Below are 57,671 nucleotides of genomic sequence, written 5' to 3'. Positions count from 1 at the left end.
CCCTCCTGCGCCGCCGCCGGACGCTGCGGCGTGAGACGGTGATGTTCGCCGACGGCCGGGTGTTCGAGCGCAGTCACATTCCGCTCGCGGGCCCGGAGGGGTACCACGGCCACGTGTGGCTGTACGTCGACGTGACCGACCGGCGCATCGTCGAGGCTGAGATCGAGGGTCTCATCTCGGGCCTCTAGGCCCTGACCGGCACCCGGCCCCGCCGCACGGCCCGAGCCCGACGGGTGGCGGCCTGCCTGCGCCGGGCGGGCGAGGCCGGCGAGGCGGCGAGGTCTGGAACCGTCAGGCCTCGCCGGTTGGCCGGCCAGGTTCACGCCTCCCCGCGGAGCATCCGCGCCCGGGCCATGGGGATCAGGCCCGTGGATCAGGCGAGGCCGCTGTGGTGGCGGGCCTGCAGGTCACGGGCCTGGCCCACCCAGTCGTCGGAGATGATCCGGCCGCCGAAGCCGTCGAGCTTCTTCGCGAGCCGGTCGACATCCGTGTCGCCCATGGCGGCCAGCTGGCGGAACCTGGTGATCCCCAGCACGCGTAGCCGCGCCTCGACCACGGGCCCGACGCCGACGATCTCCTTCAGGTTGTCGGAGGAGGGCAGGGGTTCGGCCGGGCCGCCCCACGACATCGGCAGGCCCTGAGCGGCGTGCCCGAGGCTGCCAGCACCCGCACCGACCGCAACAGCGGGTGCGGTGCTCACGTGGTGCTGTTCGGCCATGGCCACCGACGCCGCCGCGCCGACCAACGCGGCACCGACCAATTCAAGATCATCATTGCGGTGAACGGCGTACAGCAACGGGCCGGCGTCGAAGGCGCCACCGCTGGCGCGCGCCTCCTGGAAGGGCACCGTGACCCCACCGCGCTCCGATCGCCCTACGGCATCCGTCTCCTCGCCGGGCTCCCGCGCCTCGCCAGACTCAACCGCCTCACCAGACTCAGGTGCCTCGCTGGCGCCGGAAGCAGCGAGGTCACCCGCACCCGACATACGCTCGTCTGCCGGCAGGACAGGCTCGTCTGCTGGAGGGTGCTCGTCTGTCGGTCGAACGATCTCATCAGCCGGTGGGAACAGAACGGCCTCCTCCTCAACGAGGTCGTCGATGTCGTCGCTCAGGGGCAGCTCCGCCTGCTGGCCACCGACCTCGGGATCGTCCGCGGGTGCCTCCGCGCGGGCTTCCTCGGCCTCGGCGATGCGGGCCAGCAGCCTGATCCGCTCGGCTGCCCATTCCGCCTGATGGCGGTCCAGCCGGGTGCTCATGGTCGCAACCTGCCGCTGGGCGCCCTCAGCCTCGGTGCGGACCATGGCGAGCCGCGAGGAGAACTTGGCGGCACGGGTCTCCGCCTCCTCCAGATGCACGCGCAGCCGCGCCGTCTCGCGGGCCAGATCCACGACGGTCTCCGCGTCCTCGCCCGTGCCGGTCACGACCGGCGGCGCTGCAGAGACAGCCACGGGGACGCCAGCCGGGCCCGCCGACTGCTCGACGACGGCCGGGATGCCTGCTGCCGGGGTCCCGGCCGGCGCCGCGTGCAGGGCCGATTCGATCTCGTCGATACGCGCCTGGGCGACCACGACCTGCTGCTCCGCGCTCGCCACCCGGTGCGCCGACTCGGCGGCCTGCTGCTCCGCCGTGGCGAGTCGCCTCGCCAGCTCGGCCTTCTCCACAGCCCATCGCTGTTCCTGATCCCGCAGACGGGCCAGCAGCTCGGCGAGGTCAGCCGGCGAGACCCTCGACGCCGCCGGGCGCCACGCGTCGTCACCGGCCAGCACATCTGCCGCCCCGCGCGCGTCGACGCCCACGGACACGATCGACCCGGTCGTTCTCGTATTGGCGGACCGGACGATGTTGTCTCGGGTCACAGCTCCGCGGCCGTCCGCCTCGGACACAACGAAGGACCCACCGGAGGACACACCCCGCCCCTGGCCAGCCAGGATCTCCTCACCGGCATCACCACGGTCGAGGGTCTCCGCTGCGGCAGGCTCGGCACCGCGCGCCTGCCGCCGCAGGGGCGCGGCGAGGAACAGCCACGCCAGGCCCGCGCCGATCAACATCGCCACCAGGACGAAGACCAGAATCTGCCCGGCGAGATAGAGCACCGTTCACCAGCCTCCTACGTCACGCCACAGATAGACCGAGGCCAAGGAACACACGACGGAACACCGACGCCGACCCCGCAAAACCGTGGAACACGCCGCAGACCGACCGTGACCGGAGCTGTACGCATGCCCACACAAGAACAGCCATGGGGGGGCAACCAGTTCAGCAACAACACTATTCGGTGCGTTGACTGACGCCCGCCGCGGGGCACCAAAAGCAACACGGGGACGACATGACCGCCACGGCGCCCAAGGCCGGATCCCGCACAACGGACGCAGCAGAACTACGCTCGTCGGCTCCGGGGTCCCTCGAAAGCAACTGGTCAGCAATCAGCGACAACCAGTTGTTGCTCCGATTGGTTGGCGCCATGTCCCGGGCAGGCGGGTTCGCCCAGCCCGGCGCCCGGTGAACCGCCCGCGGATCACCGCAGGCCACGCCGACCGCGCCCTGGATCAGAGGAGGTCGGGAAGCTCCTGGGTGGCGAACCAGAGGAGCTCGAAGCCCTCCGCGCCGTCCACGACGAAGGCGGCGTCCTCACTGCCGAGATCGGACTCGAGCACGGCCTCGACCGCGGCGCGCACCGCGTCCTGCGCCTCGGTGTCAGCCGGGTCGTCCGTGTGGACCGCGCGCACCAGACCCAGCGGGACGGGCTCGAGGATCTCGACCGCGCCCCGCTCCAGGTCATCGCGAACGCGAACAATCCGCTCGTCCACGTCCGCCGCGAAGACGAACCGCCGGGGCGGGGCCTGCGGATCGGCGTCGAGCAGCCGCAGGCAGGCCCGGGCAGCGCCCTGCAGCGCCACGAACTCCATCTCCTCGGTGTCCGACTGGCTGTACCACTCCCGCAACGCCGGGGTGACCGCGAAGGCCGTGCCGGCCGGCACGGCCCGGTCCCGCAGGACGGCCCGGGCCGCGGTCAGCGTCGAGGGAAGGTAGACACGCATGCGGCACAGTGTCGCAACCCGCGCTCAGCCGACCAGCCCCAGGTCCGCGTTCTCCTCCGGAGATCCGTCACCGGCCGCTCCGCGGGACGTTCCCCGGGCGGTGCGCGGGGTTGTTCCTCCTGCCGCCCGCGGGCCGGTCGCGCCGCGCGCCGCCGGTGCGCGGCCGCGCGTGGGCACCGTGTCGCCCTGCACAACATCCTGCGCCGGAGCCGTGGCCCGCCTGGTCGGGCCGGTGCCGGCCCGCGTCGACCCAGTCGTCGTCCCCGCGGTGGACGCAGTGGCCGCCCGCGTGGGCCCGGTTGCCCCCCGTGTTCCCGTGGCGGTTCCCGTGGCGTTCCGCGAACCGGTGGTGCTCCGCGGGCCGGTGGTGCTCCGTGCGGGGCGCGCGACCGGGCTCGCGGTCGGAGCCGGCAGCGCCCGCAGCGCCTCCGTCGAGGTGCGCAGCGATGTCTCGAACACCTCGGCCCGCCTGGTCAGGTCCATCATGTTGCCGCCGATGACCTGGAGGTCCTCCGGCCCCGGGCACAGGACCGTGACCCTGATTCCGGCGGCCTGGACGAGCTCGATCTCGCGGGCCAGCCGCCGGGTCGCGGCCCGGCGCATCTGCCGCTCGACGAGGGCGACGGCGCTGCGTGGACGGTCACTCTCAAAGGAGCAGGCCGGCGCCAGGACCATCACCTCGTCCAGATTCGAGGCGGCGAGGAGGTCCAGCGACGCGGGCGATCGCGTCCCACCATCGACGAACCGCCGACCGCTGATTCTGATCGGTGCGTACCAGCCGGGAATCGCGCACGAGGCCATCACCGCGTGGGACAGCGGCGCCGGCGGGGCGCCCTCGGACCCGAACAGCACCCGGCCGCCGGTGTCGAAGTCCATGGCGACGATGTGCAGCTGCGGGTGGAGAGGCCAGCCGTTCGGCCCGAGTGGTTCCTGCTGGCGTCCGCGCCGGGCGCCTGGCGGGACTGCCGCCGAGCGCTTGGCCGCCAGCGGGTCCAACGGATGTTCCAGCCGCTCGGTAGCGGCGATCACCAGGTCGCCGATGGCGGCGATCTGCCCACGGCCCTGCGGCAGCAGCGCGGCGAGCGCGACCATCGGTGTCGTCTGGCGCGGATGCAGGGCGCTCGCGGTGAGCAGGCGCGGTGATCCCATCCGCATCCGCGGCCTCGGCGGCAGCGAAGCCCCCAGGTCCCGGTAGTCCAACACGGGATAGCCCGGTTCGAAGACCCCCCGCTCGGAGTTCACCATCACGTCCGCGCCGATCCCGAGACCGAGCAGCGCCGCGATCACGGAACCAGCGGACGTCCCCACCACCACATCGTGGTCACGGACGTCCACGCCCTGTTCCGCCTCGATCGCCCGCAGCGCTCCGATCATCCAGGCGGAGCCGAGCACACCGCCCGCACCGAGCACGAGTCCCCTACGCGAAGCCCGCTTCCTCGGCATTGCGTCACCTCCCGGCGCGGTGTGTTTCGGCCACACACACGGGTCCGGGCGTGCGCTGACACCGATGTCGCCGCTCCCTCACGGGCCGTCCGCGCCTCTGCTGTCACAACCCGGCCGACCCGGCGGTTGTGCCGGGTCGGCCGCCCCGTTCCGCCGCGGCGCTTCCGGATGGCGGCGCATCCGGCGACAGGTTCCACGGCGGCCACGCGTACGGCGTCGTCTTACTCCGGCGGCTCGTGCTCCTCGGGGAAGCTGGTCTCCAGCACTCCCCAGGTACGGAGTCGCTCGGCGAACTCCTGCGGCGTCGTGTCATGCAGCAACGCCAGCGCGCGGACGTCGCCGTCACGGATCGACAGCACGTGCCCCGCGTAGTCGTCCCGCTGCCGCTGAATCTGCGCGACCCATCTCCGCACCAGTGCGGACGAGTCCGGCGGAGCCTCGGCAAGCTTCTCGAGGTTAAGAACCGTTCGTGGTCTGCGTTCCCGCGGTGGCAGCTGATCCTCGTTTGGCAGCAGCGCCGAGACGGGAACGCCGTAGAATCCGGCGAGCTCGGACAGCTGATGGACGCTGATCATTCGGTCGCCACGTTCATAGGAACCGACCGCGGCGGTCTTCCACCGACCACGCGACTTCTGTTCAACGCCCTGCAGCGACAACCCCTGCTGGATCCGGATTGCCCGCAGGCGGGCACCCACGGCCTTCGCGTACTCCCGGCTCACCCGACACACCCCCAGCCGTCTCGAACGAGCGATCAACGTGTTCTGCCACCCCGCTGACCTGCGTGATGACGGACCACGCACACACTAACGTAACGTCCCCGAAAGCAACGATTCAGTACCCGACAGACGAATGATGCGGATGGCGGCGAGTCGACCACTTAACCGACCATGATTTGCACGAACCGCAGCAGACCACTCACCACGGGACGCGATCCTGGACCTCCTTATCACCCAAAGCCAGGGTGTCGCCACTGCTCGCGGGTAACCGCTTGACGATTCGATGCCCTCGAATCGCTCCCTGTAACCATGGTCGCCACCAGCCACCGCCCCACTGGACAGGGCAATGCGGAAGGCCGACCGTCAGCCGGTCACGCGAAATAGACCGTACTGAGCCGAATGTCACGCCAATTGATTCACATTGTCAGGTATGCGCAGCCCGGAGCGACTCGGCCTCAAGCGGTCCGACACGGCCGCTGGCAGGCGCGCCACCGGCCCGTCGGCACGTCCACCACCGGCCCGTCACAACGTCACGACGGGCCCGTAGCAACCTTCCGGCGTGCCGTTCGCGGTCTCGCGGCGGACCCGTCAGACGTCAGCGGGAGGCGCGACGCAGGGACGAGCGCCGACGACGCGCCCCGCCGGAGACCCCGACGAAACGGTCAGCCAGATCACGTATCGCCAGCCGGGCCGGTGAGGTCGGGGCGATATCACGCAGCAGCTGGCCTGAGGCAGCGGCGGCGTCCAGGCCGGTGAGGTCGTGCGGGACCAGCGCGACCGGTTCACGACCGGTGTGACGGGCCATCGCCCGCGATACCTCCCGCCGGGGATCCCCTCCGACCACCGACCCGCGCAGCCGGTTGACCACGATCAACGGGTCGGCGAGGGGCACCGCCTCACGCAGCTCCGCCAGACCCCGGACGAACCGCACCAGGCCGACCGGCTCCGCGGACGCCACCGCGAGCACGGAGTCGGCAGCACCCAGGACGGCCAGCGTCGCGCCGTTGCGTCGCGGCGCGGCCGTGTCGAACGACAGCTCCTCGTCCGTCTCCAGGCAGAAGCCGCAGTCGACGACCACGAAGGAGGCCAGCCGGCGCGACAGCGCGAGGACTGTCTCCACCGATGCGGGACGCAGCTCCGGCCAGCGCGAGGGCCGGGAGATCCCGGGCAGCACTCGCAGCCCGCCACCGAGATCGCGACACAGCAGCGCGAGCCGGGGAACGTCCAGCAGGCCCTGGTTGGCCGAGCGGGCCGCGGCGGCGAGGCCCGGTGCCTCCTCCAGCAGGCCGACATGCTGGCCGATGGAGCCGCCGTAGGAGTCCGCGTCGATGAGGAGGGTCGACTGGCCCAGTCCGGCGAGTTCGGCGGCGAGGCCGAGGGCGATTGTGGTGCGCCCGGGCGAGCCGACCGGCCCCCACACGGCGATGAGCCGCCCCTCCACGAGCTCGGCGGGCTCGTCCGCGCCGTTCGCCTCGGCCCCTGCCGGAGCGAGGGCAGCAGCACCCCGGAACCCGGTGAGCGGCTCGCTGAAGGCTGGGGGAAGTGCGGGCGGGGCGGCCATGTCCGCCAGGGCACGGGTCGCCTCGACGACGGCGGAGGCGACGACTTCGGCGGTGGCGTCCGCGGGGATCACCGCGGCCACCCCGAGCTGACGCAGCCGACGGTCGGCGTCTTCGTCACCTGGCGCGATCAGGCCGACGACGGCCACACCGGAAGCGGCCAGCCGAGTCAGGGCGTCCCGGTCCAGCCGCCGTAGGTCTGCGGAGAGCAGCGCCGCCCGCGCCGCCCCGGTCGTCGCGGCGGCCAGCAGGTCCGGCAGGTCCACACAGCGGCGGACGACGGTGACACCGAGATCACGCCGGTCGAAGGCCGAGACCAGCCCGGCCTCGATGACCGAGTCCGTGACCGCGGTCAGAATCGGCAGGCTCACCGACCGTACCCCGGCGCCGCGGACGGGCCGGACGACCCGACCTCGCCGCGGGCGTCCCGCTCCAGCTTCACGACGTCGACCCGCTCGCTCTGGGACGCGGCGACAGCCCGGATGGCGTCGTCCACCGGCACCCGCAGCGACAGTGACCGGTCGCCACCGCTCAGCCTGTCCTCGGCGACGAACTCGACGTCGTGCAGCACCTGGATCTCCACGCCGGCGCCACCGGTGACCGGCTCTCCCGCCGCGGGACCGTCGGTGCCCGCGGCGCCCTCCGCACCCGTGCCGCCGCCATCGTCGGCGGGTGGCGCGCCGTCCGGCTGGTAGACGAAGACGTCCACATGATCACCCGGAGCGAGCGCGGGCACCCGGCCGGACTTGACGATCACCGGCACCAGCCTCGTCGCCGGTGCTCCCGAGCCGGCGAAGTCGGCACCGCTGACCAGCTCGCCCGCGGTGACCGGACGGGCCAGGGTGGCACCGACCAGGTCACCCCGGCGGTCACCGGGGTAGTAACGGCCAGAGGTGGCGCCGTCGAGGTGGGCGCTGACCGTGCGCAGGTCCCTCTCGACGATCAGGTGCCCCGCCGGGAGGTCTGCCGCGGCGACCACCCACTGGCGGGTCTGGTCCGCCGCTGTGAACAGGCGGGCGCCGGCGACAACGGACACGAGCACCAGCAGGACGCCGACGAGCAGCCGGGAGTCGCGCCACCGGCGGCGGCCGAGCCGGCGCGCCGGCGGCGACGGCGGCACCGGTGGGGTCGGCTCCGGCCGCGCCGGTGCGATGGTCAGCTCGGTCACCAGGCCCTCCTCAACTCGCCGACGCCTCGGCACTCTCGAACCCTACGGTCGCAGAGCGTACGTGGTCGACAACCGCCAACCGGTCCTGTCGGCCATAACGGCCTAACCGGTCACTATGGCCGCCTGGTCTGCTTCCCGTACATAAGACGCCTGGCGGTGCCCTCACGATGCGTCGTAGCCGTCCGGGGCATAAGCCTGCTGGACAGGCGGTGGCCGAGGAAGCCCCTGACCTGGGACGACGACCCGCGCAGCGGGTGGCGGGAAGCCCGGCGCCACCGGTTCGGACCCGCCCGTCGTTGCTTCTTCGGGTCGACAGCAGCTGCCAGGAGGCAGCTCATCAAGCGGTATCGCGTGCAGTTATCCACAAGCCGAGGCATTCGAACGCGATGTCACGCGGAAACTCTGATACACAGGGAAGACGCGCCGACCATCACCGGAGAGGGGGCGTTGATGAACGACCGCTTCCTTCAGCTCAGCGATGTCGCGGAGATCCTCAACATCTCTGCCAGCCAGACATACGCGCTCGTCCGCTCTGGTGAGCTCCCGGCGATCAAGATCGGCGGGCGCGGGCAGTGGCGGGTCGAGCGGACCGAGCTCGAGGCCTACATCCAGCGCGCCTACGAGCAGACCCGGGCCTTCGTCGCGGCGAACCCGATGAGCCGCAACGAGGCCATGCCCGACGACTGACCCGAGCCTGCCTCGCCCGGTCTCAGCTTCTCCGGATGTAGGCGAGCCCGTCGAAGGGCACCGTCCAGCCGGAGCGAACGTCATTGCGGCGCGCGAACTCCCCCAGCGGGTGCTCGGCGAGCTCAAGGAAGTCCGCGCCGACACGCAGCAGCGTCCCGGTGAGCACCGCGCCACCGAGCAGCGCGACCGCACAGACGCTCCGGTCACGGACCAGCCCACGCACGACGTGCCGCAGGTCGAGGCGAGCGGCCAGACGCCCCTCGTGGCCGGGCTGCGCCGAGATGGTCGTCAACCCGCGAACCGCGAGCAACGAGGCGCGAGGTACCAGTACCTCGGTCGAGCCGGTCTCACTGACCAGCAGCCAGTCCACCCCGAGCGCCGAGAGCCTGCCGGTGATGGCGAGCGGGCCCGGGCCCTGCCCTCCACGTAGCAGGCAGCGGACTTCCGCGCCCACCGCGGGCCGCATCCGGTCGAGCATCCGGAGGTAGGCGGCCTCCCGCCGGCTGCGGTCGGCAATCTCCGCCTCAAGCTCGGCCGCCTCGGCCGCCTCCCACTGCAGCTCAAGATCCGAGAAGAGATCCTCCCACCGCATTTCGGCGCGTTCCTCCATCTTTCCAGGTCAGCCGGCACGAGGCTGGACAAGCGAAGCAGAGCGGATTGACATCCACCTTCTGACGGGTTACACAAGCAAACGTAACCAAACGGCATCGTCCGTGCATGAGCTCCCTGACCCCGAGCCAACACGGCCGCCAAGCCAGCCAACGAAGACACCTCGGCCTACTCACGACCAAAGCAGCGAAGGTCGTCCGGGGCAGGCACCCACCGAACCCAGAGCGGACGGACGGGTACGGAGCATGATCTCAGGGGCAACACGGGACACCGCCGCGCGGGTGGGCGGCGGCCTCGCCGCACTCGGCATCGCCGCCGTACTGGTCCTGTTCGGGCCGAGACTGGCCGACTTCCCCGCGGAGCTCGGCGCGATCGGGCCGTGGTTCCGTGACGCACCCGAGCTGGCCCTCGCCAACTGCCTCGGGCTGATCGCCTGGGTCTGCCTGCTGTGGCTGTGCGCCGGAGTGATCCTCGGGTCGCTCGCCGCGCTGCCGGGCGCGGCCGGCCGGCTCTTCGCGGCGCTGGCCAACCGCGTGCTTCCCAGGGCTGTCCGGCGCATCGTCGAGGTCGGTCTCGGCGTCACGCTCGTCGCCGCCAGTGTCAGCCCGCTCCTCACCGCAAGCCCGGCGGCCGCGGCCACGGGCACGGGCACGACCCAGGCGACCGCCGCCGGCGCGGCCCCGATGTCGGCCGCACCCGGCGCATCCTGGACCGATCCGCCAGTCACCGGCGCGGGCTCGCCGCGGGCGTCCGAGCAGGGTTGGCCCTTCCTCGGCCATGGCGACACCAGTGGACGCCCGGGCACGCCGACCGCCTCGCCGCCGAGCACGGTCTCGCCGCCTGCGGGCGGCGGCACGGGCCGGCCGGCACCAACCAGCGCGGAGGAACTGAGCGCCGTGCTCGGCGACGTCCTCCCGGACGACGTTCTGATCGTGCCCCTGACCCCGGTCAGCGCGGCCGACACACCCTCGGGTGCGGCACACCCACCCTCCGCCACGGCCGCCCCTGACCCCGGCGGCCGGCCCGCGCCCGTGCGCGCGTCGGAACAGGGCTGGCCGTTCCTCGGCCACCCCGACCAGACCCCGTCACCATCCCCAGGCGCCGGCACCGGCACCGGGCCTGCTGCCACGGGCCAGGCCGGCGCAGCCGGCCAGGCTGGTACGGGCAGTCAGCCCGAAACGGGTGGGCGCGCCGACGGCCCGGGCCGGGCAGGCGCCACCGGCCAGGCAGGCGCCGGCGATCCGATGGTGCCGGCGGCCCCACTGGGGACGGGCACTCCGGGGACGGTGCCCGGCGCGCCCGCCCCGGCCCCGCGGTCCAGCCCGGGAGGGCCGTCCGAGGAGGTGGTCGTGCTACGTGGAGACAGCCTCTGGTCCATCGCGGCCCGCCATCTGGGCCCGAGCGCGACATCCGACCAGATCGCCGCCGAGTGGCCACGGTGGTGGTCCGCGAACGCGGACGTGATCGGGCCTGATCCGGACGTCATCCTGCCCGGTCAGCGCCTCGTCCCGCCGCCGGCCCGCTGAGCTCGCCGGTGATGGGAACCAGGCGCCGCGTCGCCTCCGCCACCGGGTCTGCCCGCCCGCCGGACCTCACCCTCGACCGCGCCACCTCCCGAACGCACTCGGAACACAGCACCTCCGACCGCGCCGACCACCCGTGAAAGGCCCGCCGTGACCGCGACGACCGCCCTGACCCTGCCCCGTCGCCGATCCCCGCACGTGGCCGCCGCTCCCGGGCTGCTGCCCGTGCGGCCGACCGATCCGCCCTACGACGATGAGCTCGCCCCGGACGGCAGGGCCGACCCTGCCGTCCGCCCTCACCCGCCCGGGCGTTCCCTGCCCGGACGTCCGGGACGCGCCACGACACCGACCGCGCCTCGCGAGGTGACCAGCGGCACGCGCCGGCTCGCCGAGCGGGGCGCGGTGCTGGCCCGCCCCCCGGAGCAGCCGTCGATCCCGCTGCTCCGGCACCGCGGAGCGGGCACGTCGCGCCGCCTGCTGTCCGGGCCGGACCGCCTCGGATCATCCGCGGCGCGGTCAGGCCGTCAGGAGGCCGGGGGTGCGGCCGAAGCCGGCCCGCCGGCGCAGCCGCGGAAGCCCCCGGATCCGCGGCGGACGGCTGCGGTCGTTGTGCGACTGGTCGTCGAGGTGCTCGCCGGTGCCCGGCCGATGGCGCACCTCGCACCCTGGACCACGGCGGCGCTACAGCATGACCTTCAGCGGACCGCGTCGGTGCTGACGAACCGCCAGCCCAGCCAGGTGCGCAGCGTCCGGGTCAGCGAGCCGCTGCCGGGAATCGCGGAGGTCAGCGCGGTTGTCAGCCGCGGGCCCCGGATGCGGGCGATGGCGCTGCGGATGGAACTCGCTGCCGACCGCTGGCAGGTAACCACCCTGCAACTCGGCTGACGGGTTTCCCACGGTCGGGCTGACCTGTTTCGCACGCCTGCTCGGGCCCCGCCGGGTTCGGGCCCCGCCCGGCTGGCCGGGACGGGGCCCGCTCCGGGTCAGGCTCCGATGTCGCCGTCGTTGCGACGGGAAGGGTCGCCGTGGCAACGCTTGAACTTCCGGCCCGATCCGCAGGGGCAGGGAGCGTTTCGCGCCGTCCGCCCCGCGCCGGCCTCTCCGCCACGGGCACCGGCTCCGGCGCTCGCCGGGCCACGCCCGCCGCCCGCTCCGCCCGGCCGCACCGTTCCGTTGTCAACCGTGGTGGTGACAGGCCCGGCCTCCCCGTCGACAGAGGGAGCCGTGTACTGAAGCCCACCGGTGGGACGGCGCGGTTCGAGACCCTTGACGAAGACCGGCGGTGGCGCCTGGCCGGCCGGCACTCCGGCCGGTGCTGCCGGCGGTGCCGTTCTGCCGCTGCCCGGGGGCGCCGCCGGCAGCGGGGTCACCGGCTGACTGACCGCCGGGACTGCCGGCACCACCGGGGCCTCGGGCGCGGCCGGTGCCGCGACCGCGGCCGCTGCGCCGGTGTCCGTGTCCCGGCCGGCCACCTGGACCTCGACGTTGAAGAGGAGACGGACGGATTCCTCCTTGATCCCCTCCATCATCGTCTGGAACATGTCGAAGCCCTCGCGCTGGTACTCGACCACCGGGTCGCGCTGGCCCATGGCCCGCAGGCCGATGCCCTCCTGCAGGTAGTCCATCTCGTAGAGGTGCTCACGCCACTTGCGGTCGAGCACCGCGAGAACCACTCGGCGCTCGAGCTCGCGCATCACCGCCTCGCCGTCCGGCTTGTCGCCGAGGTCGAGCTCGCGGCGGTCGTAGGCCTCCTGCGCGTCCGCCTGAAGGTCCTCCAGCAGCAGGTCCGCGGTCAGCCCTTCGCGGTCGTCGGTGGCGGGTGCGTCAACGCCGATCGGGTAGAGCTGGCCGAGGCCGGTCCACAGCGTGTCGAGATCCCACTCCTCGGGATAGCCCTCGACGGTGGCACCCCGGACATAGCCCTCGATCGTGTCGTCGACGAAGTGGCGCACCTGCTCGTGAAGGTCGGCGCCTTCCAGAACCTTGCGGCGCTCCTCGTAGATCACGGTGCGCTGCTTGTTCATGACCTCGTCGTACTTGAGGACGTTCTTGCGGATCTCGAAGTTCTGGCCCTCGACCTGCGTCTGCGCCGAACGGATTGCGCGCGTCACGATCTTCGACTCGATGGGCACGTCGTCCGGGATGTTGAGGCGGTCCATGATGCCCTCGACGGCCGCGGCGTTGAACAGCCGCATGAGGTCGTCCCCGAGGGAGAGGTAGAAGCGGGACTCGCCGGCGTCTCCCTGTCGGCCGGCCCGGCCGCGGAGCTGGTTGTCGATCCGACGGGACTCGTGCCGCTCGGTGCCGAGCACGTACAGACCGCCGGCCGCGACGACCTCCTCGTGCTCGGCCGCGACCGAGGCCCGCGCCTTCTCCAGCGCCGCGGACCACGCGGCTTCGTAGTCCTCCGGAGTGTCCACCGGCGACAGGCCCCGCTGCCGCAGCTCCGCGTCGGCGGTGAACTCGGGGTTGCCGCCCAGCATGATGTCGGTGCCTCGACCGGCCATGTTCGTGGCGACGGTGACCGCGCCTCGCCGGCCCGCCTCCGCGATGATCACTGCTTCCCGCTCGTGGTGCTTGGCGTTGAGGACCTCGTGCCGCACACCGCGCTTGGTGAGCTGCTTGGACAGGTACTCCGACTTCTCGACGCTGGTCGTACCGACGAGGACCGGCTGGCCCTTCTCGTGGCGCTCGGCGATGTCCTCCACGACCGCGTCGAACTTCGCGATCTCCGTCTTGTAGACGACGTCCGGCTGGTCCGCGCGGGCCATCGCCTTGTTGGTCGGGATCGGGACGACGCCGAGCTTGTAGATCTGGCTGAACTCGGCGGCCTCGGTCATCGCCGTACCGGTCATGCCGGAGAGCTTGTCGTAGAGGCGGAAGTAGTTCTGGAGGGTGATCGTCGCCAGGGTCTGGTTCTCCTGCTTGATCTCGACCTTTTCCTTGGCCTCGATCGCCTGGTGCATGCCCTCGCTGTAGCGCCGGCCGTGCAGGACACGGCCGGTGAACTCGTCGACGATGAGAACCTCACCGTCGGTGACGATGTAGTCCTTGTCCCGCTTGTAGAGCTCCTTGGCCTTCAGCGAGTTGTTGAGATAGCCGACGAGCGGGGTGTTCACGGACTCGTAGAGGTTCTCGATACCGAGCTGGTCCTCGACCTTCTCCACGCCGGACTCGGTGATCGCGACCGTCCGCTTGCCCTCCTCGACCTCGTAGTCGACCTCCTTCTCCAGGAGGGGGGCGATGCGGGCGAACTCCGTGTACCAACGGGTCGGGTTGTCCGCCGGGCCACTGATGATCAGCGGTGTGCGGGCCTCGTCGATGAGGATCGAGTCGACCTCGTCGACCACGGCGAAGTGGTGCCCGCGCTGGACCAGCTCCTCGGCGCTCCACGACATGTTGTCGCGCAGGTAGTCGAAGCCGAACTCGTTGTTCGTGCCGTAGGTGATGTCGCACTGGTACTGCTGGCGGCGTACCGCCGGCGGCATCTGCGGGTGTATGACACCGACCGTCAGCCCGAGGAAGCGGTGGACACGGCCCATGTTCTCGGCATCGCGCTGAGCCAGGTAGTCGTTCACCGTGATGATGTGGACGCCGTTGCCCGTCAGGGCGTTGAGGTAGGCGGGCAGCGTGGAGACCAGGGTCTTGCCCTCACCGGTCTTCATCTCGGCGATGTTGCCCAGGTGCAGCGCCGCACCGCCCATGATCTGGACGTCGAAATGGCGCTGGCCGAGCGTGCGCCGAGCCGCCTCGCGGACCACCGCGAACGCCTCCGGAAGCAGCTCGTCGAGGGACTCGTCCTCGTTCGCGAGGCGCTGACGGAACTCGTCGGTCATCCCGCGCAGCTCCGCGTCGGTCAACCCGGTGAAGTCGTCCTCGATGAGGTTCACCTGCTCGGCGATCGCCTTGAGCTTGCGCAGAATCCGGCCCTCACCGGCGCGCAAGATCTTGTCTAGAACCACGGCGGAACTCCTCCGGCAGGCATGTCGGCGAACTCACCGACACCACGATGCTAGCCCTTCGATCGTCGCCCACGGCCCGAGCTCGAACCACCGGCGACACGGCGGGTCCGGGAGCGGCTGGCCGCACCCGGACGATGCGGATTCTCCCGCTCCCCGCGACTGTCCAACGAGTGTGGGACCCCTCCCGTGCCCGGCGTGCCACACGTGCGATCCCCACCCGCCACCCGCCAGCGCTGGCATCGTGGGCGGTATGCGTTCCGACATCGGATCTGCCCCGGGCCTGAAAGCCGCACCCGGCCACAGCTCCGCCCCCGGTCCGGAAACCGCGGCCGGCTCCGCCCCCCGGATCCCGGCGGGCTCCGGCCCCGCCGCCGGCCCGGAAGCGCCCGCCGGCTGGATGTCGGGCGGTCGGACGGCGGACCTCGCCGCACGCCGGCTGCCACTGGAACCGGTCGAGATCACCGCGGGCATGTTGCATCTGCGACCCTGGAAGCTGTCCGACGCCGAGGCGGTCTTCCGTGCCTGCCAGGACCCGGAGATCCCACGCTGGACGCGGGTGCCCGTGCCTTATACCCAGGGCCACGCCGAGGACTTCGTCTGCCGCCAGGCGCCGGATGCCTGGGCCACGGCCACCGGCGCGCCGCTGGCCGTGGTCGACGCCACGACCGAGGAGCTCCTCGCCTCCGTGGCTCTGCAGGAGATGACAGATGAGGGCGACGCGGAGGTCGCCTACTGGTGCGCCGCCGGGGCACGTGGACGGGGGGTGACGACAGCCGCCACCGCCGCGCTGCTGCGCTGGGGCTTCGGCGCACTCGGGCTGGAGCGGGTCGAGTGGCGGGCGGCGGTCGGCAACCACGCCTCCCGCCGGGTCGCGGAGAAGCTCGGCTTCACCCTTGACGGCACGTTGCGAGGCGCCGTCGTCCTCGGGGACGGCGCCCGGCATGACTGCTGGATCGGCTCACGGCTCGCCACGGACCCACCGGTCTGAGACCCGATCGTGCCGGTGCGCTCGCCGGTCACGCATACCCGTGGCGGCGCCGCCGTCGGTGCGCGCTGGCGCCATGCCCCGACGACGATGCCGTCGGCGCCGGCGCACGGGCCATCGCGGACGAACCGGACCCGAACCTGATCAGGTGATCTCCAGCAGCTTCTCCCGCACCGCGTACACCACCGCCTCCATGCGGGAGTGCAGCTGGAGCTTCTCGAGAATGTTCCGGATGTGGTTCTTGACGGTGTTCTCGCTGATGTAGAGCTGCTTGGCGATATCCCGGTTGTTCAGCCCCTTGGCGACCAGCCGGAGGACCTCCATCTCCCGGTCGGTCAGCCGCGGGGTCGGAAGCTGGGGACGGTCGTCCTTGGTTTTGATCATTGCGGCGAACTCGCTGAGCAGCTTGGACGCCATCGACGGACTGATGAGGCTCTGGCCGTTGTAGACCGCACGGATGTCCGCGGCGACCTCGTCGATCGAGATCTCCTTGAGCAGATAACCCATGGCACCGGCCTTGATGGCGTCGAAGAGGTCGGCTTCCTCGTCGCTTATCGTCAACATGACGATCTTCGCGCTGGGCACCTTCTCCTTGATTGCGCTGGTGGCGTCGATCCCGCCGCGTCGAGGCATCCGGACGTCCATCAGGACGATGTCCGGTGCCATCTCGGCGGCCATCGTGACAGCTTCCGACCCGTCCGCCGCCTCGCCGACGACCTCGATGTCGACCTCCTGCGCGAGGACCATCTCCAGGCCGCGGCGGAACAACGCGTGGTCGTCAACGATCAGCACCCGGATGGGATTCGCCTCCGATGGCGTCCGCAGCGCCTCCTCGGAACGCTGCTCGTCCACCGTCATCTCCGACCTCCCCTGGAACCGCTCCCGCGGGGTGCGCCACCAGACATCACGCCGCTGGTGGCACACCCCGTGGAACGTGCCGTGTGCACCGATGCCGGGAGTCCGACACCCGAGGCAAATGGTCCCACGTCGGCAGGGGGGATCGACCGTCACACGGCGGAAATGACCGCCGACGCCGGTTCCCGCGCGCCGTCCATGCCGTCCGCGCCGTTCCGGTTGGCCGCGCCGGTGAGCCGGATGACGCCGTAGTCGTAGCCGCACCTGCGGTACACGACGCTGGGTAGACCGCTGCGTGCGTCGAGGAAGAGGTAGAAATCGTGGCCGACGAGTTCCATGTTCGACAGGGCGTCGTCGAGGGTCATGGGCGCGGCGACGTGGGTCTTCTCGCGTACCACCATCGGTGAGTACTCCACTTCCTCGACGCGCTCGGTGCCCGGCCTACCGTCGCTCGACACCCACTCCTGCGCCGTCGGGGCCGCCGCGGTTTCGGGCGCGGCCCGCTCCGCGGCCGCGGCCGGCTGGCCGTCGCCCGAGTTCAGGACACCGGCGTCGGGGACGAGGACGTCAGGGACGAGGGACAGGTCTGCTGTCAGGGACCCGGCGCGGCCCGGCCCGGGATGGTTCGCACCCGCGTGGTTGGCATGGTGGCGGACCCGGCGATCGGCGGCTCGGCGAAGGCGCTCGGTGAGCTTGGCGGTAGCGCGGTCGAGCGCCGCGTAGGAGTCGCCGGCGGCGGCCTCGGCGCGGATGACAGGTCCCCGCGAGTAGACGGTCAGCTCGACCCGGTCGCACATGTCGGACAGCCGGGGATTGCTCTCCTTGGAGAGTTCCACATCGACCCGCATCACCCTGGAATCGAGTCGCTCGAGTTTGGCGAGCTTGGTCTGGACATGCCTGCGGAAACCTTCTGATACCGCTGTGTGCCTGCCCTTGACCACGATGTCCACGCGATCCACCTCCCGTTCACCTGGCCCGGCCGGCCGATCCACACCGAATCAGCGCGACCAGCAAGTCGGTTCTCCGGCGAAGTTCCGGTACGGGTCACCGTGCGCCGACCCGTACCTGGAAGAGACCGCCGAAGATTGTCAACGTTCCTGGTGTCAGTTGTTGGTGCCGGCTTGTGACGCTGGTGCCGCAGGCCGTCTCCCTTCATGCGGGCACCTGCGCTTGTGTCCGTGACCATGGCATCGGCGAGTTTTCCACCGACCCACCACGCTCGGCTCCTTCCCCTTGCCGGCCAGATCCATGCCGGAACCGACCTGCCGATTTCGGTTGATTCCGACCCGGCATAACGGGACTCCCGAACCCACCTTGCGGTCGCTGGGCGCGATCAGCGGGCCCCGCCTCGCTCACACCCGGCGGGCGGCCTCACGGCTCCGGCACAGAGGGGGGCTGAGCGCCGCACCCGCCGAGGAGCGGCAGGTGCGCCACATCGCCCTCGCCCTGGAAGACCGCGCCGCATCCTGCGGCGCCACCTTCGTCACCGGCTTGCGCCGTCGGCTCCCGGGGGGTGGAGCTCGTGGGTCCAGTCTGCTCCTTCGGCGGGATTACGGCGGGCAATCCGGGGTGTTGGCGCGTCGCGCCGGGAGCGTGCCGCGCCGCAGTGGTGTCGCGGCGACGGCCGCGATGCCGGCGGGAGCGGCCCAGCCACCAGCCCGCAGCGCGCGCATCGCCTCGCCGCACGTGGCCCCGGTCGTCACGATGTCGTCCACAACGATCGTGATCTCGCCGGGGCCCACGGGCCGTGCTCTCGGCCGCAGAGCGAAGGCACCGGACCGGTTGCGCTGGCGGGCAGTCGCCCCGAGGCCGGCCTGGTCGACGCCGGGACGCAGCACCCGCAGGGCGCCGCTGACCCGGGCTGGTGTGCCCGATCGGGTCAGAACCCGTGCGGCGACCACGGCAAGCCGGGCGACGTGGTCGGCGCCGCGGCGCCGCCGGGCGGCGGCGGTCGTCGGCACGGGCACGAGCACCACCGAGGTGGGCTGCGTGCCCCGGGAGTGCTGCCGGGCCACCGCCGTGGCCGCCCGGGCGAGTGCCCGCCCCAGCAACGGGGCCAGGTCGAGCCTCCCCCGCTCCTTGTAGGCAAGCAGCAGTACTCGGGGGGTGCCCTCGAAGGCCGCGGCAGCGACGAGTGGCGGCGAGCCCGGGCCATGCCCAGGCGGCGGCCATGCCCAGCCCGGAGCACGGGCAGGTGGCGCTACGGCTCGCGAAGGGCGCGCGACCGGGAAGCCGGATGGTGTGGGCGCAGGCGGGAGGTCGCGTAGGTCGCGACCTCGCCGCCCCGGGCTGGCCGTGGGACCCGGGGCGGCGAGAACCAGGGGGCCTGTCAGTGCCGCGGTGCACCGAGGGCAGGCCGCGTACCCCGGCAGCCCGCAGCCGGCGCACGGCCGGGGCAGCACGAGATCCACGAGAGTCGCCAGCGCTTCACGCAGGAGCAGAAGGAGCGCCGGCGCTTCGCGTATGACGGGCGATGTGGTCACTCGTCGAGCATGTACGGCGCCGGCGGGACGGGCGGGGTCGCAGGCCCGGCTGTGGACATCCGCGCGTGGACTGGACGTTCTGTGCACAGCCCGCGGCCCGCGGCGCCCGACCACGTGGAGGAAGTAGCGAGTCTGCAACGATGTGCATGCCGCGAACGTTGGTCGGCACGGACAGCACGAGCGCAGGGAGACCACGATGGCGGACGGGGCCGGTCAGACCCCTCCCGGCACGCCCGGCCCGCAGGGGCCCGGAACACCCGGTTCCCCCGGGGGACCGCCGTCGGGGGAGACGCATCCGCCACACGGGTCATGGAACTCCCCACCGCCCTGGGGCTCCGGCCCGTGGGGCGGTCCGCCGGTCGCGCCGAAGCCCGGCGTGATCCCGCTCCGCCCGCTGTCGGTCGGCGAGATCCTGGACGGGATCTTCACCACGATCCGGACGAATCCCGGCGCGACACTGGGGCTCACCGTCGGTGTGTCGGCGGTGGTCGAGACCATCAGCACCGTCACCGCGATTGTCGGCGAGGACTCGTCCAACGCCACCGTGGCCGCGCTCGATCTGCTGGTGTTCGGCCTGAACGCCATGCTCGGGATCTTCCTGTCCGGCGTCCTCGCGGTGGTGGTCAGCGAGGCGGCACTCGGCTCGCGGATCTCCGCCGGCGCGGCGGTCCGGCGTGTCACCCCGCGGCTCGGCGGGTTGCTGGTGCTGACCCTGGTGGTCACTCTGCTCAGCGTTCTCGGCCTCCTCGCGTTGATCGTCGGCGCGGTGGCGGTGGCGATCTATCTGTGCCTCGCCTCCCCTGCCTATGTCCTGGAAGGTCAGACGATCCGCGCGGCGCTGCGCCGCTCGCGGGTGCTGGTCCGCGGGTCGTGGTGGCGCACGTTCGGCGTCGTCCTGCTCTCCTCGCTGGTGGGGGGCGTGCTGGTGTTCGTCTTCACGATGGTCACCCTGATCGTCCTGGCGACATCCGAGGCCACCTTCGGTGATGCCTTCGAAGGAGACCTGACCGTTGCCGGCTACATCGTCACCGGGATCGGCAACCTGATCGCGACGACCGTCGCGACACCGGTGCTGTCCGGCGCCATCGTCCTGCTGTACATCGACCAGCGAATCCGCCGGGAAGGCCTGGACGTGACTCTCGCCGAGACCGCCCGGCAACGCGCAACGGCGTCGTGACCGCGGCCCGCCCGGGCGGTCCTGCGACGACGGTACTGACGGCTGTCAGCGATCAGCTGGGCGCGCCCATCACCCGGGACGGTGCCCGCGAGGAGGCGCGCCGCGAGCTCTCCCGGCAGGTCTACCGGGAGGCCGGCCCCGGCTGGTTCACCCGGGCGCTCAACTGGTTCAACGAGCGTCTGAGCGACCTGTGGGACTGGATCATCCCCGACCCCGGTGTCGGTGTGGCCGGCTTTCAGGGGCTCGGCGTCCTGGCCCTCGTCCTCGTGCTCGTGACGCTGCTGGTTGTGGTCCGGCTGTGGCTCGGTCCGGTCCGGCGATCCTCGTCCGGGCAGCGGGAGGACGGTGATCTGTCCAGCCCGCTCACCGCGGACCAGCTTCGTGCGCTGGGCGACGCCCAGGCCGAGCGGGGAGACTTCGCCGACGCCGTACGGACCCGGCTCCGAGCGGTCGCTCGGATGCTCGAGGAGCGGACCCTGATCGACTTGCGGCCAGGGCGAACTGCCGGGGAGCTGGTCAGCGACCTGCGGGCCGCGACGGCCGGCGGGGCCGCGACACGGGTCACGGCCGGCGGGGCGTCCGGTGACCCGGTCGGGGCGCTGTCGGCCGCGGTCGAGGTCTTCAGCGAGATCTGGTACGGCGGCAGGCCGGCGACCAGGCACGACTACGAGATGGTCGTGCGGGCCGACGAGGAGCTCGGAAGGATTCGCCGCGGTCAGGGCCAGAGCCAGGACCGGTCGGATGACGGCTACCGCGCGGTCCCGGCATGACCGCGCCGCAGGCCAGCCCGCCACGGGAAGCGGCGTCACCGGCCGGGCCAGCCCAGGCGCAGCCCGGCGCGAAGGGCCCCGGAGGGGGGAGCGGGTCGACACATGTCCGCAGCGGCCCCCGGCCCGCGGCCGTGGGCCGGGGCGTCCGCCTCACCGCGGTTCTCGCCCTCCTGGTGGCCTGTTACGCGGTGGTGGTCGCCGCGGTGACTGGCCCTGGCCAGGGCGGGTACCTGGACGCCGAGTCACCGGGTGGCGCCGGTTCGCTCGCCCTCGCGCAGATCCTGCGCGGGCGCGGGATCACCGTGTCCGTGGCAGAGGCGAGGTCCACGCTGCGGCCTGAGCCGGCGGCGCCGGAAGGCACCGGTCCGGTCGGCGACAGCACGCCGCGCACGGTCCTGGTCACCGGCCCCGACCTGCTGGCGGACACCGAGATCGTCGCGCTGGTGCAACGCGTCCGCGCCGGTTCGGACGTGCTGCTGGTCGCCCCGTCACGACCTGTCGTGGACTATCTGGCCGCCATGGGGATCCCGATCGCCACCGCCCCGCCGGACCGCTTCGACCTCTCGGGCGAGGACGCCAGGCCAGGATGCACGCTGCCGGAGGCAACCGTCGCCGGCGCAGCCGCGATCGGGGACGCGGTCCGTTTCACCCCTCCCGACGACGCCACTCCCCGCCCTGGCCAGCAGGGCTGGCTGGGCACCACCCCCCGACTGGACCTCTGCTACAGCTCCCCCGAGGCCGCCCGCCTCGCCGTCCTCACCCCGGACGGGGGGCCCGAGGTACGACCCGGTCCCGGGGAGTCCGCCGGCCGGCTTGTTCTGCTCGGTGACGGCCAGTTCCTCACCAATGCGAGGCTGGACGAATCCGGCAACGCCGCGCTGGCGCTGGGCCTGCTGTCCCGGAATCTCCAGGTGGACTGGGTGCAGCAGCTCGTCCCGAGCGAGAACCCGGTTGGCCGGCAGAGCCTGAGCGATCTGCTGCCGGACCGTTTCTGGGTCGTCTGCCTGCAGGTTCTCGTCCTGCTGATGGCACTGGCGGCGTGGCGTGGGCGCCGGCTTGGGCCGCCCGTCGCCGAGCCTCTCCCGGTCGTCGTGCGCTCGGCGGAGACGGTGGAGGGCCGAGGCCGTCTCTACGCCGCCGGGCACGCCCGTGAGCGGGCCGCCGAGGCGCTGCGCGCCGGCCTGCGCGCGCGTCTCGCGGAGCGACTTGGCATCCGTGCCGACGGCCCGCCGATCGCCGGCGGGGCACCCGGCATCGCCCGGACGGGCGTCCACGAACCGAACCCGGGTGTCCTGATCGCCGCCGTCGCCGAGCAGACCGGCCGACCCGCCGGAGATGTCGGGGCACTCCTGTACGGTCCGGGCATGGTGCCCCCGGGCTACAGCTGGGCCGCGTCCGGGCCGGTGTACCCGGCAGGGGGCCTGCCGTCCGGCGGCGGTGCCACGGGTGGCGACGCGGCGGGTGGCGACGCCGCCCTCGTTCGGCTGGCCCGTGAACTGCACGAACTCGATCGACAGGTGGGCAGAAGGTGACCTCCCCGAACCCCGGAGCGACTCCGGCCGAGCCGGACGGCTCGGCGACGTTGCGCGCCCCGCTGCAGCCCCCGCAGGCGCCTCCCCCGCCGCCGGCTGCCCCACCGCCGACGCAGATGGCGGCTGTTCAGGGGCCGGGTGGGCAGGCGCAGCCCTTCGTGCCGGGGACGCCGTCAGCGACAGCCGTGCCGGGGTCGCCGCCCGGGCCCGATGCCGAGGGCGCGCGGCGGGCCCTGATCGAGCTGCGGCACGAGGTCGCGAAGGCCGTCGTCGGGCAGGACGCGGCCGTGAGCGGGCTGGTGATCGCCCTGATCTGCCACGGTCACGTACTGCTCGAGGGTGTGCCCGGGGTGGCGAAGACGCTGCTCGTCCGGACACTGGCGACCGCGCTGTCACTGGACACCAGGCGGGTGCAGTTCACCCCGGACCTGATGCCCGGAGACGTCACCGGTTCGCTGGTCTACGACAACCGGACCAGCGAGTTCGCCTTCCGCGAGGGCCCGGTCTTCACGAACCTCCTGCTCGCGGACGAGATCAACCGGACGCCTCCGAAGACCCAGGCGGCGCTGCTCGAGGTGATGGAGGAGCGGCAGGTCACCGTGGACGGGCAGCCGCGGCGGCTGCCGACGCCGTTCGCCGTGCTGGCGACGCAGAACCCGATCGAGCACGAGGGCACCTACCCGCTGCCCGAGGCCCAGCTGGACCGCTTTCTGATCAAGGTGACACTGCCGCTGCCGCCGCGGGAGGACGAGGTCCACATCCTGGCCCGCCATGCCGGCGGCTTCGACCCGAGCGATCTGGCAGCCGCCGGCGTGCACCCCGTGGCGGGGCCGGCGGACATCATCGCCGCCCGGAACGCGGCCGCACGGGTCCAGGTCCAACGCGAGGTGCTCGCCTACATCGTCGACCTCGCCCGGGCCACCCGGGCGCTGCCATCCGTCCTGCTCGGGGTGTCCCCGCGTGGCGCGACGGCGCTGCTGGCGACCGCCCGGGCCTGGGCCTGGTTGTCGGGTCGCTCGTACGTGACGCCGGACGATGTCAAGGCGCTGGCGCGGGCGACGCTGCGGCACCGCCTCAGCCTGCGCCCGGAGGCCGAGCAGGACGGGACAACCGCGGAGTCGGTGCTCGACCAGGTGCTCATCACCGTGCCCGTCCCGCGGTAGCGGGGCAGCGGTGGCTATCACCGGCCGCGCCGTGGCGCTGGTCGCGCTGGGCATCGCGGTCCTGGTCGTCTCTCCCGCGTCGGGCGCCGCCTTCCTGGTCGTGAACCTGGTGATCGGTGTGCTGATCATCGCCGACCTCTGTCTCGCGGGCGCAGTGCGCGCCTGCACGTTCAGCCGGTCCGGGCCGACCTCCGCCCGGCTGGGGCAGCCGGTGACGCTCGGGTTCACCGTCACCAACGGCGGTCGCCGCACCGTACGGGCCTGTATCCGGGACGGATGGGTGCCCTCGGCGGGTGCCCGCCCGCGGGTCCACACGGTGACGGTGCCCGCCGGTGAGCGGCGTTTCCTGGAGACGGTGCTGCGCCCGACACGGCGCGGGGACCGGGCGCCGGTGCGGATCACGGTCCGTTCGCTGGGCCCGCTGGGCCTGGCTGGCCGCCAGGGCCGGCATCACGCGCCGTGGCGGCTCCGGATGCTGCCACCGTTCGCCTCCCGCCGCCATCTCCCGGCGGCGCTGGCCCGGCTGCGCGAGGTGACGGGCGAGGTGGCGCTGCGCGGCGGCGGTGCCGGCTCGGAGTTCGACAGCCTGCGCGAGTACGTGGTGGGCGACGACGTGCGGACCATCGACTGGCGGGTGACCGCGCGTCACCACGGCGCGGTGGTCGTCCGCACGTTCCGACCGGAGCGGGACCGCCGGGTGCTCTGCGTCCTCGACTCCGGCCGGACGTCCGCCGGGCGGGTCGGTGACGTCCCCCGTCTGGACCATGCGATGGACGCCGCGCTCCTGCTCACCGCCGTCGCGCTGCGGGCCGGCGACCGGGTCGGCCTGACCGCTTACGACAGCACCACCCGGATCTCCCTGCCGCACACGCGGGACCACGGTCTGCTGGCCCGCATGAGCGAGGCGATGGCCACCCTGGAACCGGCGCTGGTCGAGGCTGACCACGACGGCATGGCCTCCGCGGTGCTGCGCGCGTCGTCCCGCCGTGCCCTGATTGTGATCTTCACCGATCTGGTGCCGGCGGTGATCGAGGAGGGCCTGCTGCCCGCGCTCCCCACCCTGACCAGCCGGCACACGGTGCTGGTGGCCGCGCTGCGCGACCCCAGGCTGGACGAGCTCGCCGCCGGGCACGACGACGTCGGGCAGGTGTACGCGGCGGCCGCAGCCGAGCAGACGCTGCTGCGCAGGCGTGAGCTGACCGCGCTGCTGCGCCGGCGTGGGGTCGAGGTCGTGGACGTCCCCCCCGCGGGCTATGCGGCGGTGGTCACCGACACGTACCTCACGCTGAAGGCGCGCGGCAGGTTGTAGGCACGCCGGCCGACAGGGCCAGCCCGGCAGCACCGGGCGACACGGCCGGGGCGACAGGGCCGGGTGCGGTTCAGGCGGCGACGGGCGCGAGGTCCGCGGCGAGCGCGGCGTCCAGGTCGCCGGTCTCGCCGGCGGCGACCGCCCTGCTGCCGTAGACCCACACGTAGGCCACGAAGCCACCCCAGGCCAGGACCCCGATGCCGATGCGGACCGCGGTCGGCAGCGAGGACGGTGTCACGAACGCCTCGATCACGCCGGACAGGCCCAGCGCGACCGCCAGCCCCAGCACGATGGCCACCGCGGCCCGCCCCTCGGCGGCCAGAGCCTCCAGCCGCCGCCGCGGCCCCGGCGCGATGATCGCCCAGCCCAGTCTCAGGCCGACCGCACCGGCCGCGAAGACCACGGTGAGCTCCAGCAGCCCGTGCGGCAGGATCAGCGAGAAGAACTGGTCGCTCTCCCCGCAGCCGGCCATGTAGCCGCCGATGAGGCCCAGGTTCAGGGAGTTCGCCGCCAGGAGGGCGATCGTCGGCAGGCCGAGCAGCGCCCCGAGCGCCACCGCCTGGGCCGCCACCCAGGCATTGTTCGTCCAGACCTGGCTGGCGAACGACGAGGCCGGGTTCTCGGAGTAATAGGAGGCGAACTCCGAGCTGCACAGCGCGGCCACGTCGTCGGGCGGGATGAGGCTGGTCCGTGCCTGCGCGTCGTTCACGATCCAGAGCGCGGCGGCGAGGGCGAGCAGGAGCGAGACCAGCGTGGTCGCGACCACCCAGCGCCAGCGGGCGTAGAGGGCGGCCGGGAAGGTCACGGTGAAGTACCGGCCCACGACGTGCCAGCCGCGGTCCGGGGCGCCGACGACGGCGGCCCGCGCCCGGATGACCAGGCTCGCCAGGTCGTCGACGAGGGCCGGGTCGTAGGAGCGGCCCCGGATCACCGACAGGTGGGTCGCCGCCCGCTGGTAGAGCTCGACGAGTTCGTCGAGCTCGGCGGCCGCCATCCGCCGCGGCCGGGTGGCGCGGTCCACAAGGTGGCCCAACCGCTCCCACTCCGGACGGTGGACGGCGACATACGCATCGAGATCCATGGCACCCACTACTCTTCCAGAACGGGGCACCGGACAGGACAGAGGACGGACATGACGCACCAGCGGCCGACAGGCCCGGGGCACGGCCGGTGAGCCAGGCCGCCGCTGGCACGGCGCAGCTGGTCACGGGCGAGGCCGTCGCCATCGACCTGCGGGTCGCCCGGCTGGGCTCACGCATGGTCTCCGGGCTGATCGATCTGGCGATCCAGGGCTGCGCGCTGGGGGGGCTGCTGGTCGTCACCTTCCTCGGCGTGCAGCCCGAGGACGAGGCGCTCGCCACCGCCCTGTTCCTGATCGTCTACGTAAGCATCCTGCTCGGCTACCCGGTGGCCTGCGAGACGTTCCTGCGCGGGCGCACCCTCGGCAAGATGGCGCTGGGCCTGCGGGTCGTGCGCGACGACGGCGGCCCGATCCGGTTCCGGCACGCGCTGACCCGCGGGCTGATCGGCGTCGTCTGCGAACGGCCCGGCCTGCTCCTCGGCCTGCCGGCGATCATCTGCATGGTCGTGTCCAGCCGGTCGAAGCGGCTCGGCGACGTCTTCGCCGGCACGGTGGTCCTCCAGGTGAAGGTGCCGCGGGTCGCCGGGGCGCCGCCGACCATCCCGCCGCAGCTGGTCGGCTGGGCCGCACTGCTGGACCTGGCCGGTGTCGACGACAGCCTGGCGCTGCGGGCCCGCGGCTTCCTCGCGCGCACCCACCAGCTGTCGGACGAGTCCCGCGAACGGCTCGGCACGGAGCTCGTCCGGGAGATCACCGCCGTCATCGTGCCGCCACCGCCGCCCGGGGCGCCCGGCTGGGCCATCCTCTCCGCGGTGCTCGGCGAGCGGACCCGCCGCGCCTACCTGCGTCTGACGTCCGTGCAGCAGGCGGCGCACGGCCTGGATCCGGTACGCGCGGCGCCGGCCATCCCCCACCCGGTATGGCAACCCGTGGGTTCCGGGGGTGGCCCGCGTGGGTGAGGTCAACGGCGGCGGGAGCCCGCCTGGCCCGGCTGGTCGCCCCGGCCCGGGCTCGTCTAGCGTCTGAACAGCGGGATCCTCCGGGGTGATCGCGACGAACCGCCTCTTTCGCCCCGAGTCATGCGACGGCACGCGTTCAATGACCTTCCGAGGGCCGGGTGAGCAGCTCGGCGCGCGGTCACGCATGCTTGACGGGTCCGCCAGATCGAGCTCCGGCCCTCCTGGTCGGGCCCACATTGGGGGGTGACAACGACGTCGCAGAGACGGGAGTCGGCATCCCCGGTTCGCGGTGAAGCCGCGTCCGGCCGTGCCGGCCGGCGGCAGCAGGACCCACGGGACCCCGGCACAGGTCGGGGGCAGGCAGGCACGGGCGGGTCGCACGGAGGCATCGCCTACGCCGACGAACCCGGCCGGGCCGGCAACGACACGGACGCCGGTGCGGGCGCGGGCTCGGACTCCGACCCGGGCAGCCGCGCCGGCACTGGTAGCGGCGCGGGCACGAGTGCTGGCAGCGGTCCCCGCACGGGGAGAGCCGCCGACTCCGGGCGACGCGCCGACTCCGGGCGACGCGCTGGCGCCGGGGCCGGCAGAGGTGCCCTGGTGGCGGGTCTGCGCCCAGGGGGCAGGTTCGCCGTGCGCCCACCGGGCCGTCGGTTCGCGGAATCAGGGCCGGCGCGGGCCGGCTCCCCCGAGGACCTGCCGTTCGGGCCGCCGACGGGTGGGATGCGCCGGCCCGTCGACCGCCGCCGCCAGCTCACCCGCATCGGGCTCGTCGTGAGCGCGATGGGTGTCGTCGTCGGGCTGCTCGCGCTGCCGTTCTGGGCCGCCGCCGGTCTGTTCGCGAAGGCGTCCGCCGATCACTTCCTGGAACTGCCCTCCGACCTCGTCACCCCACCGCTGCCGCAGAGCTCCCGGATCCTGGCGTCGGACGGGTCCCTCATCGCAACGCTGCGCGGCGCCGAGAACCGGCAGGTCGTCACGGGTGACAAGATCCCGCAGATCATGCGCGAGGCGATCGTCTCGATCGAGGACGCCCGGTTCTACCAGCACAACGGGGTCGACCCGCAGGGTGTCCTGCGGGCCGCCGCCCGCAACAGCGAGGCCGGCACGACCACCCAGGGTGGTTCGACGCTCACCCAGCAGTACGTCAAGAACGTGCTGCTGCAGGACGCCACCACCACCGAGGAGCGCGACGCCGTCGCCGGCGACTCGCTGGACCGCAAGCTGCGCGAGCTGCGGTACGCCGTCGCGATCGAGCAGCGGTTCACCAAGGACGAGATCCTCGAGCGCTACCTGAACATCGCCTACTTCGGCGACGGGGCGTACGGCGTGGGCACCGCCGCCGAGCACTACTTCGGCGTCTCCATCGCGGACGTCTCCCTGGAACAGGCGGCGCTGCTCGCCGGGCTGGTGCAGAGCCCGTCCCGCTACGACCCGGTGAACCACGAGGAGGCCGCGAAGGAGCGCCGCAACATGGTGCTCACCCGGATGGCGGACGAGAACTACATCAGCCGCACGCAGGCGGACGCGGCCAGGCAGATGCCGATCGACGTCCGCCGCGACCAGCCCGAGGTCCAGGACTCCTGCGAGGACTCCGGAGCGCCGTTCTTCTGCGACTACGTCCGCGCCCAGCTGCGCGCCAGCCCCGCGCTCGGCGCGACGGCGGAGGAGCGGGACCGCCGCATCTACGAAGGCGGCCTCGTCATCCAGACGACGCTGAACCCGCAGGTCCAGCAGGCGGCGCAGAGCGCGGTCGACTCGGCGATCCCGCGGGACAGCCGGGTCTCGGCGACCGAGGTGGTCATCCAGCCCGGCACCGGCGCGGTTCTCGGCATGGCCGTCAACCGCACCTACGGGACCGATGTCGCCGCCAACCAGACGGTGGTACCGCTGCCGACCCTGGACAAGCCCGACGGGCCCCCCTTCCAACCCGGGTCGACGTTCAAGACGTTCACCCTGGCGGCGGCACTGGAGCAGGGCTACGGCGTGAGAACGGCCTACTACTCGCCGGCCTGCTACGAGACCCCCGCGTTCCCGTTGGAGCGCCGCACCGGCGACTGCCGGAAGGGCTACCAGAACGCAGACCCCGCCGAGGTCGGGATCTACGACATGGGCAGGGCGACCTGGGACTCGGTCAACACCTACTTCATCCAGCTGGAGGAGGAGATCGGGGTGCCGGCGGTCGTCGAGATGGCCACCCGGCTCGGTGTCTCCCCCGACCACCTCAAGGACATCCCGTCGACCAAGGGTGATGTGACCATCGGCGGCGAGTACGTGACCCCGATGGACATGGCCGTCTCCTACGCCACCCTGGCGGCCGGCGGCATCCGGTGTGACCCGCGGTTCGCGTCCTCGATCGTCGACTCGGCTGGCCAGGCACTCGACGTCGGAGTGACCCCGAAGTGCGAGCGGGTGCTGTCGCAGGGGGTCGCTGACACCGTGACGAGCATCCTGGCCGGAGTCCTCACCAACGGGACAGGCGGAAACGCCCGCTTCAACCACCCCGCGGCGGGGAAGACGGGCACCAACGACGGGTTCTCCAGCGCCTGGTTCGTGGGCTACACCCCGCAGATCGCGGCCGCGGTCGCGGTCGGCGACCCGAACGGGGCGGAGACCAACCCGCTGCGCAACATCGCCATCAACGGGCGGACCTGGCCGCATGTGTACGGCGGCGACCTGCCCGCGCTCATCTTCGGGCAGTCGATGCGCGGGGCGCTGGCCGGCCAGCCCGTACAGCCGCTGCCCGCCGCGGACCCGGCGACCGCGCGGGGCACGAAGGGCGGCCGGCTCATGAACACCCCGCCGCCGGCACCGACCCCCACGCAGCCGAGCCTGGACAACCTCATTCCGGGCTTCGGGCAGGGGGGTGGCCAGGGCGGCACCGGCCAGATCCCCGGCCTGGTCCTGCCGGGCCAGCAGCCCCAGAGCGGCGCCGCGGCCGGGCAGGGCGTCCAGACGGGCCAGTCTGGACGCCCCACCCGGCCCGGTGCGCAGCCGCGGAGCGGCCAGCAGGGGCGGTAGTCACCGGCTCACGGCGGGACCCGGGTGACCTCGCGAAAGGTGCGGGGTCACCCGGCCGCTCCCGGAGCCGTCAGCCGCCAGCCGCCGACGGGCAGTAGACCCGACCAACCAACCCCAGGGCAGGCGTCGGCCGCAGGCCGGCTGGGGCCGGCTAGCGGGCGGAACCGAGCTGGCGCAGCTGTGGTGCGCTGCTCGGGTCGACCCCGAGGGCGAGCGCGACGTACACACCGGCGAAGTCGATCAGGCCGATCAGAGACGCCAGGCGTTCCAGCGGCCCGGTACCCGTCATCCGAAGCTCGGTCACGCCGACGCCGTACCCACCGGCCACGGCCACGGCCCGCTCCGCGGCCCCGCTGACCTCGGGATGCTCGCTGGTGTCGTCCCGCAGGAGGACCAGCCGAAGGCGGGTTGTCTCGACGTCGTCGGCGCGGTCGCGGAAGAAGTCGTCAAGGTCGCCCGCCGGGCCGCCGCCGCTGGCGGCGGCACCGGCTCCGAACGCTCCGCCGAGGAGCGCGGCCTGGTCGTAGGCCGGATAGGGCAGTGCTCCGGCCAGAGCCGGATACCAGGCATGCGCGGCGAGCACCGTTGCCGCGCGGGCCGCCGCGACCTCGGCCAGCCGGGAGGTACCCCACCACATCGGCAGTGCCCCGGCCAGTTCCAGCGCGAGCGTCTTCGCCGGGTTGACGAACGACTCGCTGGACGGCCGGCACCGGATCGCCGTCTCCTCCAGGCGCACCGCGGCCGCCTCCACCGCCGGGCCACCGTCGCGCACCAGGCCGAGCGCGGCCGCGGCGGCGAGCAGCGGGACAGCCAGTGACCACAGGCCGGTATGCGCGGGCCGGGTCTCCGGAAGAGCCACGAACGGGGCGCGGGACACACCGGCGAGGTGCGCAAGCGGGGTGTCGGGCGGGCTGACCACGGCGAGGCGGCAACCTCGCCGGTAGGCCTCCTCGACGGCGGAGCAGGTCTCGCTCGACGCCCCCGAGGCGGACACACCGAGGACGACATCGGCCACGCCGACCCAGCCCGGCAGCCCGTGCCGCCGATGGCTGATCACCGGAACCGGCGACGCCGGGCCGACGACGGCCTCCAGCACGTCGGCAGCGAGCGCCGACGCACCGACACCCACCACAACGATCGCGCGGGGCCGGCCATCCGACCCCAGCGAGGCCACTCCGGCCTCCTGGGCGAGTCGCCAGCCCTCCCTCGCCTGCCGCGCCGCCGAGGCGGTGTGCGGCAGCAGGTTGAGCGTGTCGGCCTCGGTGAGCCGGTTCGAGTCGTCCAGCAGGGACTCGTCGACGTTCACGCCGGCTCTGCGGAGCCGGGCCGGCGCCTGGTCCGGGCTCCGGTGCGAACGCCGGTCAGGATGCCGAGCCGGCCGGCGCCGGGAACGGCTTCGCCTCGTCGAGAAGCATCACCGGGATCTCGTCACGTACCGGGAACGCCAGCCCGCACGACTCGCAGACGAGGACCGGGGCTCCGTCCAGCGTCTCCTCGCGCAGCGGGGCGTGATCCGGGCACGGGCAGGCAAGGATCTCCAGCAACAGGGGATCGAGGCTCATCAGGAAGTCTCCCTTCCACCGCGGATGCTGACGAGGATCTCGTCGCGCAGCCGGCACATAGAGGCATCATCGCGCCCCTCGACGTTCAGGCGCAGGAGTGGCTCGGTGTTCGACGGCCGGAGGTTGAACCAGGAGCCGTCGGGCAGCGAGACGGTCAGGCCGTCCAGGTGATCGACGTCCGAGGCGCGGCCGGCGTACGCCTTCGCCACCTTGCTCATCTCCAACTCGGCGTCGACCACCTCGGAGTTGATCTCCCCGGAGGCCGCGTAGCGGGCGTAGCCGCCGAGAAGGCCGGACAGCGGCCCCGGCTGACCCCCGAGCGCGGCCAGGACGTGCAGGGCGGCCAGCATGCCCGAATCCGCCCGCCAGAAGTCCCGGAAGTAGAAGTGGCCCGAGTGCTCACCGCCGAAGACCGCGCCCGTTCGGGCCATCTCGGCCTTGATGAACGAGTGACCCACGCGGGTGCGCACCGGCACACCGCCACGCTCGGCCACCAGCTCCGGCACGGCCCGACTGACGATCACGTTATGGATGATGGTCGCCCCCGGCTCCCGACGGAGCTCACGCTCGGCGACCAGAGCGGTGATGACCGAGGGTGAGACGATCTCGCCGCGCTCGTCGACGACGAAGCACCGGTCGGCGTCGCCGTCGAACGCCAGCCCGATGTCCGCGCCCTCGGCGCGCACCGCGGCCTGCAGGTCGCGCAGGTTCTCCGGCTCGATCGGGTTGGCCTCGTGGTTGGGGAAGCTGCCGTCGAGCTCGAAGTACATCGGGATGATGGTGAGCGGAAGACTGTCGAGCACGGCCGGGACGGTGAGGCCCGCCATGCCGTTGCCGGCGTCCACAACCACCTTGAGCGGGCGGATGCCGGTGAGATCGACGAGAGAGCGGAGATGGCGTGCGTAGTCGTCGCGCAGGTCGCGCGTGGTGACCGTGCCCGGCCGCCCCGTGTACTCGGGGATGCCCGCCTCGATCAGGCCCCGGATCTCGGCCAGGCCGGTCTGCTGCCCGATCGGCGCGGCACCCGCCCGGCACAGCTTCATGCCGTTGTACCTGGCCGGGTTGTGCGAGGCGGTGAACATCGCACCAGGCAGGTCGAGCGAGCCGGCCGCGAAGTACAGCAGGTCGGTCGACCCGAGACCGGCGGCGACGACATCCGCACCCTGGCTGGTGGCGCCTTCCGCGAAGGCGGCTGCCAGCGGCACCGATGACTCGCGCATGTCGTGGGCGGTGACGATGCGGTCAACGCCGAGCAGTCGTACGAACGCGGCCCCGGTCGCCCGGGCCACCTCCGTGTCGAACTCGGACGGCACCACGCCTCGCACGTCGTACGCCTTGAAGATCCGTGAGAGGTCGCGCACCCCGTAACCACCCTTTCCTGACCCGGCGTCGATCGACCGGGTTGACCTTATCCGCACCCGCCGACAACAACACCAGCGCCTTGCCGGGGGGGCGGATCGGCGTGTGCCGGTCAGGACGGGCTTGGGACGGCGCGCAGGTGCCCGCGCCGGCCACCGGGCGCACCCGGCGGCATGGACCCACTGGGCCCGGTGGCCTCTCCGGACCCGTTGGGCCCGCTCGGGCCGCTCGGAGCACCCGGGCCGCCGGGCGGCTCGGGACGGCGGGGTGCGGAGTCACGCACCGCGTCGGCGAGCGCCTCGATGTCGTCGGTTGTCTGCTCCTGCCCCGACGGTTGCTCGGCCTCGATCCGGACCACCGCCCACCCCAGCGGCACGGTCAGCCGGTCGGCATGGACCCCACACAGGTCGTAGGAGTGCGGCTCGACGAACGGCGACAGCGGACCGAGTACGGCGGTGGACTCCGCGTAGGCGTAGGTGAGCGTGGCGATCGCGGCCGCGGAACAGGCCGAGCGGGAGCAGCGCCGAGGCTTCACGTTCCGGACGGTAGACCCCGGAACGGGCGACGGCCACCACCGCCCGTCGTGTCGCGCACCGGCAGAGGTCACTGTGACGCAGCGCTTATCACTCGGTTGCTCCACGCACACAATTACACCAGAACGACGCACACACTTCGACCGAAACCGCCTTCTGACGTCGTGTCGCTCCTGGTCGGGTACCCCTACGTGGGGGGTACCGGGCCGGTGGGGCCCCATCGCGCCGCCGCCGCTGTGATCGTTCGACGGAAACGGCGTTACTCTGTCACGATGGCCGAACCCGCCAGGACGCCCGAAGTGCGTTTCCCCACGGCCACGCGCCCCATCCCACCCCGCCGGCGGCGGGACCGCCGCGGACGCGGCATGCGTGGCACGCTCCTACCCCCCGACGTGCCCGCCTACGCCACCCGCGGTGAGCGCTTCGACGACCTTGTCCTGGATGCGGTCGAACACCTGGACCACAGATGGTCCGCCGAGCTGGCCGACGTCGAGTTCGCCGTCGAGGACGTCCCGCCGGTCAGTCTGACCGATGACAGCATTCCGCTGGCCTCCTACCAGCCGGCGTCCGGACGGGGCCGCTCCGCGACCCCGCAGCGCATCGTCGTCTACCGGCGTCCGCTGGAGGCCCGCGCCGTCATGCCCGAGGATCTCGCCGAGCTCGTCCTCGACGCGATCATCCATCAGGTGGCTGAGATGATGGACGTCGACCCCGCCGTGATCGACCCCGAAGGCCATGGCTGGGGCGACGAGGAGTAGACCCGTCGCGACATCCGCCCGACGCCGAACCAGAGCCGCTCACGACCGCCGAGGCGGGGACGGAGACACCTGTGACCATCGGGGAGAGCGCGCCGACCAGCACCGCGGGCACCGACAGCACGGAGACCCGCGGCCGGCTCACCAGCACGGTCGGCGCAGGCACCACCAGCGGCACCACCAGCACGACGACGGGCGCGGGCCCGCGGCCGCACCGGGCCTCGGTCCGCGTCCTGGAGCTGCACGGTCAGTCCCAGCGCTACGCCTGGGGCTCCTCCACCGCGATCCCGGAGCTGCTGGGCGTTCCCGCTGACGGGGAGCCCGTCGCCGAGCTGTGGCTCGGCACCCATCCGCAGGCTCCGGCCGAGGTGGTCGAGGCCACCGGTCCGCAGCACGGAGCCGGGGCGGCGGGCCCGGCCACGAGCGCCGCGGCCGGGCCGGGGCAACCGTTGCGGCGGCGGCCGGGCGGCCTCGGTACCCGCCGGGCGGCGGCCGACCTGGTCGGCGAGCTGCCCTTCCTGCTGAAGGTGCTCGCCGCCGACAAGGCCCTGTCGCTGCAGGTCCATCCCGACCTCGCCCAGGCCCGCGCCGGGTTCGACGCCGAGCAGGCCGCCGGGATCAGCATGGGTGACCCGCGGCGTCGCTACCGCGACCGCAACCACAAGCCCGAGCTGATCGTGGCGCTGACACCGTTCCGGGCCCTCGCCGGCATCCGCGCACCTGCCGCGACACTCGCGGTCGCGCGCGGGCTGGGCCATCCGGGGCTGATCGCGGCGTTCGCGCCGCTGGCGACCGACCCGTCCGGTGGTGCCACCCAGGTCCTGCGCAGCCTGCTCACCCTCCCGCCCCAGGCGGGTGTCGACCTCGCCGCCGGTGTGGTGAGTGCCGCCGAGCGGATCGGCCCGGGCGCCGACGAGGAGCTGCGCCGTGCCGCCGACCTCGTCCGGCTGCTCGCCGCGACCCACCCGGGTGACGTAGGCATCGCCGCGGCGCTGCTGCTCAACGATGTCACGCTGCAACCGGGTGAGGGGCTGTTCCAGCCCGCGCGGCTGCTGCACGCCTACGTCCAGGGTGTCGGGATCGAGATCATGGCCACCTCGGACAACGTGCTCCGGGGCGGGCTGACTCCCAAGTACATCGACGTCAACGAGCTGCTGCGGATCCTCGACCCGAGGCCCACCGGCGCACCGGTCCTGCGGCCGCGGACCCTGACGACCGGTCCGGGGGGCCAGCTGCGGACATGGCAGGCGCCGGTGAAGGACTTCGTCCTGCGGGAGGCGGTCTGCACGGGCGGTCCGGTGACTGTGCCCGACTCGTCCATCCTGCTGGCTGTGGAGGGGCAGGTCGAGATCACCGGCACGGACCGGGCGGGGCTGCCGCTGGAACCGATCACGCTGAGCCGCGGCTGCTCGGCACTGGTGACCGGGCCGGCCACACTGCAGCTCACCGGCACGGGCCGGGTCTTCGCCGCGGGCGTCCGCGGCTGACCCGGCCGCAGGCGACCCACCCGCAGCCGGCGCACCCGGACCGCGAGGCGCGCGGCCGTGGCCATGGGCGTGGGCGTGGGCGTTCAGGTCGTCAATGCCGATGTTCGGCAGACACAGCCGGGCCGACGAGAAGCCGAGGGTCGGCAACCGGAGCCGGGCCGGAGCGGTACCGCCACGCTCCGACCAGCGGGACGACCGCCGAGACCGTCCGCGGAACCGGCGCGGTCAGCGTGACGGCAGTCTGCGACACAGCCTCCGCCGGCGGGTCGGCCGCCACCGGAAACAGCGGAACGTCCGCTGGCGCCGGGGGGACGCCCGCGCCCGGCGCGGGTGGCATGGCCACCGGTGGGCTGGCTCCCAGCACCTGGGTGGCGACCAGTGTTCCGCCGGAACCGACGACCCGGGCGCCTGTCCGGCCGGCCGGCAGCTCCGCGAGGACCACCCGGCCCGCGCCGACGTCGACCCTCGTGCCGTCGACCCAGGCGGTGGCCGCCCGGTCGGGCGCCACCAGGACCAGCGCACCCGACGTCCACCTGGGGACCGGGGCCGCCGCGACCACCAGTCCGGGCGGTGCCGGCCCGACCCCCATGCCCACCGGGTCGCCGGAGACCTGACCGGTCCAGCGCGGGCGCTCAGGCATGCTTCCGGCCACCCAGACCGGGTCGGGGCCGCCGCCGGACAGCCTCAGCGCCGCGACGACACCGGTTCCGTCGGTCGACTCGACGAGCACGGCGGATGCCGTCGCCGGTGCCAGTGCGATCGGGCGGTGCACCGTCGTCCCGGCCGGGATTCTGACAGCTTCCAGGCCAGCCGGCACCCGCGCACCGGACGGGCTGAGCACGGTGACGCGCACTGTCGCGGCCCGGCCCGGCACCGCGATCACCAGGTCGGCTGCCGGCCCACGCGCCTCCCGCACCGCCGCGGCCGGGGTGAGCAGACCCCCGACCAGCACCCGGGCGGCCGGGCCGGCGGTGGGCGGCACCGGGGTCGCCTTCTGGGGACCACTCCCGCTGGCGCGATCGACCAGCCAGCTCAGGACCCGTCCCGCCGTGGTCCGGATGTCGATGGCGGTCGCGGCGGCCTCGGGGGCCAGTGCGGCGAGGCGCCGGCTCACCGTCCGGCCGGGCGGAATCGTGATCTCGGTGCGGGGCGACGTCCCGTCCGGCGACACGACACCCACGTCCACCCGGGCGGGGCGCGGCCCGGCGTTCGTCCAGTACAGAACGGGGTCCCTGCCGGCGGCGGTGGACGGCCCGGCGAACCAGGTGTGCGCGCGCGGCTGCTCGCAGCGGGCGCGCAACGGCCCCGCTCCCGACCCGGGCGACGTCACCGTGGCGGTGAGACCGGCCGCTGCCTCGCCGGTCGCGACGAGCCGGAGCGGGCCGCCGCCGGTGCGCTCACCGGGCGACCGGCCTGCCGGGTCGCCGCCCGGGGGGAGGCGGAGCAGTTCGTCGTGCTGGCGATCGTCATCGAGCAGCGCCGAGCCGTCCGACGGCTGGACCGCCCCGCCCGGCCCGGCGCCGCGCACCAGGTCGAGGAGCTGTGGGACCCGGCCGTCCAGGCCGAGGTCCGGGCAGAGCAGGGTCGCCGAGGTCACCGATCTCGGTACCGCGGACGCCGACGTGCGCGGCACAGCGGTCGTCAGCGCGGACGCGACGACCGCCGCCACGCAGACCAGCCCGAACGCCACGGGCACCCGCCAGCGCCGGTCAGGCCTCATCGCGGTCACCGCCTGGCGGTGTGGGCCGGCGCCGGTGCGCAGGTCGCACAACGGCCGCCAGCAGGCCGGTGGCCAGCACCGCGCCGGCGGCACCCGCGCCCGCGAGCAGCACGGCACGATGCCGGGTGTGGTCGTAGCCGACCTCGAGCAACCCGCCCCGGGCCGGCAGGACGAAGGACTGTGCCCAGCCGTCCGCCAGCGCCCTCGTCAGCGGGGCACCGTCCAGGGTCGCCCGCCAGCCGGGATCGGCTGTCTCGGCGAAAACCACGCGCCGACCGGCCGCTCCCGCGGGGACTTCGACCGCCCCGGACAGCCCCGCGGCGCCCGGCCGCAGCCCGTCAAGCGGCACCCCGTGCCCGGCGGCCCCCGCAGAGCCGTCGGACGCCCCGGCGGGAAGGAGGCGGGCCCGGGCCGCCGGGTAGGCCCGGCCGGTCACAGGGTCCACCGGGCGCCACACCAGGACGCCCGAGCCGCGGCGGTCACGCCAGAGGCCGTCCACCGAGTCCAGTGCCGCGACGAGGGACGGGTCGGACGCGGCGGCCGGCATGACGACCGCGTTCACGCCGAAGCCCGGGAGTCCGGCCGCGGCTCCGGGGACGCCCGCCGACAGGTCGCCGACCAGGCGGGCAAGGGCAGCGGACGCCGCCGAGGCCCGGCCCGACGTCGCGCCGGGGAAGCGGGGACCCTCGTCCGCCGCCAGCGTGTAGACCGCGCGGTCCGGAGCGGACCCACGCAGGACGAGCACTCGCGCGCCCGGGCCGCCGGTCCTGGCCAGTGCGGTGACGGACCTGGTCAGGGTCTCGTCGCGCGGGACCGGCCGAGGCTGGGCGAGCGGGGCGGCGACGAGGACGGCGCCGAACGCCAGCGTCCCCGCGACGAACAGGGCACGAAGAGCCCACGAGCCACCGCGCGCGGATGCCCGCGCGAGGCCGACGGCGACGAGCAGGCCGGCACAGGCCAGGCCGTACTGCGGGCCGGCCCAGACTCCGGTGGGGCCGGCGGTGGCCACGACGGACGCCGATCCGCCCGACCAGGCGTTCCCGAGGATGACCGCGAGCGGCACTCCGGCCAGCCCGGCGCCGGCGAGCGCCCAGCCGGCGGCGGGCGTCGCGGTGCTGCCCGGCGCCGCCCCCGGGTCTGTTCCGGCCTCGGCGGTGGTCGAACGCCGGCCGCGGCCGCGCAGGGGAAGCCCGGCGAGCAGGCCACCGGCAGCCACGACGAGGAAGAGGACGGTCGACTCATCTTCTCCACCGGAGGCGTGGGCCACCAGGCCGCTGTGCTCCGACCCGGCCATCAGGGCGACGGGCCCCCACGGCCCTGGCCCGGACCCCCACTGCCCTGGCCCGCCCGCGAGCAGGCCGGGCAGTAGCGGCGCCGACGCGGTCACGAGGACGGCGACCAGGCTGAACAGGGCGACCGGCAGTCGGGCGCCCGACCAGCCGCCCCCGCCGGAGCAGCCGCGCCGGACAGCCAGGAAGGCGACGGGCAGGACCACGAGCACGACCGGCGCCAGAGCGGGAGCGCAGGCGATGAGGACGGTCAGCCCGGCCGCGAGGCGCCATGCCGGCCAGCCGGCCCGCCGCGGCGCGGGACGGCCGCGCAGGACCTCGCCGCGCAGGACCTTGCCGCGCACCACCTCGCCGCGGAGGACCTCGTCGGCCGTGGCGAGGACGGCCGGGAGCACGGCCAGCGCCACGGCGGACTCGAACCGGCCGGCGATCACCGACCCTGCCACGGGCGGGGACATCGCGTAGAGCGCGGCCAGGCCGGTCCGCAGGTGTCGGGAAGCGGTGATCCGCGCGGCGGCACGATAGGCGCTGCAGGCGGCCGCGGCGGGTGCCACCGCGAGCAGGGCCAGGCAGACCGCGCCGGCGTCGAGGCCGACCGGGGCGGCGAGGGCTGCGAGAGCTGCGAGCCCTGGCATCCATGGGGGCGCGGCACCTGGCCAGCCGAGGGTGCCGCCGACCGAGCCCTGCCATCCAGACCACGCAACGGACCACAGGTCGTGGGCGTCAGCGAGCATCGGCACCCCGCCGCCGGCCGCATCCGGAGCGAGGCGACGGGCCATGCCCCCGCCGACGACGAGCAACAGCGCGATCAGGGCCACGAAGGCACGGGACGGGGTGGCCGTACGCACCGCCAGGCGGGCGCTGACGAGGGGACTGGGACTGGGACTGGGACGTGAACTGGTGCTGGGGCCTCCGGCCAGCGAGATCGCGCCGCGCCGGGTCGGCAGCAGGTGCCGCGCCGCGCGCCGGGGAACGGCGGCCGTCCGGGCTGCCCGCCGGCGCATCCGCACCAGTTCGCGGGGACCGACCAGGACCGCGCCGACCACCCCTACCTCGACCGCAGCCGAGCGCCAGCGCTGACCGGGCCGCGCCAGCCGGCCCCCAGCCCGCCCGAGGCCGGTCACCACCAGCACGAGCAGGGCGAACGGCCACCAGACAGGCTGCGTCAGTGCCAGACGCACCCGCACGCCGGCGACGCGGTCAGCCCGGTAAGCCCGGTCAGCCCGGCTGGCCCGGCCGCCCCGGCCGGCCACGCGCGCACCTGCCCGGACCCGGACGGTCGCCCGGGGCACGGCGACCACGCGCAGACCGGCGCGCGCGGCGCGCAGACCCAGGTCGAGGTCGAGGCCCGCGGTCATGCCGGGAGCGAGGCCGCCCAGGCGTTCCCAGGCGGCCGCGCGGATCAGCAGGCCACTGCAGGAGACCGCCAGCACGTCGCGAGCGGCGTCGCCGGGCCCGGCGGCGGACCGCGCCGCAGCGGGGACCCGCCGCCCCGCCCGGTCGACGGTGACACCGGCTTCGACAACGGTTCCGGCCCCACCGACGGCAAGCAGTCCGGGCCCGAGGACCGCGGCGCTGCGGTCGACCCTGGCATAGGTGAGCAGGCGGTCGAGAGCGTCGTGGCCTGGCACGACCCCGTCGCCGAGCAGCCAGTAGAAGACGTCCGGCCGGTCAGGCTCACCGCCGGCCCGTGTGGTCTCGTCGGCCCGGCCACGGTAGCGCCGGGCCGCCTTGTCGAACGTGACGGCGGCGGCGACCGCGGCACCGAAGGACGTCCCGGGTGGAAGGTCGAGAACCACGACCGGAACCGCGCCCGCGTCCGCCGGCCCGGGAGGCTCACTCGGGTGCTCGGCGCCGGCGGGCCGGTGGGCAGGTGACCGACCCGGCCGCTGATCGGATCCGGTGCGCTGTGCCGGAACAGAGGTCGGGGCCGCGGTCAGGATCCCGCCGAGACAGGCCACCACGATCCGGTCAGGGGGACGTGCCGCCGCGGCAAGATCCGCCAGCGCCTGGTCCAGATCGGTATCGCCCAGGCCATGACCGTCGGGCGCACTCCGATCCGGCCCGCGCACTACGCGCGGTGCCGACGAGGCGGGCGGTGCCGACAGGGCGCGCCGTGCTGACGGGGTATCGCGTGGTGCTGACGTGGTGTGTGGTGCCGACAGAGTGCCCGGCGGCAGCGGGGTGCGCGGCGAGGGTGCGGTACCCGGCACTGGTGGGGTGCTCTGCGCACTCCCACCTCGCCGGATGACCATGATCGCCACGACCCGCTGGCCGGCACGAACGGCATCTCGGGGACGAATCGCCCGAGTGCCGCGACCGGCGCCCCGCGTTGGTGTGGTCATCGCGGGCGCCGTCCGTGGGATCCGGCGTCAGACGGCCCGTCGGCGCTGCTTGCGCCGCTCACGCTCGGACATGCCGCCCCAGATCCCGAACCGCTCGTCGTTCTCCAGTGCGTACTCCAGGCACTCGACCCTGACCTCGCAGCCGGAGCAGATGCGCTTCGCCTCCCGGGTCGACCCGCCCTTCTCGGGGAAGAACGCCTCCGGGTCGGTCTGCGCGCACAACGCCCGCTCCTGCCATTCCATCGCCTCGCCGAGCAGATCCCCGAGGCCGATGTCGATGACGTCGGCGAGGGAGTCCACCAGCGCGCTGCTTGTGCGGGGCGCGGGCACCTCACCGGGACGGACCAGCTCGCCGGCCTCGCCGTCATCGTCCTCGTCGAGGTCGTCCTCGAGATCGTCGACCTCGGCGTCATAGCCGGGCTCGACCAACCCGGGCCGGCCGCGGCCAGGCATGACCGGCGGCGCGACCGCCGCGGCGGTCGACCCGGCCGGCTGCGGGTGCGGCCCGGACACGAACGCCCCGGCCACGGGGACCGGCAGCGGTGCCGCCTCGTGAGCGGTCTCCAGCACCGGTCCGGCGTGGTGCTCAGCGGAACGCTCGACGTCCGCCAGGACGGTGTGGACGCCCGCGTCGGTGTGCTCCATATGGACTCCTCCAGACCCGTCGCGGTGCGGTCGGCCACCCCCCGGACGCCGGCGCGCGGTGTCTTGGATCCACACCGACCGGACGTCGCCCTACCGCACGAGTCCCGCCGACGGGGGGAATGACACGCCGGTAATTACACGCGCCAGACTTGGCCGCGTCAACCCCACCGACGTAACATCTTCTACAACCAGCGATGAGACCATAGCTCACAGTCACTGGGGCTCGTCACAGAGGGTCCCCGCAGACCAACCCTCCAATACGGAGAGTGACGATCCGAGGGGCGCACCTGGGGCTTTGGATCTCGGTCCGCAGGGCGAAGACCTCATAGCGGACGTCGAGATTCCCGGACATCCCACCCAAACCTACACCGATCACCAGGGCTGCCAGGCGGCACCCGAGGTCACGGTCACACTAGGTAGTGCCACAAACGAGCTGTGACGATCCTCAGGTCACGATGGCGAGCACGGTGCGCGCAGCGTCACCACGCGCGGTGACAAGGCGTTCCGAAGAGACCACACCGTAGGTAGTGGTCCGCTGCCGCGGGGGACGTCCGGCCGCTCCGGCAAGCTCCTCCAGCTCGGCGATCGAGCGGCGTGAGCCATGCTGCGACCCCGCCATTCGGCTGATCGTCTCCTCCATGAGGGTGCCTCCGAGGTCGTTGACCCCACCGGCGAGCACCTGGACGCACCCGTCCGTGCCGAGCTTCACCCACGAGCACTGGATGTTGGCGATCGCTCCGTGCAACAGGATCCGGGCCATCGCGTGCACCGCCCGATTCTCCTGAACGGTGGGGCCCGGACGGGCCACCCCGGCCAGATAGATCGGCGAACTGTGGTGGACGAACGGCAGTGCGACGAACTCGGTGAAGCCGCCCGTCTCGTCCTGGATGCGGCGCAGCAGCCGCAGGTGGGCCACCCAGTGGGCCGGGGTGTCGACATGGCCGTACATCATCGTCGCCGACGACCGCAGGCCGACACGGTGAGCGGCGGTCACGACGTCGACCCAGGCCGCCGCCGGCAGCTTGCCCTTGGTGAGCACCCAGCGAACCTCGTCGTCGAGGATCTCCGCGGCCGTGCCGGGAATGGAGTCGACACCGGCCTCCTTCGCCGCAGTGAGCCACTCCGCCACCGACAGGCCCGTGCGGGTGACGCCGTTCATGACCTCCATCGGGGAGAAGGCGTGCAGGTGCAGCCCGGGAGCCGCCTTCTTGATCTCGCGGGCCAGGCCGAAGTAGGCGTCGCCCGGCAGGTCCGGATGGATGCCGCCCTGGACGCAGACCTCGGTCGCACCCACTGACCAGGCGTCGCGCGCCCGTGAGGCCACCTCGTCCAGCGAGAGGGTGTAGGCGTCGGCGTCGCCGCGGCGCTGGGCGAACGCGCAGAACCGGCAGCCGGTGTAGCAGACGTTGGTGAAGTTGATGTTGCGGTTGACCACGAAGGTCACGTCGTCGCCGACGGTCTCCCGGCGCAGGCCGTCGGCGAGGGCACACAGCTCCTCCAACGCCTGGCCGGTCGCCCCGAACAGGGTGAGCGCGTCGGCGTCGGAGATCCCGGCCGGGTCGGCACCGGCCCGCCGCAGGGCGGCAAGCACCTCCGGCTCCGCCCTGGGCACCGCGCCCCGCGCCACCACCCCGTCCGCCGCCGCCACTTCGGCCGCCGCCCCCTCGGCCAGGGCTGTCAGCCCGACTGCCGCGGCCTCACCTGCATCCGGACCTGCATCCGGAGCCGGCTCGGCGGCCGCCGAGCCGGAGCCGTAGACGCCGTCCACGCCGGTGCCCGCCGCCCGCACCTGCTCGCGCAGAGCCGCCCAGTCCCCGTACACCGAGTCGAAGTCGGAACGGGTGTCGGCGCGGCGGCCCTCGACGTCCACCGCGGTGTGCAGGTCGGTGCGGCCGCTGTCCCCCAGCCCGCCGTCGGGCTCCTGCCAGGGGCGCCCGGTGGGCCGTGCGCCCGGGGCGAGCAGCCCGTCCGGACCGGCCAGCGCCGCCACGTGCCCGGCGACCCGCGGGTCGATCCAGGGCTCGTCCAGATGGGTGGGGTGCACGGTGAGCCGCGGCCGCAGGTTGAACCCGGACTCCTCGGTCACCGCCCGCAGGATGTCCAGATCCGGCCAGGGGCGTTCCGGGTTGACGTGGTCCGGAGTGACGGGAGAGACCCCGCCCCAGTCGTCGAGACCGGCGGAGAGCAGCAGGGCGCACTCGGCGGTGTCGACGAGGTTCGGCGGTGCCTGCACCCGCATGCCCGGGCCGAGCACCAGCCGGGTCACCGCCACGGCCGCCGCGAGCTCCTCGGCACCGACATCCGGCGCACCGCGCATCGCCGTGTCGTCCTTGGCCCGGAAGTTCTGGACGATGATCTCCTGGATGGAGCCGTACTCGCGGGCGACCCCGCGCAGCGCGAAGATTGTTTCGGCCCGCTCGGTGACGGTCTCCCCGATGCCGAGCAGCAGGCCGGTGGTGAACGGGACGGACAGCCGGCCCGCGTCGGCGAGCACCCGCAGGCGCACCGCCGGGTCCTTGTCCGGCGAGCCGTGGTGGGCACCACCGGGCGTGGACCACAGCCGGGTGGCGGTCGTCTCCAGCATCATGCCCATCGACGGCGCGACAGGCTTGAGGCGAGCCAGCTCCGCCCAGCTCAGCACCCCCGGGTTGAGGTGCGGGAGCAGCCCGGTCTCCTCCAGCACGGCGATCGCGACCGCGCGCAGGTAGCCGAGCGTCGAGTCGTAGCCCTGGGCGTCGAGCCACTCGCGCGCGGCCGGCCACCTGTCCTCGGGACGGTCGCCGAGGGTGAACAGTGCTTCCGCGCAGCCGGCCGCGGCGCCGGCGCGAGCCACCTCGAGCACCTCGTCCACGGTCAGGTAGGGCGCCGGGAGCCGGTGCGGGACGGTCGCGAAGGTGCAGTAGTGGCACCTGTCCCGACACAGCCGGGTCAACGGGATGAAGACCTTGGGTGAATAGGTGACAACACCGGGCCGCCCGGCGGAGACGAGCCCGGCGTCCCGGACGCGCGCGGCGGAGGCGCACAGATCGGTGAGGTCCGCGCCGCGGGCGGCCAGCAGGATCGCCGCCTCGGTGACATCCAGGGTCGCGCCGTCACGGGCCCGGCGCAGCGCCCGCCGCATCGCGCTGGCCGACGGCACGGCGGCAGCAGCGGCGGCGGCGGGCGCGGGCGTGACGGACGGCGCGGCGGCGGAGACCGGCGGCGGTTCCGGGCGGTGTTGGCGAGCGGGGGTGGGGGTGATCGCCTCCCCGGCTGGTTCTCCGTCCGGTACCGCCGCCGTACTCGTCATGCGCTCACCCTGGGTAGATGGTCGTCTGGTCGTGGGATCCGACTGGCCGTGGAACGCGGCTGGTCGGTTGGTTGTGCCCCTGCCGGGGTCAGGCGGTGCTGCCGCCGCGGGCGCCGCGGGCGCCACTCCGCCCGGGGGCGGCCGGCCGGAGTCGGTCGAGGGTTCCGATCAGCAGGTTCGTGCGCCTGCGGGCAGCCAGGCGGTCGGTCCGCGCACTGCCCGCGGACGGCGCGCCGCCCCGCAGATCGGCGTGCCGGGCGGCCGCGACCTGCGGGGCCCGGACGCCGGCCAGGGCGCGGTTCAGGGAGGCGGAGAGGGCTTCGAGGCTCTTGGGGGTACGGGTGCTGGTGCTGCTGGTGGCCCGTGTGTTCCTGATCGCGGACATGGAGGTCCTTCCGGCGACGTGAAGAGCTGTGTCCATCACACAGCCCTCTCTAACCAGAATCAAGAGATGGCAGCTTCGCGCCGTGATCGTCACAGCAGGCAACCGCCAAGAGACGCGGCGTACCGGCCGGGTGAAGGTGCCGGTACACGACAATTCCCTCCTCCCCCGGGCCGGGGTCGTTACCCTGATCAGGTGCCACGTAACCGCCAGGAGGTCCCGCGCGAGGAGCGGATCGATGCGCTGCTTGCCGTCGCCGAGCAGCAGTTCCTCGCCCGCGGGTTCGCCGGTACCTCCATCGCCGAGATCGCCCGCGCCGCCGGTATCGAGCCCGGCTCGGTCTACTGGTACTTCCGGTCCAAGGACCATGCCTTCGCCGCCGTCCTGAACCGCCTGCTCGACGGCGAGACGGAGCGCATCGCCCGGCTTCCCGACGAACCGGCCCAGAAGCTGTTCGCGGCGCTGGACTCCGTCGAGCGGCGGCGGACCCTGCACCCCTGTGTCGCGGAGCGGGCGCCACACGCCCCGCCGATCATGGAGTACCACGAGCGGCTGCACGAATGGCTGCACGGGCTCGCGCTGAGCGCAGTCGCCGATCTGGTGCCCGAGCCCGACCGCGAGATAGCCGCGGACGCCGTGGTGGCGACGATCGAGGGCGGCCTGGCCAACCCGGCGCCGTCCCGGCCGACCAGCCACCTCGTCCGCTACCTGCTGGCCGCACTGGCCACCACGCGGACCTCCCCGGCACCCGCAGCCGCACCAGCGCCCGTGCCAGCGCCGCTGGACGCCGTCACCCACTGACCGATCCGCGACGGCGGGCTGCCCCGTTCTCGCCACCGCTGTCCGGCGGTGGGCGCCGGGCGGGCGGGCCGTGCCGCGTAGGTGCGAATTGCGGGTGGAAGGATGGCCCGGTGAGGGTTACCGCACTGGCTGGTGGCATCGGCGGCGCACGGTTCCTGTCCGGGTTGCGGGCAGCCCGGCCGGACGCGGAGATCACCGTGATCGGCAACACGGGTGACGACATCACCCTGCACGGTCTGCGCATCTGCCCCGACCTGGACACGGTGATGTACACCCTGGGCGGCGGGATCTCCGCCGAACGCGGCTGGGGCCGCGAGGACGAGTCCTTCGTGGTCTCCAGCGAGCTGGCCGCCTACGGGGTGGGCCCGAGCTGGTTCGGCCTCGGTGACCGCGATCTGGCCACCCACCTCGTCCGCACCCAGATGATCGACGCGGGTTACAAGCTCTCGGACGTCGTCACCGCGCTGTGCGACCGGTGGCAGCCCGGCGTCCGACTGCTGCCGATGTCGGACGACCGCGTCGAGACCCATGTGATCATCAACGATGACCAGGGGCGTCGCGCCGTGCACTTTCAGGAGTGGTGGCTGCGGATGCGGGCGGAGGTGCCGGCCGAGGCGATCCTGTCCGTCGGCGCCGCCGAGTCGACCCCGGCGCCCGGGGTGCTCGACGCCATCGCGGACGCCGACGTCGTCCTGATCGGTCCGTCCAACCCGGTGGTCTCGATCGGGACGATCCTGTCGGTGCCCGGCATCGCGGACACCCTGCGGGTGACCCTCGCCCCCGTGATCGGCGTCTCCCCGATCATCGGCGGTGCGGCGGTGCGCGGCATGGCGGACGCCTGCCTGAAGGCGATCGGGGTGGAGACCTCGGCCCGCGCGGTGGGCGTCCACTATGGCGGCCGGCACCGGGTCGGCGTCCCGGCGGGCGACAGCGCCGGAGGCCCGGCGGACGCCATGGCGGGTAGCCCGGAAGGCGACGCGCCGGACGGCGGCAAGGGCACCTCCGGGGGCACGGAGCGGGAGGTTGGTCACGGTCTGCTGGACGGTTGGCTGGTTGACGTCGTGGATGCCGCGATCGCGGCGGACCCGGAGGCCGTACCCGGAGCTACCGTGAAGGCCGTACCGCTTCTCATGACCGATCTGGAGGCCACTGTGGCGATCGTGGAGGCGGCACTGGAGCTCGCCGGTGTCTGAGCTGTCCGCACCGGACCCGTCGGCGCCACGCCCGCCGGACGAGGTGCCCTCGACAATGGGGCCGTCAACACTGGGAACCCCCGCGCTGGGGACTCCGGCTCCCCCGGACGGGCCCCCGGCAGGGCCACCATCCGGGTCATCGGTTGGGTCATCGGCCGGGAATGCCGAGCACCGGCAGGTGCCCGCGGAACCGGCGCCGCCGGCCCCCACCGACTCCGCGCGCCCGGAGGTGCCGGCGGCGGCGGCCGGTCCGGAGCCGTCCGCGGGTGAGGGGCTTCGGATCCTGCCGTTGCGCGGGATCGGCGAGGTCCGTCCCGGCGACGACCTGGCGGAGGTGATCGCCGCGGCCTCCCTCGCCGGCGAGCGGCTGCGCGACGGTGACACCCTCGTCGTGACGTCCAAGATTGTTTCGAAGGCCGAGGGCCGGCTGCTCCAGATCGAGGGCGACCGGGAGACTGCCCGGCAGGCCGCGATCGACGCCGAGTCGGTCCGCGAGGTGGCGCGGCGCGGGCCGACCCGCATCGTCGAGACCCGGCACGGGCTGGTGCTGGCCAGTGCTGGCGTGGACGCATCGAACATCACCAAGGACTCGATCGCGCTGCTGCCGGTCGACCCGGACGCGAGCGCCCGCGCCCTGCGCAGCGGCCTGCGGGAGCGGCTCGGCGTCGACGTCGCCGTGATCATCAGTGACACCGCCGGGCGCCCGTGGCGGCGCGGGCTGACCGACCTGGCTGTCGGGGTGGCCGGCATGGCCGCACTGCGCAGCCACATCGGCGACGTCGACAGCTACGGCAACGAGCTCGGCATGACCGAGATCGCCGAAGCCGACGAGCTGGCCGCCGCGGCCGACCTGGTGAAGGGCAAGCTCGGCGCGACGCCGGTGGCGGTCGTGCGCGGTTTCGGGCATCTGCCGGACGACGGGGTGGGCGCGCGGGCGATGGTCCGCCCGTCAGCCGAGGACATGTTCCAGCTGGGGACGACCGAGGCCCGCAGGTCGGCCCCGTTCGCCCGCCGGACGGTGCGGGAGTTCACCGACGACCCGGTGGACCCGGCCGCCGTCCGCCAGGCGATCGCGGCGGCGATCACCGCGCCGGCCCCGCACCACACGACGCCGTGGCGGTTCGTCCTCGTCGACGCCCGCCGGCACGCCCTGCTCGACGCGATGGCCATGGCCTGGACCGACGACCTGCGCCGCGACGGCTTCGACGAGGACTCGGTGAGCCGGCGGCTGCGGCGCGGTGACGTGCTGCGTCGGGCCCCCGTCCTGATCGTGCCGATGATGGTCATGGACGGGTCGCACGCGTACCCGGACGAGCGCCGCTCCCGCGCCGAGGAGCGCATGTTCACCGTGGCGGTCGGCGCGGCCGTGCAGAACCTGCTGGTCGCGCTGGCAGCGGAGGGCCTGGGCTCGTGCTGGGTGTCCTCCGCGCTGTTCTGCGGCGATGTCGTCGCCGACACGCTCGAGCTGCCGCGCACCTGGACGCCGATGGGGGTCGTCGGGGTGGGTCATCCCGCCGCGCCCGCCCTGCCCCGGCCGGCCCGGGATGTCACGGCGTTCCTGCTGGAACGATGAGCTCCAGGCGGCCGCGCTGACCCCGGCGGCCGCCGGCCGTGCCGCCCGACGGCGAGTCGGGCGGACCGGGTGTGCCAGGCCCAGTTCGACACTTCGTAGGATCGGACACCGTGGGAAAGAAGAGTGTGGCGCGTAACGCCCGTCTGGATCAGCTCCGTCAGGAGCAGAGGCGGAAGGAACGCCAGCGCGCCCTGCTGATCTACGGGACGTCCGGCTTCGTGGCCATCGCGATCCTCGCGGGGATCATCGTCTACAGCGTCATCGACAACCGGTCGAAGAGCGAGGAACGCAGGGTCGGCTACGTGGAGGCGGCCAGCCCCGCGGCGACGGCCGCCGGCTGCACCGGCATCCGCAACGACGAGTCGCGGGGCAACGCCCACGTCGGGAGGGCGGAGACCGTCGACTACGCGGACGTTCCGCCGTCGTCCGGCAGTCACGACACGGACCCGCTGCCCGACGCGATCCGCTTCTACAACCCCGACTCGGGCATCCGCGTCGAGCGGGCCGTCCACAACCTGGAGCACGGCTTCGTCGTCGCCTGGTACGACAGCGAGCTGCCCGACGACCAGGTCGAGACGCTGCGCACCGCGGCCAACGACGCCGGCAACCGCTTCATCGCCGTGCCCTGGACGCGCGAGGCGTTCGCGGGCAACCAGCACTTCGTTCTCACCGGCTGGGACCGGACGCAGCGCTGCACCACCGTCTCCGCGGGGGTGGTGGAGGAGTTCGTCACGAAGTGGGCGAACCCGCCGGCGGAGGGCGCGACCTGGGACTCGCCCACCGCGTCGGAGTCCGGCCTGCCCGGCGGCACGCTGGACGTCACCGCGGACGGCCCCCTCGACGATGCCGCCGCCGGCGGCATCGCGCCCGGCGCCGGGACGATGGACACCACGCCGCCCAGCCCGGGCGGCGCCGCGGACGGCACCGGTACGCCGGAGGCGGACGGGGGCAGCGCTCCGAACCCGGCCGACGACCCCGCCGCCCGCTGAGCGGGATCGCCCGGCAGCGGGGTCAGGACGCCGGGGACGTCCCGGTGCGGATCGGCATGAGCAGGTAGCGGTAGTCCTCCCCGTCGTCCTTGCCGGTCAGGACGGCGGGCTTGCTGGAGGCGATCGTCGGGTCCGCCGTGGCGAACCCGACGATCGCCTCGTCCCCCTCGACCGCGGCCAGGCCGTCGAGCAGGAACGCGGGATTGAACAGCACCGACAGCTCGGGGCCGGAGTACTCGACCGGCACCAGCTCGCTGGCCTGCGCACCGCCGCCGTCACCGGCCTCGGCGACGACCTGGCCGGCGGAGAAGGTGAAACGCAGCGGCGCCGTCCTGGTGGCCACCAGCGCGACCCTGCGCACCGCCGCGGCGAGCACCGCCGTCTGTGCGGTGACCGTGAGCTCTGACTCCTCCGGCAGCAGCCGGCGGTAGTTCGGGAACGTGCCGTCCAGCAGCCGGATGATCGTCTGTCGGCCGTTGACCGACAGGCCGAACCGGGCGACGCCGCTGTCGTCGGCGCCCATCCCGAGCGCGATCCGCGACGCGGTGGTCGGCAGCCGGGCGAGGTCGGCGAGCAGCCGGGCCGGCACATGCGCGACGGCCTCCGGGTCGTCCACCGTGGGCTGCCACGGGATCGTGCGCACAGCGAGCCGGTAGCGGTCGGTGGCGACCAGGGTCAGCCCGCCGCGGGCGATCTCCAGGCGCACGGCGGTGAGCACCGCGAGGGCGTCGTCCCGTCCGGCGGCCGGGGCGACCTGCGCCACGGCCGCGGCGAAGCCGAGGGTGTCGACCTCGCCGAGCGGCGGCGGGAACTCCGGGAGCGCCGGGTAGTCCTCCACGTCCAGCGTGGGGATGCGGAACCTGGCGGCACCGCACTCGATGATCATTCTGGCCCCGGTCGCGTCCACGACGACCGGGGCATCGGGCAGATTGCGCACGACGTCGGCCAGCAGCCGGCCCGGCACCACCGCCCGGCCGGCCTCGGTGACGACGGCCTCGACGGGTGCTCGGGCCGCCACCTCCCCGTCGAAGGCCGAGACGGTCAGCGCCGGAGCAGGGCCCGCCGTGCCCGGCGCCGGCAGCGCCGCCTCCAACAGCAGGCCGGTCAGCACCTGGTGGGAACCGCCCGCCGGCTTCGGCACGTAGCGGGCGGCCCAGCCCGTCACGTCGGCGAGTACGTCACGTTCCACGCTGAACCTCATGCTGGGATTGTCCCGCTGGTCAACGCGGAATCTGCGCATTCCGCAAACGCCCACTCCCGCCGTGCCGCCGCCCACCGCCGCCGGGACGCCCGCGCCTCGGCGCGTGGACGCGCGCGGGGCCGGCCCGGCGCGTCCCGGCCGGCGGTCGCGGAGACCGCCGGCCGGCTCCGCCGCGGACCTGCCCGCGGCTGCCCGGCTGGTCCGCGGCGCACGACGCCGCGGGAACGGGGCCGCCCGGCAAACCACGCGGGGGCCGCCGTTTCCGTGACTGCGCAGGATAGCCACGGCACAATGGTCGGAACCATCACTGAGCACTTTCGGGCGTTCGGCGACACCACCTTCGAACAGGAGGTAAAGGCGGGTCTATCGTCCGGTGGCAGTGCCGTTCGAACCAAAGGTGTCCGTGGGGGAAGCCGTGGCAACAGAACATGTCAGTGCCGTGCCGGCGCGATCGGTGCCGGGCATCGCCGGAGGCGGACCCGGGGGGCACAATCCCGCGCTGGACGGGTTGCGCGCGATCGCCGTGCTGACCGTGTTCTTCCACCACATGGACCTGGTTCCGGGCGGCTACCTGGGTGTCGACCTCTTCCTGGTACTCAGCGGCTTCCTCATCACCGGGCTGCTGCTGGCCGAACGCGACCGCGAAGGCTGGATCTCGCTGCGCGCCTTCTGGGCCCGCCGCGCATTCCGGCTCCTCCCAGCCTTCTACATCTTTGTAGCGGCCGGGATCCCGCTCGTCCTGATCGTCAAGGGCGCCGACGATCAATGGCAGTTCCTGCGCAATGCCCTTGCCGCCGTCTTCTACGTCGCAAATATCCAGCGAACCCTGAATCCGCCGGACAGCGGCGCATGGTTCGGGCATGTGTGGACGCTGTCACTGGAGGAGCAGTTCTACCTGGTCTGGCCGGTGGCGCTGGTGCTGATCTGCCGCAGTCGCCGGCTGCGCAACCGCCTGCCCGAGATCCTGATCAGCGCGGTGCTCCTGGTCCTGATCTGGCGCGAGGTCCTGATCTCCGCCGGCGTGTCGAACCTGCGCATCTACTACGCCCCGGACACCCGTGTCGACGCCCTGCTCGTCGGCTGCCTGCTCGCCGTCTGGCGCTACGAGGCGGCGCGCGGCACCGTCACCCGGCGGCTCGGGACGCCGCTGCTGGAACGGGTCGCCCGCTTCGGGCCGGCCGGGCTGCTGGCGGTCGTGGTCCTCTTCGCCGTCGGCCCCGACCTGACGGGCCCGCCGACCTGGCTGGCCCGCGGCGGGTACCTGCTCGTCGCGGTCGTTGCCGCGGTCGCGATTCTCGGCGCCGACCAGCGCCGCCCAGGGTGGTACTACCGTGCCCTCAGCTGCGCTCCCGCGTCCTGGGTCGGCAGGATCTCCTACAGCCTCTACCTGTGGCACTTCCCCGTGACGGGAGTCGCCAACGACTCGCTGGTCCCGCGTTTCGGCCGGGTGCCCTCGGCCGGTGTCGCACTGGTCGTCAGCCTGGGGCTGGCCTCCGCCTCCTACTACCTGGTCGAACGCCCCGTCCAGCGTCGGCGCCCCGCCTGGGTGAACGCACGCGGGACGTCCGCGCGCCGGTCCCGCCCCGCCTTCGCGGGCGGCGGGGTGACCGCTCCGGTCGGAGTGATGACCAGCGCGGCCGGGGCACCCGGCATGGCGAGCGGGCCCGGCGAAAGCAGCGTCGCGAGCCCGGCCGGGGCGCCGGGTGGCGGAGGCACGGCGGGGATGGCGGGCGCGGCGGGCGCCTCGGGGCCGGCCGGCTCCGCGGGACCAGCGTCGCGCCCCGGCGCCGGTGCCTGATCCTGCTGCTACCGGCCTGGTCCGGAGACGCGGCGTCTGCCCTACTATGAGCGGCCGCGCCGCCGCCGGTAGCCAGACCGCTTCGTTGTGCATCCGTTCACCGTCACGGGCTCGCCCGCTGTGCGGCAGGAGGCCACGGTCGATCTCGGGCCGACACAGGTGGCAGGTGCGGACGTCGCTGGTCCTCCGCGACGCCTCTGACCCCCGTGTCCAAGGAGTGGCCGGCGTGCCCGACGACAGCGCCCCCGCAGACGAAGCCGACGGTCGCCCACAGCAGGACGGTGGTGCCACCGCCGCCCGCGCGGTGGGCGAACCCGGCTCACTCGCCGACCCGTTCGCCGGCCTGGTCCTGAACGAGGCCTTCGTCTCGGCAGCGACGCGCTACGAGGCCCCCGCCCGGACCAGACAGGCCGTCGCCCGCTTCGCCCCACTCGAGGATGCGCGGGCCTGGCGCGGCTCCGGGCCGCGCCGGGGGCGCCGCGGCGCGTCCCGGCGGGCCGCCCGCACCGCCGCAGCCGCCTCGCGGCGTGCCGTCACGCCCGGGCCGGCAGCGCGGGACCTCGGCCCGCCCTCGCGTTCCCGCGGGTACCTGACCCTGGCGATCGTCTGCCTGCTCCTGCTCGCGGGACTCCTCTACGGCTTCGGGCGCCCGATGGCCGACGACCCACCGCGCACCACCATCACCACTGACAGCAGCACTCCGCCCGGCGGCTCGCCCGCGACGGGCGGCGACGGCGACCTCGGGCCCGATCTGGGCCTCCCCCAGGCCCAGTGGCGAGCCGGTCGGTGCTACAGCTGGATCCAGTCCGCTCCCGCCTCCCCCGTCGACGACGTGCCCTGCGCCGGCCAGCACCTTTTCGAGGCGGCCGGGCCCCTCGACATCTCCCCCGCCTTTCCCGACAACCGCCGTTTCCCGTCCCGGGCGGAGTGGGAGGCCATCGCGCACACCCACTGCGGCCCGGTCATCGCGGCCTACCTCGGCTACGCGCTGGATCCCTTCGGGAGGTTCGTCGACAACATCATCAGACCGAGCCGGGCAGGCTGGGACGGCGGCGACCGGATCATCGTCTGCGGGCTGGCATCAGCCGGCACCACAGCGGACGACGACGGCTGGTATCCGCCGTTCGAGGGCCCTGTTCGCGGTGCCGACCAGGCACATGTCCACCCTCCGGGCACCTGCTTCCAGGGCAGTGACGGGTCGTCGACGGTGGCCCCGTGCGACAGCCCGCACCACGCGCAGAGCGTCGGAAGCGCCCGACTGCCGGATACCTCCGACGGCCAGCCGCCCTCGTCAACGGTGTTCTCCGAACTGGCGGCCGCCGCCTGTGCCGCCTCGACCGCGCCCTATCTGGGCCCGGGGCCCGCGGGCGCGGTGTTCCAGGAGAGCTGGCACCTCATCCGCCCGGAGAGCTGGCGGGCGGGAACCCGCACGACAACCTGCACCGTGCGGCTCGTGGACGCGAACGGCCAGCTCCAGGAGACGAGCGGACTACTCGCCCCGGCCAGCGAACGCGAGACAGCCGGGGTCGCCGTGTGACCGTGCCCGGCCCTTCGTTCACCCGCCGGACGGATGAACGATGGCACCCGTTTCCCGGCATCTGTTACCAAAGTAACAGCAATCGGGAGACAAGTCCTTTTGGTAGCAGCAACTCCGAAGCATCTGACACAGTTCAATCTCGCGTCCTCCCAGCACCGCGGTCACACAACAGCACGGCCGCTTCGAAAGCTCCCCGAAGAGTGATCGATCGCGCCTCGGGCCTGGCCCTGAACAGCACGCCTGCCCCACGCACCCTGGCGTCCCATGGCCGGAACCCGGCCCGGAAGGCGCTCCCGCACCCAGGAGGAAACCGCTGGTGAGTCGTCGTCCCCGACCTCATCAGCCTTCGGCGGACAGCGGCCCCGCCCTTACTCCGGACGGCACGGCACAGCGCCAGCCGGCAGCGGCGCCCACTCCCTCCGCGACGCGTGGCTCCTCCGAGTCCCCACCGCGCGGCGGAGGGCGTCATCGCCGGCCGAGGAACGGGCGTCCGGTGACCACCTCCCGGAGCGCCGGTGGATCGGCCGCGCAGGCTCCGGCCACCGGATCAACGCCGGTGGCCGGGACCGGGGCAGCCGCGGCGACGGCGGTACTCGGAGTGGTCCCGCCCGGCGGCTCCCGTACTGCCCCGGTCCCGGCCACCGGATCAACGCCGGTGGCCGGAGCCTGCGCCACCGCCGCCGCCGCGAACAACCCGCGTTCCACCCGGCTGCCCACCAACAGCCGCGGCTCACCCGGCGTCGACGGCCACTCCTCGATCGGCCAGCCCGCCGACCGGGCGAACCGGTGCAGCGCCACATCCGGGTTCACCGCCACCGGATTACCCACCGCCCGCAACATCGGCAGATCCGACAGGCTGTCCGCGTACGCCCACGACGCGGCGAGATCCGCCCCCCGCCGCCGCGCGTAATGATCCACAAACGCCGCCCGGGAATCCCCGACCAGCGGCGAGGACTCCAACCGGCCGGTGTACCGGCCGTCCGCCCCGACCTCCAGCTCGGTCGCGACGATCTCGTCGAACAGCGGGGCCAGCGGCGCCGTCAACGCCGACACAGCCCCCGTCAGCAGCACCGTGCGATGCCCCGCCGCCCGGTGCTCCCGCACCCGCCGCACCGCGGCCGGTTTCACCCGCCGCAGCACCACATCCGCCCCGGCCTGCGCCACCACCGCCGCCAGCTCCGCCGGATCCACCCCCGCGTACCGGCCGTACACCGACCGGATCAGATGCCCCCGGTCCCGCCGTTCCGCCCGCAGATACCCCGGCAGCGCCCGCGCCAGCGACACCACCTCCCGCGCCCGACCCGCCGCCGACGCATCCGCCAGCCGCAGCCACAGATACGACTCGACCACCGTGGAGGACACCAACGTCCCGTCCAGGTCGAACACCGCCAGCACCCCCTCCCCGGCCGGAAGATTACGCGCCAGCCGCCGCGGCCCCGCCGCGTCCCGCGGCCGGCGCAGCACCGCCGTCACCGCCGGGCAGTGCACCTCCTGCAGATAGTGCCGCCAGTCGAAACACGACGGGTCGAACCCGAAATCGGCCTGGTCGGACGGCTCCATCGCCGCATGCAGCGCCGCCGTCGCGTCATCGACGTAGACCAGCTCCGCGCTCGTGTACGCCCGGTACACATCCGAATAGCGGCGCAGGAACGCCACCCGACCCTCGGAACGCTCCAGATCGACCGCCCACCGGCGCACCCGCTCCGACCGCGGCGCATGCGACAACGCCCGGTTCGCCCACTCCACCGCCTTCTCCCCGCGGCGCAGCTGCGCCTCCACCGCCACCGACCCGGCGAACGGCCACTCCGGCACCGCCGCCGACCCCCGGCCCCGCAGCGGCAGCGGATGCTCCAGGAAGTACCCCCGCACATAGTCGTACAGATCACGGAACAGCAACGGGTTCCGGAACCCCGAACACACCGTGTAGTACGCCGGGACGTCCACCGGCGGCGGCGGGGACCCCGCCGCCGCCAGCAGCGCGTTCACGACCAGATCCACCGGGATGATGTCCACCACCGCGTCCGGCGACGCCGGGAAGTCCGGCAGCTCACCGCGGCCGTACGCCAGAATCAGCGGCTCGGCCATCTTGAACCCCTCGATCCACCCCGGGAACGGCTTCGCCAGCGCGCTCTCGATGATCGACGGACGCACGATCGTCAACGGCAGGTCGCCGTGCGACTCCTCCAGATACCGCTCCGCCATCGCCTTCGTGAACGTGTACGCATCCGTCCACCCCAGCACCTGCGCCCGCTCCGCACCCGCCGACACCAGCCGACGGGCCACCCACGCCCGCCGCGCCGCCTCCGCCTGCGCCGCCACCGTCTGCGCCCCGGCCCGCAGATGCTCACCCGCCGACTGCACCCGCAACCCGGACAGCGTCTCCGGCGACCGCGACGCATCCTCCGCCGCCACCCGCGCCCGCTGGGCCCACGCCTGCTCGACCCGCCAGTCCACGTCGTGCACCAGCCGGCCCTCGGCCACATGCCCCGACCGCAACCCGGCCACATACGCCGTCGACACGTGCACCACATGCGGACGGGCCCCCGTCGCGTGCACCGCCCGCAACAGCTCCTGCACCCCACCCACGTTCGTCGCGAACCCCTCGTCGATCGACGGGTCGAACGACACCTCTCCCGCGCAGTGGATCACCACATCCAGATCGGCGGGCAGACCACCCATGTCCGCCAGATCACCCTCGATGACCGTCACCCGCTCCGCGAGCAGCGCCGCCAGGCCCTCCCGGCCCAGCCGCTCCCGCAGCGCGCGAAACGCCGGCTTGCGCGTCATCCGTTCCAGGCGAGCCGCCCCCGAATGGCTGCCCCGCGGCCGCACCAGCGCCACCACCCGGGTATCCGGGAAGTCCGACAGCAGCCGCTCCAGCAGCGCCTCCCCGACGAACCCGGTCACCCCGGTCACGAACACGCGCCTGCCCGCGAGCCGCTCACGCAGCCCCACCCGGTCACCTCCACCTCACCGCAGCCCCACCGGCGCCCCCGTCGGACGCCCGGTCCGCAACAGTAGGCGACCCCGGCCCGTCCGCGAACGAACCCGTCGGTCACCTGCGTGTACACGCACGCTGCCAGATGAGGGGCAACCTACCGTCACGGCCGGTTCGGCCGCGCCGCCGGCCCACACCGACCCGCCCGGCGCACCCGCCACGGTGACCCTCCGTAC

General features: G+C 73.3%; 43 protein-coding genes (1 of these 43 running past the window's edge). 20 read left to right on the top strand and 23 right to left on the bottom strand.

Going from position 1 to position 57,671, the window contains the following annotated elements:
* Nucleotides 1-188, top strand: the 3' end of a protein-coding gene (locus AB1460_RS13645) for a PAS domain-containing protein (RefSeq protein WP_368961535.1). 1,612 nt of this gene lie to the left of the window's left edge; only the last 188 of its 1,800 coding nucleotides appear in the window; the start codon falls outside the window, past its left edge; its stop codon occupies nt 186-188.
* Nucleotides 189-373: 185 nt separating this feature from the next.
* Here AB1460_RS13645 and AB1460_RS13640 read toward each other — a convergent pair whose 3' ends face one another.
* From AB1460_RS13640 to AB1460_RS13615, 6 genes are all read right to left on the bottom strand, one after another.
* Nucleotides 374-2,092 (bottom strand): hypothetical protein, encoded by a 1,719-nt coding sequence (locus tag AB1460_RS13640; protein WP_368961534.1) that lies wholly within the window; start codon nt 2,090-2,092, stop codon nt 374-376.
* Nucleotides 2,093-2,545: 453 nt separating this feature from the next.
* A complete protein-coding gene (locus tag AB1460_RS13635; RefSeq protein WP_018635335.1) occupies nt 2,546-3,037 on the bottom strand; it encodes a DUF6912 family protein in 492 nt (163 codons plus the stop codon).
* 24 nt (nt 3,038-3,061) lie between these two features.
* Nucleotides 3,062-4,480 (bottom strand): patatin-like phospholipase family protein, encoded by a 1,419-nt coding sequence (locus tag AB1460_RS13630; protein ID WP_368961533.1) that lies wholly within the window; start codon nt 4,478-4,480, stop codon nt 3,062-3,064.
* A 221-nt stretch (nt 4,481-4,701) separates the two neighbouring features.
* The gene (locus AB1460_RS13625) at nt 4,702-5,199 is read right to left on the bottom strand and encodes a transcriptional regulator (protein WP_018635337.1); all 498 of its coding nucleotides are present in this window, start codon (nt 5,197-5,199) and stop codon (nt 4,702-4,704) included.
* A gap of 592 nt (nt 5,200-5,791) precedes the next feature.
* On the bottom strand, nt 5,792-7,126 hold the full coding sequence (locus tag AB1460_RS13620) for an AAA family ATPase (protein WP_368961531.1): 1,335 nt from the start codon (nt 7,124-7,126) through the stop codon (nt 5,792-5,794).
* A complete protein-coding gene (locus AB1460_RS13615) occupies nt 7,123-7,923 on the bottom strand; it encodes an SAF domain-containing protein (RefSeq protein ID WP_368961530.1) in 801 nt (266 codons plus the stop codon). Before AB1460_RS13615 ends, AB1460_RS13620 begins: the two co-directional genes overlap by 4 nt.
* A gap of 450 nt (nt 7,924-8,373) precedes the next feature.
* Here AB1460_RS13615 and AB1460_RS13610 point away from each other — a divergent pair, with 450 nt between their 5' ends.
* Nucleotides 8,374-8,610 carry a helix-turn-helix domain-containing protein gene (locus AB1460_RS13610; protein ID WP_018635340.1) on the top strand — a complete coding sequence of 79 codons (237 nt, stop codon included), beginning with the start codon at nt 8,374-8,376 and terminating at the stop codon, nt 8,608-8,610.
* A gap of 22 nt (nt 8,611-8,632) precedes the next feature.
* On the opposite strand, the gene AB1460_RS13605 is transcribed toward AB1460_RS13610, so the two are convergent.
* On the bottom strand, nt 8,633-9,202 hold the full coding sequence (locus AB1460_RS13605; protein ID WP_368961529.1) for a hypothetical protein: 570 nt from the start codon (nt 9,200-9,202) through the stop codon (nt 8,633-8,635).
* A gap of 262 nt (nt 9,203-9,464) precedes the next feature.
* Between AB1460_RS13605 and AB1460_RS13600 the strand changes: the two genes are divergently transcribed.
* Nucleotides 9,465-10,745: a LysM peptidoglycan-binding domain-containing protein gene (locus tag AB1460_RS13600; RefSeq protein ID WP_368961528.1), complete on the top strand. Its 1,281-nt coding sequence runs from the start codon at nt 9,465-9,467 to the stop codon at nt 10,743-10,745.
* A gap of 147 nt (nt 10,746-10,892) precedes the next feature.
* On the top strand, nt 10,893-11,627 hold the full coding sequence (locus AB1460_RS13595; protein WP_368961526.1) for an Rv3235 family protein: 735 nt from the start codon (nt 10,893-10,895) through the stop codon (nt 11,625-11,627).
* Between the two features lie 98 nt (nt 11,628-11,725).
* Here AB1460_RS13595 and secA read toward each other — a convergent pair whose 3' ends face one another.
* Entirely contained in the window at nt 11,726-14,704 is a 2,979-nt protein-coding gene (gene secA, locus AB1460_RS13590; protein ID WP_368961525.1) for a preprotein translocase subunit SecA, read from the bottom strand.
* A gap of 397 nt (nt 14,705-15,101) precedes the next feature.
* Between secA and AB1460_RS13585 the strand changes: the two genes are divergently transcribed.
* Nucleotides 15,102-15,692 (top strand): GNAT family N-acetyltransferase, encoded by a 591-nt coding sequence (locus tag AB1460_RS13585; RefSeq protein WP_368961550.1) that lies wholly within the window; start codon nt 15,102-15,104, stop codon nt 15,690-15,692.
* Nucleotides 15,693-15,833: 141 nt separating this feature from the next.
* Here AB1460_RS13585 and AB1460_RS13580 read toward each other — a convergent pair whose 3' ends face one another.
* The 3 genes from AB1460_RS13580 to AB1460_RS13570 form a co-directional block, all read right to left on the bottom strand.
* Nucleotides 15,834-16,547: a response regulator gene (locus tag AB1460_RS13580; RefSeq protein WP_018635347.1), complete on the bottom strand. Its 714-nt coding sequence runs from the start codon at nt 16,545-16,547 to the stop codon at nt 15,834-15,836.
* Between the two features lie 149 nt (nt 16,548-16,696).
* Nucleotides 16,697-17,494, bottom strand: coding sequence for a ribosome hibernation-promoting factor, HPF/YfiA family (gene hpf / locus AB1460_RS13575; RefSeq protein ID WP_368961524.1), 798 nt, complete (start codon nt 17,492-17,494; stop codon nt 16,697-16,699).
* Nucleotides 17,495-18,094: 600 nt separating this feature from the next.
* Nucleotides 18,095-19,027, bottom strand: a complete 933-nt coding sequence (locus AB1460_RS13570) for a ComF family protein (RefSeq protein ID WP_368961522.1) — start codon at nt 19,025-19,027, stop codon at nt 18,095-18,097.
* Between the two features lie 376 nt (nt 19,028-19,403).
* Between AB1460_RS13570 and AB1460_RS13565 the strand changes: the two genes are divergently transcribed.
* The 5 genes from AB1460_RS13565 to AB1460_RS13545 are packed head-to-tail and all read left to right on the top strand — an operon-like array spanning nt 19,404 to nt 24,978.
* Nucleotides 19,404-20,204 (top strand): glycerophosphoryl diester phosphodiesterase membrane domain-containing protein, encoded by an 801-nt coding sequence (locus tag AB1460_RS13565; RefSeq protein ID WP_018635350.1) that lies wholly within the window; start codon nt 19,404-19,406, stop codon nt 20,202-20,204.
* Nucleotides 20,201-20,974 carry a DUF4129 domain-containing protein gene (locus AB1460_RS13560; protein WP_368961521.1) on the top strand — a complete coding sequence of 258 codons (774 nt, stop codon included), beginning with the start codon at nt 20,201-20,203 and terminating at the stop codon, nt 20,972-20,974. Before AB1460_RS13565 ends, AB1460_RS13560 begins: the two co-directional genes overlap by 4 nt.
* Nucleotides 20,971-22,506 (top strand): DUF4350 domain-containing protein, encoded by a 1,536-nt coding sequence (locus AB1460_RS13555; RefSeq protein ID WP_368961519.1) that lies wholly within the window; start codon nt 20,971-20,973, stop codon nt 22,504-22,506. The genes AB1460_RS13560 and AB1460_RS13555 overlap by 4 nt, the downstream gene beginning before the upstream one ends.
* Nucleotides 22,503-23,669 carry an AAA family ATPase gene (locus tag AB1460_RS13550; protein WP_368961518.1) on the top strand — a complete coding sequence of 389 codons (1,167 nt, stop codon included), beginning with the start codon at nt 22,503-22,505 and terminating at the stop codon, nt 23,667-23,669. The genes AB1460_RS13555 and AB1460_RS13550 overlap by 4 nt, the downstream gene beginning before the upstream one ends.
* A 10-nt stretch (nt 23,670-23,679) precedes the next feature.
* On the top strand, nt 23,680-24,978 hold the full coding sequence (locus AB1460_RS13545) for a DUF58 domain-containing protein (RefSeq protein ID WP_368961517.1): 1,299 nt from the start codon (nt 23,680-23,682) through the stop codon (nt 24,976-24,978).
* A 70-nt stretch (nt 24,979-25,048) separates the two neighbouring features.
* On the opposite strand, the gene AB1460_RS13540 is transcribed toward AB1460_RS13545, so the two are convergent.
* A complete protein-coding gene (locus AB1460_RS13540; RefSeq protein ID WP_368961516.1) occupies nt 25,049-26,059 on the bottom strand; it encodes a stage II sporulation protein M in 1,011 nt (336 codons plus the stop codon).
* Nucleotides 26,060-26,148: 89 nt separating this feature from the next.
* Between AB1460_RS13540 and AB1460_RS13535 the strand changes: the two genes are divergently transcribed.
* Nucleotides 26,149-27,018 carry an RDD family protein gene (locus tag AB1460_RS13535; RefSeq protein ID WP_368961514.1) on the top strand — a complete coding sequence of 290 codons (870 nt, stop codon included), beginning with the start codon at nt 26,149-26,151 and terminating at the stop codon, nt 27,016-27,018.
* Between the two features lie 600 nt (nt 27,019-27,618).
* A complete protein-coding gene (locus AB1460_RS13530; RefSeq protein ID WP_368961513.1) occupies nt 27,619-30,039 on the top strand; it encodes a transglycosylase domain-containing protein in 2,421 nt (806 codons plus the stop codon).
* Between the two features lie 151 nt (nt 30,040-30,190).
* Here AB1460_RS13530 and AB1460_RS13525 read toward each other — a convergent pair whose 3' ends face one another.
* The 4 genes from AB1460_RS13525 to AB1460_RS13510 form a co-directional block, all read right to left on the bottom strand.
* Nucleotides 30,191-31,345, bottom strand: coding sequence for an SIS domain-containing protein (locus AB1460_RS13525; protein ID WP_368961512.1), 1,155 nt, complete (start codon nt 31,343-31,345; stop codon nt 30,191-30,193).
* Between the two features lie 55 nt (nt 31,346-31,400).
* Nucleotides 31,401-31,601, bottom strand: a complete 201-nt coding sequence (locus AB1460_RS13520; protein ID WP_368961511.1) for a Trm112 family protein — start codon at nt 31,599-31,601, stop codon at nt 31,401-31,403.
* On the bottom strand, nt 31,601-32,962 hold the full coding sequence (locus AB1460_RS13515; RefSeq protein ID WP_368961510.1) for a phosphomannomutase/phosphoglucomutase: 1,362 nt from the start codon (nt 32,960-32,962) through the stop codon (nt 31,601-31,603). The genes AB1460_RS13520 and AB1460_RS13515 overlap by 1 nt, the downstream gene beginning before the upstream one ends.
* 110 nt (nt 32,963-33,072) lie before the next feature.
* Nucleotides 33,073-33,495 carry a DUF3499 domain-containing protein gene (locus tag AB1460_RS13510; RefSeq protein ID WP_368961508.1) on the bottom strand — a complete coding sequence of 141 codons (423 nt, stop codon included), beginning with the start codon at nt 33,493-33,495 and terminating at the stop codon, nt 33,073-33,075.
* Nucleotides 33,496-33,858: 363 nt separating this feature from the next.
* Between AB1460_RS13510 and AB1460_RS13505 the strand changes: the two genes are divergently transcribed.
* Complete coding sequence (locus AB1460_RS13505; protein ID WP_368961506.1) at nt 33,859-34,251, top strand: metallopeptidase family protein; 393 nt, start codon at nt 33,859-33,861, stop codon at nt 34,249-34,251.
* A gap of 71 nt (nt 34,252-34,322) precedes the next feature.
* Nucleotides 34,323-35,735: a mannose-6-phosphate isomerase, class I gene (gene manA, locus AB1460_RS13500; protein WP_368961505.1), complete on the top strand. Its 1,413-nt coding sequence runs from the start codon at nt 34,323-34,325 to the stop codon at nt 35,733-35,735.
* A 91-nt stretch (nt 35,736-35,826) separates the two neighbouring features.
* On the opposite strand, the gene AB1460_RS13495 is transcribed toward manA, so the two are convergent.
* The 5 genes from AB1460_RS13495 to AB1460_RS13475 form a co-directional block, all read right to left on the bottom strand.
* Entirely contained in the window at nt 35,827-37,455 is a 1,629-nt protein-coding gene (locus AB1460_RS13495; RefSeq protein WP_368961503.1) for a DUF5719 family protein, read from the bottom strand.
* Nucleotides 37,445-40,543 (bottom strand): glycosyltransferase, encoded by a 3,099-nt coding sequence (locus AB1460_RS13490; protein WP_368961502.1) that lies wholly within the window; start codon nt 40,541-40,543, stop codon nt 37,445-37,447. The genes AB1460_RS13495 and AB1460_RS13490 overlap by 11 nt, the downstream gene beginning before the upstream one ends.
* Nucleotides 40,544-41,116: 573 nt before the next feature.
* On the bottom strand, nt 41,117-41,734 hold the full coding sequence (locus AB1460_RS13485) for a WhiB family transcriptional regulator (RefSeq protein ID WP_368961501.1): 618 nt from the start codon (nt 41,732-41,734) through the stop codon (nt 41,117-41,119).
* 445 nt (nt 41,735-42,179) lie between these two features.
* Nucleotides 42,180-45,023 carry a bifunctional FO biosynthesis protein CofGH gene (locus AB1460_RS13480; protein ID WP_368961500.1) on the bottom strand — a complete coding sequence of 948 codons (2,844 nt, stop codon included), beginning with the start codon at nt 45,021-45,023 and terminating at the stop codon, nt 42,180-42,182.
* An 88-nt stretch (nt 45,024-45,111) separates the two neighbouring features.
* The gene (locus AB1460_RS13475; protein WP_071091589.1) at nt 45,112-45,408 is read right to left on the bottom strand and encodes a hypothetical protein; all 297 of its coding nucleotides are present in this window, start codon (nt 45,406-45,408) and stop codon (nt 45,112-45,114) included.
* 192 nt (nt 45,409-45,600) lie between these two features.
* Between AB1460_RS13475 and AB1460_RS13470 the strand changes: the two genes are divergently transcribed.
* The 4 genes from AB1460_RS13470 (at nt 45,601) to AB1460_RS13455 (ending at nt 49,961) form a co-directional block, all read left to right on the top strand.
* Nucleotides 45,601-46,206: a TetR/AcrR family transcriptional regulator gene (locus AB1460_RS13470; protein ID WP_368961499.1), complete on the top strand. Its 606-nt coding sequence runs from the start codon at nt 45,601-45,603 to the stop codon at nt 46,204-46,206.
* Between the two features lie 110 nt (nt 46,207-46,316).
* Nucleotides 46,317-47,399: a 2-phospho-L-lactate transferase gene (gene cofD / locus AB1460_RS13465; protein WP_368961498.1), complete on the top strand. Its 1,083-nt coding sequence runs from the start codon at nt 46,317-46,319 to the stop codon at nt 47,397-47,399.
* A gap of 178 nt (nt 47,400-47,577) precedes the next feature.
* On the top strand, nt 47,578-48,972 hold the full coding sequence (locus tag AB1460_RS13460; protein WP_368961497.1) for a coenzyme F420-0:L-glutamate ligase: 1,395 nt from the start codon (nt 47,578-47,580) through the stop codon (nt 48,970-48,972).
* A 110-nt stretch (nt 48,973-49,082) separates the two neighbouring features.
* On the top strand, nt 49,083-49,961 hold the full coding sequence (locus AB1460_RS13455; RefSeq protein ID WP_368961496.1) for a DUF3105 domain-containing protein: 879 nt from the start codon (nt 49,083-49,085) through the stop codon (nt 49,959-49,961).
* Nucleotides 49,962-49,983: 22 nt separating this feature from the next.
* Here the strand turns inward: AB1460_RS13455 and dnaN are convergent, their stop codons facing one another.
* Complete coding sequence (gene dnaN, locus AB1460_RS13450) at nt 49,984-51,162, bottom strand: DNA polymerase III subunit beta (protein ID WP_368961495.1); 1,179 nt, start codon at nt 51,160-51,162, stop codon at nt 49,984-49,986.
* A gap of 415 nt (nt 51,163-51,577) precedes the next feature.
* On the opposite strand from dnaN, the gene AB1460_RS13445 reads away from it, so the two are divergent.
* Nucleotides 51,578-52,960, top strand: coding sequence for an acyltransferase family protein (locus tag AB1460_RS13445; protein ID WP_368961494.1), 1,383 nt, complete (start codon nt 51,578-51,580; stop codon nt 52,958-52,960).
* 226 nt (nt 52,961-53,186) lie between these two features.
* Entirely contained in the window at nt 53,187-54,497 is a 1,311-nt protein-coding gene (locus AB1460_RS13440; protein ID WP_368961493.1) for a septum formation family protein, read from the top strand.
* Between the two features lie 465 nt (nt 54,498-54,962).
* Here AB1460_RS13440 and AB1460_RS13435 read toward each other — a convergent pair whose 3' ends face one another.
* Nucleotides 54,963-57,452 carry an HAD-IB family hydrolase gene (locus AB1460_RS13435; protein ID WP_368961491.1) on the bottom strand — a complete coding sequence of 830 codons (2,490 nt, stop codon included), beginning with the start codon at nt 57,450-57,452 and terminating at the stop codon, nt 54,963-54,965.
* Nucleotides 57,453-57,671 lie beyond the last annotated feature (219 nt).

Source organism: Parafrankia sp. FMc2, assembly GCF_041008525.1.
Lineage (GTDB): Bacteria > Actinomycetota > Actinomycetes > Frankiales > Frankiaceae > Parafrankia.
The sequence above is the reverse complement of the archived record's forward strand: the minus strand, read 5'-3'. Positions and strand labels throughout refer to the sequence as shown.

What these genes read in the sequence shown, in the direction of transcription:
- AB1460_RS13475 (WP_071091589.1), bottom strand. Translation starts at nt 45,408, where the DNA reads ATGTCCGCGATCAGGAACACACGGGCCACCAGCAGCACCAGCACCCGT.
- AB1460_RS13520 (WP_368961511.1), bottom strand. Translation starts at nt 31,601, where the DNA reads ATGAGCCTCGATCCCCTGTTGCTGGAGATCCTTGCCTGCCCGTGCCCG.
- AB1460_RS13505 (WP_368961506.1), top strand. Translation starts at nt 33,859, where the DNA reads ATGCGTGGCACGCTCCTACCCCCCGACGTGCCCGCCTACGCCACCCGC.
- dnaN (WP_368961495.1), bottom strand. Translation starts at nt 51,162, where the DNA reads ATGAGGTTCAGCGTGGAACGTGACGTACTCGCCGACGTGACGGGCTGG.
- AB1460_RS13600 (WP_368961528.1), top strand. Translation starts at nt 9,465, where the DNA reads ATGATCTCAGGGGCAACACGGGACACCGCCGCGCGGGTGGGCGGCGGC.
- AB1460_RS13630 (WP_368961533.1), bottom strand. Translation starts at nt 4,480, where the DNA reads ATGCCGAGGAAGCGGGCTTCGCGTAGGGGACTCGTGCTCGGTGCGGGC.
- AB1460_RS13635 (WP_018635335.1), bottom strand. Translation starts at nt 3,037, where the DNA reads ATGCGTGTCTACCTTCCCTCGACGCTGACCGCGGCCCGGGCCGTCCTG.
- AB1460_RS13555 (WP_368961519.1), top strand. Translation starts at nt 20,971, where the DNA reads ATGACCGCGCCGCAGGCCAGCCCGCCACGGGAAGCGGCGTCACCGGCC.
- AB1460_RS13605 (WP_368961529.1), bottom strand. Translation starts at nt 9,202, where the DNA reads ATGCGGTGGGAGGATCTCTTCTCGGATCTTGAGCTGCAGTGGGAGGCG.
- AB1460_RS13480 (WP_368961500.1), bottom strand. Translation starts at nt 45,023, where the DNA reads ATGACGAGTACGGCGGCGGTACCGGACGGAGAACCAGCCGGGGAGGCG.
- AB1460_RS13495 (WP_368961503.1), bottom strand. Translation starts at nt 37,455, where the DNA reads ATGAGGCCTGACCGGCGCTGGCGGGTGCCCGTGGCGTTCGGGCTGGTC.
- AB1460_RS13540 (WP_368961516.1), bottom strand. Translation starts at nt 26,059, where the DNA reads ATGGATCTCGATGCGTATGTCGCCGTCCACCGTCCGGAGTGGGAGCGG.
- AB1460_RS13580 (WP_018635347.1), bottom strand. Translation starts at nt 16,547, where the DNA reads ATGACGGTGGACGAGCAGCGTTCCGAGGAGGCGCTGCGGACGCCATCG.
- AB1460_RS13585 (WP_368961550.1), top strand. Translation starts at nt 15,102, where the DNA reads ATGTCGGGCGGTCGGACGGCGGACCTCGCCGCACGCCGGCTGCCACTG.
- AB1460_RS13485 (WP_368961501.1), bottom strand. Translation starts at nt 41,734, where the DNA reads ATGGAGCACACCGACGCGGGCGTCCACACCGTCCTGGCGGACGTCGAG.
- AB1460_RS13610 (WP_018635340.1), top strand. Translation starts at nt 8,374, where the DNA reads ATGAACGACCGCTTCCTTCAGCTCAGCGATGTCGCGGAGATCCTCAAC.